This window comes from Komagataeibacter xylinus (genome assembly GCF_009834365.1).
Taxonomy (GTDB): domain Bacteria; phylum Pseudomonadota; class Alphaproteobacteria; order Acetobacterales; family Acetobacteraceae; genus Komagataeibacter; species Komagataeibacter xylinus_D.
Map to the genome: position 1 here is coordinate 3,365,537 of NZ_CP041348.1, position 57,671 is coordinate 3,423,207.

General features: G+C 58.9%; 50 protein-coding genes and 1 pseudogene (2 of these 51 running past the window's edge). 16 read left to right on the plus strand and 35 right to left on the minus strand.

Annotation, left to right across the window (positions count from 1 at the left end):
• The 4 genes from FMA36_RS16050 to FMA36_RS16065 form a co-directional block, all read right to left on the minus strand.
• A protein-coding gene (locus FMA36_RS16050; protein ID WP_159263286.1) for a TonB-dependent receptor plug domain-containing protein crosses the window boundary here: on the minus strand, positions 1-1,743 show its 5' portion. Its footprint begins 678 nt before the window's first position; the window shows 1,743 of its 2,421 coding nt (coding positions 1-1,743); the start codon lies at positions 1,741-1,743; its stop codon lies off the left edge, out of view.
• A gap of 590 nt (positions 1,744-2,333) precedes the next feature.
• Positions 2,334-3,407: a tartrate dehydrogenase gene (locus FMA36_RS16055; RefSeq protein WP_159263287.1), complete on the minus strand. Its 1,074-nt coding sequence runs from the start codon at positions 3,405-3,407 to the stop codon at positions 2,334-2,336.
• Positions 3,404-4,579, minus strand: a complete 1,176-nt coding sequence (locus FMA36_RS16060; protein ID WP_159263289.1) for an amidohydrolase — start codon at positions 4,577-4,579, stop codon at positions 3,404-3,406. Before FMA36_RS16060 ends, FMA36_RS16055 begins: the two co-directional genes overlap by 4 nt.
• 5 nt (positions 4,580-4,584) lie before the next feature.
• On the minus strand, positions 4,585-6,069 hold the full coding sequence (locus FMA36_RS16065) for an aldehyde dehydrogenase family protein (RefSeq protein ID WP_159263291.1): 1,485 nt from the start codon (positions 6,067-6,069) through the stop codon (positions 4,585-4,587).
• A 336-nt stretch (positions 6,070-6,405) separates the two neighbouring features.
• On the opposite strand from FMA36_RS16065, the gene FMA36_RS16070 reads away from it, so the two are divergent.
• The 7 genes from FMA36_RS16070 (at position 6,406) to FMA36_RS16100 (ending at position 13,247) form a co-directional block, all read left to right on the plus strand.
• The gene (locus FMA36_RS16070) at positions 6,406-6,708 is read left to right on the plus strand and encodes a (2Fe-2S)-binding protein (protein ID WP_159263292.1); all 303 of its coding nucleotides are present in this window, start codon (positions 6,406-6,408) and stop codon (positions 6,706-6,708) included.
• Positions 6,690-8,060: an FAD/NAD(P)-dependent oxidoreductase gene (locus FMA36_RS16075; RefSeq protein ID WP_159263294.1), complete on the plus strand. Its 1,371-nt coding sequence runs from the start codon at positions 6,690-6,692 to the stop codon at positions 8,058-8,060. The genes FMA36_RS16070 and FMA36_RS16075 overlap by 19 nt, the downstream gene beginning before the upstream one ends.
• Positions 8,057-9,196, plus strand: a complete 1,140-nt coding sequence (locus tag FMA36_RS16080) for an NAD(P)/FAD-dependent oxidoreductase (protein WP_240906420.1) — start codon at positions 8,057-8,059, stop codon at positions 9,194-9,196. Before FMA36_RS16075 ends, FMA36_RS16080 begins: the two co-directional genes overlap by 4 nt.
• 174 nt (positions 9,197-9,370) lie before the next feature.
• Positions 9,371-9,868 carry an Lrp/AsnC family transcriptional regulator gene (locus FMA36_RS16085; RefSeq protein ID WP_159263296.1) on the plus strand — a complete coding sequence of 166 codons (498 nt, stop codon included), beginning with the start codon at positions 9,371-9,373 and terminating at the stop codon, positions 9,866-9,868.
• A gap of 161 nt (positions 9,869-10,029) precedes the next feature.
• A complete protein-coding gene (locus tag FMA36_RS16090) occupies positions 10,030-11,409 on the plus strand; it encodes an aminotransferase class III-fold pyridoxal phosphate-dependent enzyme (RefSeq protein ID WP_159263298.1) in 1,380 nt (459 codons plus the stop codon).
• Between the two features lie 231 nt (positions 11,410-11,640).
• On the plus strand, positions 11,641-11,940 hold the full coding sequence (locus tag FMA36_RS16095) for a transposase (protein WP_159263300.1): 300 nt from the start codon (positions 11,641-11,643) through the stop codon (positions 11,938-11,940).
• Between the two features lie 156 nt (positions 11,941-12,096).
• Positions 12,097-13,247 (plus strand): IS3 family transposase gene (locus FMA36_RS16100; protein WP_159263302.1). Its coding sequence is split into 2 segments (ribosomal slippage): positions 12,097-12,355 and positions 12,355-13,247, totalling 1,152 coding nucleotides; the frame shifts between segments, so codons are not numbered across the junction.
• 186 nt (positions 13,248-13,433) lie between these two features.
• Here FMA36_RS16100 and FMA36_RS16105 read toward each other — a convergent pair.
• The gene (locus FMA36_RS16105) at positions 13,434-14,330 is read right to left on the minus strand and encodes an AraC family transcriptional regulator (protein WP_159263304.1); all 897 of its coding nucleotides are present in this window, start codon (positions 14,328-14,330) and stop codon (positions 13,434-13,436) included.
• A 220-nt stretch (positions 14,331-14,550) separates the two neighbouring features.
• Between FMA36_RS16105 and FMA36_RS16110 the strand changes: the two genes are divergently transcribed.
• On the plus strand, positions 14,551-15,465 hold the full coding sequence (locus FMA36_RS16110) for an SDR family oxidoreductase (RefSeq protein ID WP_159263306.1): 915 nt from the start codon (positions 14,551-14,553) through the stop codon (positions 15,463-15,465).
• On the plus strand, positions 15,449-15,715 hold the full coding sequence (locus FMA36_RS16115; protein ID WP_159263308.1) for a hypothetical protein: 267 nt from the start codon (positions 15,449-15,451) through the stop codon (positions 15,713-15,715). Before FMA36_RS16110 ends, FMA36_RS16115 begins: the two co-directional genes overlap by 17 nt.
• Before the next feature lie 718 nt (positions 15,716-16,433).
• Here the strand turns inward: FMA36_RS16115 and FMA36_RS19800 are convergent.
• The 4 genes from FMA36_RS19800 to FMA36_RS16135 all read right to left on the minus strand — a co-directional run bounded on the left by FMA36_RS19800 (position 16,434) and on the right by FMA36_RS16135 (position 19,456).
• Positions 16,434-16,838 (minus strand): SDR family NAD(P)-dependent oxidoreductase, encoded by a 405-nt coding sequence (locus tag FMA36_RS19800; RefSeq protein WP_159263310.1) that lies wholly within the window; start codon positions 16,836-16,838, stop codon positions 16,434-16,436.
• A complete protein-coding gene (locus tag FMA36_RS19805) occupies positions 16,801-17,178 on the minus strand; it encodes an SDR family NAD(P)-dependent oxidoreductase (protein WP_159263312.1) in 378 nt (125 codons plus the stop codon). The genes FMA36_RS19800 and FMA36_RS19805 overlap by 38 nt, the downstream gene beginning before the upstream one ends.
• A 108-nt stretch (positions 17,179-17,286) precedes the next feature.
• Positions 17,287-18,159 carry an SDR family NAD(P)-dependent oxidoreductase gene (locus tag FMA36_RS16130; protein WP_159263314.1) on the minus strand — a complete coding sequence of 291 codons (873 nt, stop codon included), beginning with the start codon at positions 18,157-18,159 and terminating at the stop codon, positions 17,287-17,289.
• A gap of 49 nt (positions 18,160-18,208) precedes the next feature.
• The gene (locus FMA36_RS16135) at positions 18,209-19,456 is read right to left on the minus strand and encodes an MFS transporter (protein ID WP_159263316.1); all 1,248 of its coding nucleotides are present in this window, start codon (positions 19,454-19,456) and stop codon (positions 18,209-18,211) included.
• A gap of 200 nt (positions 19,457-19,656) precedes the next feature.
• Here FMA36_RS16135 and FMA36_RS16140 point away from each other — a divergent pair, with 200 nt between their 5' ends.
• Entirely contained in the window at positions 19,657-20,208 is a 552-nt protein-coding gene (locus FMA36_RS16140) for a TetR family transcriptional regulator (RefSeq protein WP_159263318.1), read from the plus strand.
• Between the two features lie 92 nt (positions 20,209-20,300).
• Here FMA36_RS16140 and FMA36_RS19335 read toward each other — a convergent pair.
• The 4 genes and pseudogenes from FMA36_RS19335 to FMA36_RS16160 form a co-directional block, all read right to left on the minus strand.
• A pseudogene (locus FMA36_RS19335) lies at positions 20,301-20,605 on the minus strand (DUF3363 domain-containing protein); the annotation flags it as partial.
• A gap of 43 nt (positions 20,606-20,648) precedes the next feature.
• Positions 20,649-21,512, minus strand: coding sequence for an SDR family oxidoreductase (locus FMA36_RS16150; protein ID WP_159263320.1), 864 nt, complete (start codon positions 21,510-21,512; stop codon positions 20,649-20,651).
• 32 nt (positions 21,513-21,544) lie between these two features.
• Positions 21,545-22,228, minus strand: a complete 684-nt coding sequence (locus FMA36_RS16155; protein ID WP_159263322.1) for an O-methyltransferase — start codon at positions 22,226-22,228, stop codon at positions 21,545-21,547.
• A gap of 208 nt (positions 22,229-22,436) precedes the next feature.
• Positions 22,437-23,078 carry a TetR/AcrR family transcriptional regulator gene (locus tag FMA36_RS16160; RefSeq protein WP_159263324.1) on the minus strand — a complete coding sequence of 214 codons (642 nt, stop codon included), beginning with the start codon at positions 23,076-23,078 and terminating at the stop codon, positions 22,437-22,439.
• A gap of 688 nt (positions 23,079-23,766) precedes the next feature.
• Between FMA36_RS16160 and FMA36_RS16165 the strand changes: the two genes are divergently transcribed.
• Positions 23,767-24,141, plus strand: coding sequence for a VOC family protein (locus tag FMA36_RS16165; protein ID WP_159263326.1), 375 nt, complete (start codon positions 23,767-23,769; stop codon positions 24,139-24,141).
• A 64-nt stretch (positions 24,142-24,205) separates the two neighbouring features.
• Here the strand turns inward: FMA36_RS16165 and FMA36_RS16170 are convergent, their stop codons facing one another.
• The 5 genes from FMA36_RS16170 to FMA36_RS16190 form a co-directional block, all read right to left on the minus strand.
• Positions 24,206-26,008 carry a tannase/feruloyl esterase family alpha/beta hydrolase gene (locus tag FMA36_RS16170; protein WP_167518041.1) on the minus strand — a complete coding sequence of 601 codons (1,803 nt, stop codon included), beginning with the start codon at positions 26,006-26,008 and terminating at the stop codon, positions 24,206-24,208.
• Positions 26,009-26,135: 127 nt separating this feature from the next.
• Positions 26,136-26,564 carry a PNPOx family protein gene (locus FMA36_RS16175; RefSeq protein ID WP_159263330.1) on the minus strand — a complete coding sequence of 143 codons (429 nt, stop codon included), beginning with the start codon at positions 26,562-26,564 and terminating at the stop codon, positions 26,136-26,138.
• The gene (locus tag FMA36_RS16180) at positions 26,561-27,280 is read right to left on the minus strand and encodes a DUF554 domain-containing protein (RefSeq protein WP_159263332.1); all 720 of its coding nucleotides are present in this window, start codon (positions 27,278-27,280) and stop codon (positions 26,561-26,563) included. The genes FMA36_RS16175 and FMA36_RS16180 overlap by 4 nt, the downstream gene beginning before the upstream one ends.
• Positions 27,281-27,290: 10 nt before the next feature.
• A complete protein-coding gene (locus FMA36_RS16185; RefSeq protein WP_132305479.1) occupies positions 27,291-27,881 on the minus strand; it encodes a UbiX family flavin prenyltransferase in 591 nt (196 codons plus the stop codon).
• Positions 27,882-27,980: 99 nt separating this feature from the next.
• A complete protein-coding gene (locus FMA36_RS16190; protein ID WP_159263334.1) occupies positions 27,981-29,489 on the minus strand; it encodes a UbiD family decarboxylase in 1,509 nt (502 codons plus the stop codon).
• Positions 29,490-29,581: 92 nt separating this feature from the next.
• On the opposite strand from FMA36_RS16190, the gene FMA36_RS16195 reads away from it, so the two are divergent.
• Positions 29,582-30,475 carry a LysR substrate-binding domain-containing protein gene (locus tag FMA36_RS16195; protein ID WP_159263336.1) on the plus strand — a complete coding sequence of 298 codons (894 nt, stop codon included), beginning with the start codon at positions 29,582-29,584 and terminating at the stop codon, positions 30,473-30,475.
• Between the two features lie 32 nt (positions 30,476-30,507).
• Here the strand turns inward: FMA36_RS16195 and FMA36_RS16200 are convergent, their stop codons facing one another.
• The 7 genes from FMA36_RS16200 to FMA36_RS16230 form a co-directional block, all read right to left on the minus strand.
• Positions 30,508-31,293 (minus strand): siderophore-interacting protein, encoded by a 786-nt coding sequence (locus FMA36_RS16200; protein WP_159263338.1) that lies wholly within the window; start codon positions 31,291-31,293, stop codon positions 30,508-30,510.
• Between the two features lie 197 nt (positions 31,294-31,490).
• Positions 31,491-33,899: a recombinase gene (locus FMA36_RS16205; protein ID WP_159263340.1), complete on the minus strand. Its 2,409-nt coding sequence runs from the start codon at positions 33,897-33,899 to the stop codon at positions 31,491-31,493.
• A gap of 983 nt (positions 33,900-34,882) precedes the next feature.
• Complete coding sequence (locus tag FMA36_RS16210) at positions 34,883-36,529, minus strand: vWA domain-containing protein (RefSeq protein ID WP_159263342.1); 1,647 nt, start codon at positions 36,527-36,529, stop codon at positions 34,883-34,885.
• A gap of 750 nt (positions 36,530-37,279) precedes the next feature.
• Positions 37,280-39,385 (minus strand): AAA family ATPase, encoded by a 2,106-nt coding sequence (locus tag FMA36_RS16215; RefSeq protein WP_039998455.1) that lies wholly within the window; start codon positions 39,383-39,385, stop codon positions 37,280-37,282.
• A gap of 470 nt (positions 39,386-39,855) precedes the next feature.
• Complete coding sequence (locus tag FMA36_RS16220; RefSeq protein WP_039998456.1) at positions 39,856-40,857, minus strand: zinc-binding dehydrogenase; 1,002 nt, start codon at positions 40,855-40,857, stop codon at positions 39,856-39,858.
• Positions 40,857-41,372, minus strand: coding sequence for a GNAT family N-acetyltransferase (locus FMA36_RS16225; protein WP_039998457.1), 516 nt, complete (start codon positions 41,370-41,372; stop codon positions 40,857-40,859). Before FMA36_RS16225 ends, FMA36_RS16220 begins: the two co-directional genes overlap by 1 nt.
• A complete protein-coding gene (locus tag FMA36_RS16230; RefSeq protein WP_007396814.1) occupies positions 41,369-41,923 on the minus strand; it encodes a TetR/AcrR family transcriptional regulator in 555 nt (184 codons plus the stop codon). The genes FMA36_RS16225 and FMA36_RS16230 overlap by 4 nt, the downstream gene beginning before the upstream one ends.
• A gap of 110 nt (positions 41,924-42,033) precedes the next feature.
• Between FMA36_RS16230 and FMA36_RS16235 the strand changes: the two genes are divergently transcribed.
• Positions 42,034-42,639 (plus strand): glutathione S-transferase family protein, encoded by a 606-nt coding sequence (locus tag FMA36_RS16235; protein ID WP_007396815.1) that lies wholly within the window; start codon positions 42,034-42,036, stop codon positions 42,637-42,639.
• 78 nt (positions 42,640-42,717) lie between these two features.
• Here the strand turns inward: FMA36_RS16235 and FMA36_RS16240 are convergent, their stop codons facing one another.
• The 3 genes from FMA36_RS16240 to FMA36_RS16250 form a co-directional block, all read right to left on the minus strand.
• Positions 42,718-45,783 (minus strand): efflux RND transporter permease subunit, encoded by a 3,066-nt coding sequence (locus tag FMA36_RS16240; RefSeq protein ID WP_007396816.1) that lies wholly within the window; start codon positions 45,781-45,783, stop codon positions 42,718-42,720.
• Complete coding sequence (locus FMA36_RS16245; RefSeq protein WP_007396817.1) at positions 45,780-46,778, minus strand: efflux RND transporter periplasmic adaptor subunit; 999 nt, start codon at positions 46,776-46,778, stop codon at positions 45,780-45,782. The genes FMA36_RS16240 and FMA36_RS16245 overlap by 4 nt, the downstream gene beginning before the upstream one ends.
• Before the next feature lie 195 nt (positions 46,779-46,973).
• Positions 46,974-47,582, minus strand: coding sequence for a TetR/AcrR family transcriptional regulator (locus FMA36_RS16250; protein ID WP_007396818.1), 609 nt, complete (start codon positions 47,580-47,582; stop codon positions 46,974-46,976).
• Between the two features lie 118 nt (positions 47,583-47,700).
• Between FMA36_RS16250 and FMA36_RS16255 the strand changes: the two genes are divergently transcribed.
• From FMA36_RS16255 to FMA36_RS16265, 3 genes are all read left to right on the plus strand, one after another.
• Positions 47,701-49,215, plus strand: coding sequence for an efflux transporter outer membrane subunit (locus tag FMA36_RS16255; protein WP_230975727.1), 1,515 nt, complete (start codon positions 47,701-47,703; stop codon positions 49,213-49,215).
• A complete protein-coding gene (locus FMA36_RS16260) occupies positions 49,212-49,829 on the plus strand; it encodes a hypothetical protein (RefSeq protein ID WP_007396820.1) in 618 nt (205 codons plus the stop codon). Before FMA36_RS16255 ends, FMA36_RS16260 begins: the two co-directional genes overlap by 4 nt.
• 163 nt (positions 49,830-49,992) lie before the next feature.
• Positions 49,993-50,913 carry a LysR family transcriptional regulator gene (locus FMA36_RS16265; protein ID WP_007396821.1) on the plus strand — a complete coding sequence of 307 codons (921 nt, stop codon included), beginning with the start codon at positions 49,993-49,995 and terminating at the stop codon, positions 50,911-50,913.
• Between the two features lie 2 nt (positions 50,914-50,915).
• Here FMA36_RS16265 and FMA36_RS16270 read toward each other — a convergent pair whose 3' ends face one another.
• The 7 genes in view from FMA36_RS16270 to trbE are tightly spaced (at most 5 nt apart) and all read right to left on the minus strand, a layout consistent with a single transcriptional unit that may run on beyond the window.
• The gene (locus tag FMA36_RS16270; protein ID WP_007396822.1) at positions 50,916-51,149 is read right to left on the minus strand and encodes a DUF2274 domain-containing protein; all 234 of its coding nucleotides are present in this window, start codon (positions 51,147-51,149) and stop codon (positions 50,916-50,918) included.
• Positions 51,146-52,321: a TraB/TrbI/VirB10 family type IV secretion system protein gene (locus FMA36_RS16275; RefSeq protein ID WP_039998459.1), complete on the minus strand. Its 1,176-nt coding sequence runs from the start codon at positions 52,319-52,321 to the stop codon at positions 51,146-51,148. Before FMA36_RS16275 ends, FMA36_RS16270 begins: the two co-directional genes overlap by 4 nt.
• Positions 52,318-53,319, minus strand: a complete 1,002-nt coding sequence (trbG, locus tag FMA36_RS16280) for a P-type conjugative transfer protein TrbG (protein WP_007396824.1) — start codon at positions 53,317-53,319, stop codon at positions 52,318-52,320. Before trbG ends, FMA36_RS16275 begins: the two co-directional genes overlap by 4 nt.
• Positions 53,316-53,999, minus strand: a complete 684-nt coding sequence (gene trbF / locus FMA36_RS16285; RefSeq protein ID WP_007396825.1) for a conjugal transfer protein TrbF — start codon at positions 53,997-53,999, stop codon at positions 53,316-53,318. The genes trbG and trbF overlap by 4 nt, the downstream gene beginning before the upstream one ends.
• A gap of 5 nt (positions 54,000-54,004) precedes the next feature.
• Positions 54,005-55,429, minus strand: coding sequence for a P-type conjugative transfer protein TrbL (gene trbL, locus FMA36_RS16290; RefSeq protein ID WP_007396826.1), 1,425 nt, complete (start codon positions 55,427-55,429; stop codon positions 54,005-54,007).
• 5 nt (positions 55,430-55,434) lie between these two features.
• Positions 55,435-56,238 carry a P-type conjugative transfer protein TrbJ gene (gene trbJ / locus FMA36_RS16295; RefSeq protein WP_039998460.1) on the minus strand — a complete coding sequence of 268 codons (804 nt, stop codon included), beginning with the start codon at positions 56,236-56,238 and terminating at the stop codon, positions 55,435-55,437.
• Positions 56,235-57,671: the 3' portion of a conjugal transfer protein TrbE gene (trbE, locus tag FMA36_RS16300; RefSeq protein ID WP_159263344.1), read on the minus strand. The gene runs 1,005 nt beyond the window's last position; 1,437 of the gene's 2,442 nt are visible here — the last part of the coding sequence; the start codon falls outside the window, past its right edge; the stop codon is at positions 56,235-56,237. The genes trbJ and trbE overlap by 4 nt, the downstream gene beginning before the upstream one ends.

Genomic DNA, 57,671 nt, shown 5'->3' on the forward strand with positions numbered 1-57,671 from the left:
CAGGTCGATCTGGTAGGCATCGACCGTCACATGCAGGTCCCTGAGCGGGTTGAGCACGATACCCGCGCTGAAATTGGTCGAACGCTCGGGCTTGAGCGCCTTGGCCCCCAGCATGCGCGCACCGGCCGAATTGACGGGAATATAGCCGCTGGCGGTGGTTGCCGCGACCGACATGTTCGACCAGTGCTCTTCCGCCAGGGTCGGCGCACGGAAGCCGCTCGAGATCGTGCCACGCAGGCCGAAATACCTGTTCACGTCATAGCGTGACGACACCTTGCCGGTTTCGGTATCGCCCGCATCGGTATAATGCTCGAAGCGCCCGGCAAGATCGATCTGCCAGCCCTTCAGCAGCTCGGCGGAGACATCGACATAACCCGCCGTCACGTCACGGTTGCTGTTGCCAGCGTTCTGCGGGCTCAGGCCATGGAAGCTGTCCGCGCCCAGCCCGTAATAGGAGGCATAGTCACCCGCGCCGATATGGTAGCTGTCATAGCGATACTGTGCCCCAAGGGCGAAATTGAGCGGTCCGGCCAGCACCGGCACATCGAAGGCCCGGCGCACGCCCGCATCCGTCGTCCACTGCGTATTGCTGAATGACATGAGCGAAAAGCGCGTGGGCGTCTGCCCCGTGGCGGCCAGGATGGTCTTGTTGACGCTGTTGAACAGGCCCATCTGCTCGGAATCACCACCATAGGTGGTACTGACATCCCAGTCCCACTTGTATTTCTGGCCCTTGAAGCCAACGGTCACGCCGAAATCGTTTTCGTCAATGCTTTCCTGTGGGCTGTAACCATAGGGATACATCGCCACAGCGGTGCTGGGCGTGCGGTAATCCTCATAGCTTTCGCCATTGCGATGGCCGAAGGTTGCGAAGGAGTAGAGCTTCACATCCCTGTTGATCTCGAACTCCATGTTATACGAAATCGTCTCGCGTTGCTGGCGCGGGTTGCCGATATCCATGAAGTCGTTGCGGCCCGTGCGGCTGTCGGGTGTCGCGCGGAAGGTATGGTCCTGATATTTGTATTCCGCGCTGACATCAAAAAAACCACGCCCGTAAAGCGAGGTGCCCCAGTTGAAGGATTCCCCCGAGGTAAAGCCGTCGCCGGCCTCATAGCCGCCATTGATGGCCTGCGCCTCGAACCCGCCCGTACCGTGCTTGAGAATGACGTTGACCACACCCGCAATGGCGTCCGAGCCATACTGCGCTGCCGCGCCATCTTGCAGGATTTCAATATGATCAACGGCAGAGACCGGGATCATGTCGATATCAACCGGCGTGGTGCCCTGCTGCGGCCCGGCATTGTTGGACAGCACGGCTGTATTGTGGCGCCGCTTGCCGTTGACGAGGATCAGCGTCTGGTCAGGCGTCAGGCCGCGCAGGCTGATCGCGTCGGTCATGTTGGCGCTGCCATTCACGCGCGCCGAGCGCGCAACCGAGGGCGCAAGTTGCATGAGCGCGTCACGCACGTCGGCCTGCCCGGTCTGGGCCAGTTGGGCCGCGGTCACCACCTGGATGGGGCTGACACTCTTGCGCGCTGTCTGGTGTGGATCGCGCGTGCCGGTGACGATGATCTGCTCCTTCTCACCACCGTCATCCGCCTGCGCGGCCGGGACGGATGAAGCCTTTGTCAGTATCCTGCGTGCCTGTACGGCAGACTGTGCGTAGGCCGCAGCCGGTCCATCCAGCATACAGGCCGCCACGAGGCCCGTTGTCGCCGTCAGGATAAATACTTTTCTATTCATCCACCCGTCCTTGTTTTCTGGCATCGGCATGGTGACTTCACGTTTCAGGAAACGGGTCTTTCCAGATATTTGCAGTCACATGCACCGAATATAAACATTGTTAAAAAGAAACATATATGACCGGAATAGCCCCATCGCGTTTCATCGGCGCGGCATGTGACCTGCCAGGCGTTTCGTTACTTTCATGAATCAATTTGTTCATGAATCACGAAAAAGATCATTTCGTTTTCGATTTATAATCGGCAGAATATACCATTCTGCCGTCATTTTCAGGCGGGTCTAAAAAACTGTGTTTTTATTCAGCAACTTACGGAACAATACTGCGGAATACCCATTTCCTGAAAAAAATAGCCCCGAAATCCATTCATCGAGGCATGGCCTGTCCGTTATTACATCATGTCTTCAGCCGATGGGCCTAAAAAATACCTAGTGTTCATTCCCTGATAAACACAGACAGGCTTCCAGATGCGGCCTTTTCGCGAAAAGGCTGCATCCCCGGACATCTTCGAAAAAAAACGTCATCAGAAACATCCCCATTATTACGGGATATTCCCAGGGCCGACTTTCCAGCCAGCCCTTTATTATTGATATTACCTGATTTTATGCAGGGCCGTCGCAATGGCCGCGCCGAATTCGGTCGTGCTGGCCGTTCCGCCGATATCTGGCGTGCGGGGCGCCGCAGGGTCTGCCAGGACCGCCTCGATCGCGCGCAGCACCAGGCGGCCCGCCTCGGCCTCACCCAGATGATCGAGCATCATCGCGGCTGCCCAGATCTGGCCCACGGGGTTGGCGATATTGCGCCCGGCAATATCGGGTGCGGAGCCATGCACCGGCTCGAACATGGAAGGATAACGCCGCTCGGGGTTAATGTTGGCCGAGGGCGCGACCGCGATCGTACCGGTCACACCTGGGCCGAGGTCGGACAGGATATCGCCAAACAGGTTGCTGCCTACCACCACGTCGAAATATTCGGGCGAGAGGACAAAACGCGCGGCCAGGATATCGATATGGTGGCTGTCGGTCCGCGTGTCGGGATACTGGGCTGCCATCTTCCCGAAGCGTTCATCCCAAAACGGCATGGAATGGAACAGGCCATTGGACTTGGTGGCCGATGACACATGCGGCCGCCCCAGTTTCTGCGCAAGTTCAAAGGCATAGCGGATGATGCGGTCCGTGCCGTGGCGAGTGAAGACGGCGGTCTGCACCACGCCTTCGGCATCCGTGCCCTCGGCAAAGCGGCCGCCGATGCGCGAATATTCGCCTTCGGTGTTTTCGCGCACGATCCAGAAATCGATGTCACCGGGCTTGCGATCGGCCAGCGGGCAGCGGATGCCGGGCAGCAGGCGCACGGGGCGCAGGTTGACGTACTGGTCGAAATCCCGGCGGATGGGAATGAGCATGCCCCACAGCGAGATATGATCCGGCACCGTGGGATAGCCCACGGCCCCCAGCAGGATCGCGTCATGCTGCGACAGGCGATCCATGCCATCGGCGGGCATCATGCTGCCGGTGGCCAGATAGGTCTCGCAGCTCCAGTCATATTCCGAATAGCTGAAGCCGATGTTGCAGATCTTACCCACGGCGTCCAGCACCGCAAGCGCGGGAGGCATGACCTCCCTGCCGATGCCATCACCGGGCAGGACCGCAATCTTGTGTGTTTTCATGATACTCCGTCCTTATGCGCCTGTTGCGCGAGGGAATAGCGGGCCAGGCGTTCCCAGTAATCCACGCCCCGACCGATCACGCTGTCATTGAAATCATAATCGGGCGCATGCAATGCCGCCGAAGCGCCATTGCCGATCCAGGCATACGTGCCCGGACGCTGCTCGAGCATGAAACCGAAATCCTCCGATGCCAGGCTGGGCGCCACATCGGTATTGGCGGGAGGGTAATCCGCCCCGTCCATCTCATGCATGACATGACGCACCATGCGGGTTGGTCCGGGCGCATTGACCGTGACCGGATAGGGACTGTGGAATTCCACCTCCGCCCGTACCCCGCAGGCCTTTGCCGTATTATCGGCCATCTCGGCCAGGTCATCACGCAGGCGGTCGAGCGTGACCCGATCCAGCGCCCGGATCGTGCCTGCCAGTTCCGCATGCTCGGGCAGGATGTTGTCCGTACTGCCGGCATGGAACGTGCAGACGGACACCACCGCTGGCACCAGCGGGTCGGTCCGGCGTGCGACAAGCTGCTGGATGGCCTGCACCAGCGCCGCCCCCGCCACAACGGGGTCGGCGGCCAGATGCGGCTGTGCCGCATGCGCGCCGCGCCCGATCAGGCGGATGCGGAACCGCCAGCCCCCGGCCATGATCGGCCCGCTGCGCACCGCAAGCTGGCCCGCGGCAAGACCGGGCCAGTTATGCAGGCCAAAGCAGACCTCGGCGGGGAAACGCTCGAGCAGCCCTTCCTCGATCATCACACGGGCACCGGCGCCGCCTTCCTCACCAGGCTGGAACACGAAATGGATGGTGCCACATTCCGGCGGTCGGGCCGCCAGCCGCGCCGCAGCACCCAGCAGCATGACCGTATGCCCGTCATGCCCGCAGGCATGCATCCGTCCCTCATGGCGGGAGGCATGGGCACAGGTACCGCGTTCTTGCACCGGCAGGGCGTCCATGTCGGCACGCAGGATGATGGACGGGCCGGAACGCGCGCCATGCAGGGTAGCGACCACGCCGGTCCGGGCCAAGCCAGGCACCGGCGCGTAGCCAATCTCGGCCAGGTATTCACACACCAGGTCTGCGGTGCGGACTTCCTCAAAACGCAGTTCGGGATGGGCATGCAGGTCGTGGCGCAGGGCCGTCAGCCCCGCAACGCTCGCGGCGCGGATCATGCTTCCTACCCCTCGAACGCCATAAGCACGCTCTTGTGCCGCAGGTTGGCCTGCACCGCCTCGCGGCCCAGATCCTTGCCAATACCGGAACCGCCAAAACCACCGGTCGGGATGACGAAATCCGCCGAACGTCCGTACCGGTTGACCCACACCGTGCCCGCCCTGAGCTGCCGCACCGCCCGCATGGCGCGCCCGAGGTCAGCGGTATGCACACCCGCGGCCAGCCCGTATTCGGGGTGCGCGGCCAGGGCCAGCGCCTCGTCTTCCTCCGCAAAAGTCTGCACTGTCAGGACAGGGCCGAATATTTCCTCTCGCACCGCCACATTCTGCGCCGTCACGTTGGTCAGCACCGTGGGCGAGAGGAACGCGCCGCCACTATCAGGCAGCAGGCGGCGCATCGGCTCGACCTGTTCGCCCCCCGCCGCACAGGCGCGGCTGACAATGCCTTCCACCCGTTCGGCCTGACCGGGCGAGATGATCGGCGCGTAGGCCGTCTTTTCATCCCATGTGGGACCGGGCCTGACCTGACCTGCCAGCGCCACGATCTTTTCCACCAGCGGCCCGGCCACCTTTTCATGCACGATCAGGCGCGATCCGGTCACGCACACCTGCCCCGCATTACCGCTGAAGGCACGGAATATCCGGGCCGCGACCGTGTCAACACAGCGGATGTCCTGGTACACCACCTGCGGGCTCTTGCCGCCCAGCTCCAGCGTCACCGGCTTGGGGCCGCTTTCGGCCGCCGCCTTCATCACCGCAATGCCAGTGCGGGTGGAGCCGGTAAAGGTCAGCTTGCCACACAGCGGGTGGCGTGACAGCGCATCCCCCACTACCGCGCCGTGACCCTGCACCACGTTGAACAGTCCTGCCGGCAGGCCCGCCTGCTCGCCCAGTTGCGCCAGCAGCACGATGGAGAACGGCGTCATCTCCGATGGCTTGATGACCACGCCATTACCCGCGACGAGCGCCGGGGCCACTTTCCAGCTACCCATGACCAGCGGAAAATTCCACGGCGCGATCGCGCCGATCACGCCATAAGGCTCGGCAATGGTCATGCCCAGCAGGTCGGACTGCGTGGCTGCGACATCGCCCCCCAGCTTGTCGGCATATTCCGCGAAGAAACGCAGCCCCTCGGCCGTGAACGGCACATCCCAGCCGGTGGTTTCGGCAATGGGGCGGGTGGAACAGAAGGATTCAAGGCGCGCCAGCCGCTCCAGGTTTTCCTCCACCAGTTCCGCCCAGCGCCGCATGACCCGCGCGCGCTCACGCGGGGGACAGGTGGCCCAGCCACTCGTGGCCTGCACATGGGCCGCCCGGCGCACCGCCTGATCCACAATATCGGCATCACCCGCGGGCACGTAGCCGACAACCCCGCCAGTGGAAGGCGCATGGACCGCGATCCGCTCCCCTCCTGTCAGAAGCTGGCCACCGATGAAATGGCCCTGGGGGATATCGGCAAGGGCAGGATCAAAAGACAGTGAGGCGGGCATGACACGTTTCCTGAACCAGATGCGTTGGTCCGTGCCACCGGGCAGCGGGGCAGGCCCGCAGGCGGGTATGCGGCCAGGAACGGACGGCGGGCCGCGGCACGGAAACTCCTGCAGCGATCTTACATCAGTGGCGGGACATTATATTCCATACTCACGGCACAAACGGCACTTCGTGCTTTCCTGTCCCGTTTTTTTTTGAACAAATGCCATCGCGGCTGCACGATCATTACGGGTATGTAAGTTCATGTTCTCATCCCTTCCCGGGCGCATGATACCACCCTGCCTGGACGCCCCGCGCCATCAGACCCCGCGGAACCAACCGCACAGAGAGGACCAATGCCGGCTTTATTCCGACGTGTGGCCGAGAAGGACCGCAAGGCCATCCACCTGTTCGTGGACGGGCATGAAATCGAGGCCCGTGAAGGCGATACCCTGCTTGTCGCCCTGCTGACCCGGACCGACCGCCTGCGGCACAATGAATTCGACGCCAGCCCGCGTGCCGGATTCTGCCTGATGGGGGCGTGTCAGGACTGCTGGGTCTGGACCGAAGCGGGCGAGCAGCTACGCGCCTGCTCCACCACCGCGCAGCCGGGCATGCGCATCACGACAACGGAGGTCCCATGGTTGATGAACCGGTAATCGTCATCGGGGCGGGGCCTGCGGGCACGCGGGCTGCGCAGCGGCTGGTGCAGGCGGGGCTACGACCCGTCGTCATTGATGAAAACGACCGGCAGGGCGGCCAGATCTATCGCCGCCAGCCCGCGAATTTCCATCGCCCGCCCGAAAAGCTGTATGGCACCGAGGCCGCCAAGGCCACCGCGCTACACAGCGATTTCGAGATGCTGCGCCCGCATATCGACTATCGTCCCGGCACCACCGTGTGGGGCGTGAGCGAGGCCGGGCTGATGACCGTGCACGCCAGTACGGTGGACGTGGTGCCCTTCAGCCGCGTGATCATCGCATCGGGCGCCACCGACCGCATCATGCCGGTGCCGGGCTGGACCACACCAGGCACCTACAGCCTTGGCGCAGCCCAGATCGCGCTCAAGGCGCAGGCCTGCGCCATCGGGGGCAGGCCGGTCTTCATGGGCACCGGCCCGCTGCTGTACCTCGTGGCATGGCAGTACCTGCAGGCTGGTGTCGCCCCCGCCGCCGTGCTGGACACCAGCAGCCTGGCCACCCGCCTGCGCGGCCTGCGCGGCATGGCCAGCCGCGCGCGCGTGGTGGCCAATGGCGTGCGCTACATGGCCGATCTGGTGCGGGCAGGCGTGAAGCTGCACGCCGGTATCATGCCCCGCGGCATAGAGAGCAGTGATGGCGGGGTCTCTGCTGTGACATGGCGCGACGCAAAGGGCGTGCTGCGCCATGTTTCGTGCGATGCGGTGGGCATGGGTTACGGCCTGCGTTCGGAAACGCAACTGGCCGACCTGCTGAAATGCGAATTCATCTTCGATCCCTGCTTCCAGCAGTGGCGGCCCCATGTTGACCGCGACGGCCGCACCACCCGGCCCGATATCTACCTAGCGGGCGATGGCGTGCTGCTGCGCGGGGCCGACGCGGCGGAAGCCGCAGGCCAGCTTGCCGCCTGCGCCGTGCTGCGCGACACCGGTTACGCCGTCGACGCGCAGGAAATCCTCCCCCTGCACGGGACACTGGCCACAATGAACCGCTTTGGCCGTGGGCTGGCGCAGGCCTTTCCATGGCCCGCGCACCTAGCCGCAGGCCTGCCCGACGAGACGGTGGTCTGCCGCTGCGAGAACATCACGGCGGGCGAGATCCGCCGTGCGGCGGGCGAACTGGACGCACCGGAAATGAACCGCGCCAAGGCCCTGACCCGGCCCGGCATGGGGCGCTGCCAGGGGCGCATGTGCGGGCTGGCCGCGGCCGAGGTTCTGGCTGCCGCGCGCGATGTGCCGGTGCGCGAGGTCGGACGCCTGCGCACGGCGGCACCGATCAAGCCCCTCCCCCTCAACTGCACGGTAAAATCATGACCGCATATCCGACACAGCGCATGCAGGCCGATGTCATCATTGTCGGCGGTGGCTTCATGGGGGCAGCGACGGCCTTTTTCTTGCGCCAGCGCGGGCTGTCGGTCATCCTGCTTGAACGTGACCTGGTGGGGCAGGCGGCCAGTGGCGTCAACTTTGGCAATGTGCGCCGCCAGAGCCGCTTTCTGGGCCAGTTGCCGCTGGCCAACCGTTCGCGTGACATCTGGGTGCGCCTGCCTGAACTGATCGGCGAGGACGTGGAGTTCGTCATGAGCGGCCACATCCTTCTCACCACCCACGAAAAGGATGGCGCGCGGCTGGAAAAATATGCCGTGGACTGCAAGCCCTACGGGCTGGACCTGACCATCATGACCGGGGATCAGGCGCGCGCGCGCTTTCCCATGGTCGGGCCGGATATCCGCACGGTGTCGTATTCCCCGCTCGATGGGCATGCCAATCCCCGCCTTGCCGCCCCCGCCTTTGGCCGGGCGGCCCGGCGCGCGGGCGCACGCGTGATCGAGAACACCACGGTCTCGGCCATTACCAAATCGGCCGAGGATTTCATTGTCGAGACCACGACGGGCCAGTCCTATCAGGCGCCGCTACTGCAGATTTCCAGCGGGGCGTGGGGCCGGGCCATGGCCGCAAGCTTTGACGAGGACATCCCCTTCAGCACCAACGGACCGCAGATGGGGGTAACCGAACCGATGCCCTACCGCATCGAACCGGTCATCGGTTCCTCCTCAAGCGTGCCGGAGGAAGGGGTTTACCTGCGGCAGGTCAAGCGCGGCAATATCGTGTTTGGCGGCGGGCTGCGCACGGTCGCGAACCTCGAGACCCGGCGCGCGCCGATCGATCCGTTCAACACCCTGCGCCAGATGCCCCACCTTGCAACCCTGGTGCCCGAGATGGCTCGCCTGCGTGTCATCCGCACATGGTCGGGAGTGGAAGGCTATGTGGGTGACCACCTGCCCATCATGGGGCCCAGCGGCAAGGTGCCGGGGCTGTTCTATGCCTTTGGCTTCTGCGGGCACGGCTTCCAGCTCGGACCGGGCGTGGGGGCGACCATGGCGGAGCTGATCGCTACCGGCAGTACCGATATCCCGCTGGAAGCGTTTGATATAAGACGATTCGGATAATCTTTACCCCGGGCGCGCGACCGCCTGCGCGCCCTTGCTGTAACCGTGTGACAGGCATACTATCGGGCACAGATGCAACAGGCAGGATCGGAACGATGCATGGTGTCCGCGACCAATTCATTGCCAATAAGCAACATATAACGGTTTTCATACGGACAAAGGTAAGCTGCAAACATGGTGCCCCAGCCTAAACTGGACCGGATTGACCTGCGTATCCTTGCCCAGTTGCAGCGCAACGGGCGGCTGACCAACGTGGAACTGGCGCGGCGGGTCGGGCTTTCGGCCAGTCCGTGCCTGCTCCGGGTCAAGCGCCTGGAAAAGGCGGACTACATCGTAAGCTATGGCGCGCATATCAACCTGCAGAAGATTAGCAGCCTGCTGACCGTGTTTACCGAAGTGACGCTGTCCGATCACCGGCGGGATGATTTCTCGCGCTTCGAGAACTATGTGCAGAAGATTTCCTCGGTCGTGGAATGCCATCTGGTCAGTGGCGGGTATGATTACCTGCTCAAATTCATGACCCGTAGCGTGGATCATTACCAGGAAATCGTGGAGACGATGCTTGATCGCAATATCGGTATCGAGAAATATTTCAGCTATATTGTCATCAAGTCCCCCATCATAAAATCCGCCGTGACCATCGAAAGCCTGCTGGACGACAGCAAGCCCTGAGGGGCGGCGTCCAAGCCACATTGCAAAAGGATGACCCGTGGCCGCACGGCAGAATGGCATAATCTGCTGTCGGGACGGGATTTAGCGCACCATCTTCCGTCGGATTCCGGCACAATCAGCAAATCTGTTATAACTCCCTCAACTTCTGACCGAGCCCGAACATGACCCCAGAAAAACTGATTTCCATCGACAGGGACCACCTGATCCATCCGGTCTCATCCTGGCGCGATCAGGAGCAGTTCGGCCCCCGTATCCTGCATTCCGGCCATGGCACATGGCTCAAGGACATCCATGGCAAGGAACTGCTCGACGGGTTCTCGGGGCTGTGGTGCGTCAATGTGGGCTACGGCTGCAAGAGCGTGGTCGAAGCCGCGACCGAGCAGATGGCCCGCCTGCCCTATGCGACCGGCTATTTTGGCTATGCCAGCGAACCCGCCATCACCCTGGCCGGCCGCCTGGCCGGGCACGCGCCGGGCAACCTGAACCGCATCTTCTTCTCGCAGGGCGGGTCGGACGCCGTTGACAGCGCGCTGCGCTTCATCCGCTTCTACCAACATGCCAAAGGCACGCCCGAGCGCCGTCATGTCATCGGGCTGGCACGCGGCTATCATGGTTCCACCTATACCGGCGCGGGGCTGACCGCGCTTGCCGCCTTCCATCGCGATGCCGACGTGCCGCTGTCGTGGCAGCACCATATCCCCAGCCCCTATGCCTACCGCCATGAGGGTGACAACAGCGATGCGGCCGTCATCGCCGCCTCCGTCGCGGCGCTGAGGGCCAAGGTGACCGAACTGGGTGCGGACAGGGTTGCCGCCTTCTTCTGCGAACCCGTGCAGGGTTCGGGCGGCGTGATCGTGCCGCCCAAGGGCTGGCTTGCAGCCATGCGCGAGACCTGCCGTGCGCTGGGCATCCTGTTCGTGGCCGATGAGGTGATCACGGGTTTCGGGCGGACCGGCCCGCTCTTTGCCTGTGAGCGTGAAAACGTGGTGCCCGACATGATGACGGTGGCCAAGGGCCTGACCTCGGGCTACGCGCCGATGGGTGCGGTGTTCCTGTCCGAGGACATCTACACCACCATCCGCGACAAGACGCCCCCGGGTGTCGCTGTGGGTCATGGCATGACCTACAGCGCCCACCCGGTCAGCGCTGCCATCGGCCTGGCCGTGCTGGACCTGTACGAGCAGGGCATACTGGCCAACGGCGTGAAGGCGGGCGCGCATCTGGCCCAACGCCTGAATGCCCTGTCCGACCACGCGCTGGTGGGTGACGTGCGTATCAGCGGCATGCTGGCTGGCATTGAACTGGTCACCGACAAGAAGGCCAAGACCAAGCCCGCGGCCGACCTGAAGGTTGCCAGCAAGCTGGCGCGGATCGGGTATGACAAGGGCGTTCTGTTCCGTGCCTTTGGTGATGACATCATCGGTCTGGCCCCGCCGCTGTGCTGCAGCACCGAGGAAATCGACATCCTGTGCGACCGCCTGACCGACGTGCTTGATACGGTTGCCAGTGACGCCGATGTGCGTGCCGCATTGCGGAAGTAACAGACGTTTCCGAGCACCGCCTTTAAAAAAAACTCCCCAAAACTTCTTTATGGTTTTCAAAATGTTTGCGGGCGGACTTTCAAAGCTGCCCCGAAACCCCACGCCCCCTGCCGGAAGCCACGGGCGGTGTCATCCGGCAGGTGGGTGCGGCCTGTTCTCAGGCTGGACTTGTAACGGTTTTGTGCCGGTCATCTGAGCGTTTTAAGCTCGTATCAGGAGACCGACGGGACCATGAAGCATACGGAAGATTTCAAACGCGAGGCCGTGAGGATTGCGTTGAGCAGCGGGCTGTCACGCACGCGCATTGCGGCCGACCTTGGTATTGGCAAATCCACTCTGGGTAAATGGATAGTGGAGTACCGTCCGACCGGGCCGACATCCGAGCCTCAGGGTGACCTGGCCCGCGAGAATGAACGTCTTCGTCTGGAGAACCGGATTCTGCGGGAGGAGAGGGAAATCCTAAAAAAGCTACCCGGTTCCTTGCGAGCCAGAAGCCATGAGGTTCGCCTTCATCCATGGGCATCGGCATGAGTGGCCAATCGAGAGGCTCTGCCACGTCCTGCAGGTCTCGGCACGTGGTTATCGGGCCTGGACATCCCGACCGGCCTGTCAGCGCCAGCGCACTGGCGTGCCCCCCGGAAATGTAACCATTTAAAAGTAGAGTCCGATCGAGAAGGATACGGACGGATGAAGCGCAGTCGTTTTACGGAAGAGCAGATCATAGGGATACTGAAGGAACAAGAAGCCGGGGTGAAGGTCTCTGATCTTTGCTGCAAACACGGGATCAGTGACGCGACGTTCTACAAATGGAAGATCCGCTATGGCGGTCTTGAAGTTTCCAAGATCAGGCGACTGAAAGCGTTGGAAGATGAAAACAGTCGCCTGAAACGTCTTCTGGCGGATGCGATTCTGGATAATGCGGCGCTGAAGGAAATTGTTGGAAAAAAGTGGTAACGCCTGTCGCGAAACGGCAGGCGGTCGACCATATTCGTGGTGTTCTGGCGCTGAGCGAACGCCGAGCCTGTGCGCTTGTTGGTGTTGGCAGGCGTGTCGCGCGGTATATTTCTACCGGAGCGGACGATGCTGCCCTGCGCCAGCGTCTACGGGAACTGGCGGACCAACGACGCCGCTTTGGCTATCGCCGCCTGGGTTATCTTCTGGCGCGGGAAGAATTCAGCCCCAATCACAAGAAGCTGTTCCGCCTTTACCAAGAGGAAGGTCTGAAAGTCCGTCATCGGCGTGGCCGCAAAAGGGCACTGGGGACACGTTCTCCCATGACCATCCCTCAGGAACCCGGGCAGCGCTGGAGCCTGGATTTTGTTTCGGATGCCCTGATCTGTGGCCGCCGGTTCTGCATTCTGGCTGTTATCGACGATTTCAGTCGCAAGAACCTGGCATTGGTTGCCGACACGTCATTATCAGGTGGACGTGTGGCGCGGGAACTGACGGCTCTGGTGGAACGATATGGCAACCCCCTCATGATTGTCAGCGACAACGGTACGGAGTTCACATCCCATGCCATCCTGAAATGGGCCGATGAGATGAAGGTTGAATGGCACTATATCGCCCCCGGGAAACCGCAACAGAACGGCTTTGTCGAAAGTTTCAACGGCCGGTTGAGGGATGAATGCCTCAACGAGACGCTGTTCACGTCTCTCAGCCATGCCCGACAGGTTCTGGCTGACTGGCGGGAAGACTACAATACGGTGCGCCCCCATTCCCGACTGGGTGGCAGGACACCGGATCAGGTCGCCAGACAAGTGTCTCGGGGGCATGCCCCCGAGACACTTGTCATCCCATCAACCCAAAGCCATAAAAAACGGGAACTCTCCTTTTGAGTGGATACAAAAAAGGGGGCACGTCAATCTGGCCTGACTATAAGAATGGGCCAGAATTCGCCCGTCAATGTTGGCTTGACGAAAATGTCGCTGAGAGGCGTAATGTCTTGAATAAAGGCGTCTGCTACCAGTACCTGTCTGCTAAATTTATCCGGTGGACAGAGCCTCACACACGGTCCTGCATGATCAGATGATAAAGGACCGAAGTTCCATCACGTCGCGTTTGGGTGCTGTCCCGAACCTGCGGACATAGTCCCGACTGAACTGCGACGGGCTTTCGTAACCAACTTCAAACGCCGCGTGCGAGACGTTGACGTCCTCTGATACCATCAGGCGGCGCGCCTCAAGCAGACGCAACTGTTTTTGATACTGGAGCGGTGTCATAGACGTCAGTGTCTTGAAATGCTGATGGAAAGACGAGAGGCTCATGCGTGCAACGGCGGCAAGATGCTCAATCCTTACCGGCTTTGTAAAGTTGGCGCGCAGCAGATGAATAGCCTCTGCAACCCGTTGCATGTGACTGTCGGGCAGGACGAGTTTACAGACCTCGCCCGCATGAGGCCCTGTTAACAGCCAGAAACAGATTTCCCGCATGATCGCAGGCCAGAGGATCGGGAGTGCCGCAGGATTATCGAGCAGGCGTATAAGTCGTCGGATGCAATCCGCCAGATCTTCAGACAGGTCGGCGACGAAGACCCCGATACCCTGATCATTCGAGGGAACGGGCGGCTGAGCGAGTTCCGACATGACCTCACGCAGGATACCTGCGTCCAGATCCAGGGTGATGCCGATATAGGGACATTCAGGGCTTGCTTCCGTCACGCGGCCAAGAGCGGGTATTTCGATGCTGACCAGCAGGAACGCCATCGCCCCATACTCGAAAATGGCATCGCCAAACTCCACCGCCTTCGCGCCCTGAAGGGTGATGCAGAGCGACGGTTTGTAGACCATGCCACTCGGCGGCGTCTTTTCGCTCAGTCTGATGATATTCAGACCGTCGAACGACGTCGTGCAAAGCCCATTCGCGCCACAACCCTGCGCGTCCAGATAGCAGGTTACAGCTCTGGCGAGAGATGAAGACATGCCTTGCTCCGGCCAAAATTCCAACGGCTCCAATCTACACACTGCGCACTGCCGGAGCCAGACCATTACAGGATCGGGCAAGAAATTTGGCAGTTCGGGCATTCGTCCTCCCGACAGGCACAGCTAAATATCGAGCATCTGCCGAGACCAATGGCGAGCGTCATCGGACTATCGACCATCGCTTCCCAAAGAGAATTTGTTGCTTTTACAGGAACCGAATATGAGAAAATGGACGACATCAAACATTCCAGACATACATGGCCGTTCATTCGTGGTGACCGGGACTGGCGGCCTTGGGTTTGAGGATGCGCTGGCGCTCGCACATGCTGGCGCAACGGTCATTCTCGCCGGACGAAATCCAGCCAAGGGCTCGGACGCCGTCGCACGGATAAAAAGAGAATCCCCCAAGGCAGCCATAAGCTTTGAGGCTCTTGATCTGGCTGATCTTGCGTCAATTGCCGCGTTTGGTGAACGTCTGCGTAGCCAACACGACCATCTCGACGTGCTTATCAACAATGCTGGCGTGATGATGCCACCCACCCGCAAAGTGACCTCAGATGGTTTCGAACTGCAGTTTGGAACCAATTATCTTGGACATTTCGCCCTCACCGCGCATCTGCTGCCCCTGCTTCGCAAGGGGGGCCATCCGCGCGTTATAACACTTTCCAGCATTGCAGCGCGTGACGGTCGGATCACGTTTGATGATCTTCAGGCAATACGTAATTATAAGCCCATGCCGGTCTACAGCCAGTCCAAGCTGGCTTGCCTGATGTTTGCGTTGGAACTTCAGCGTCGCAGCGAAGCAGGAAATTGGGGGATCACCAGCATCGCAGCCCATCCCGGCATTTCGCGTACGGATCTGCTTCCGAATGGGGCTGGGGCTTCGAGCATATTGGGCCTTGCGCGGCGGATATTGTGGTTTCTCTTCCAGCCGGCCGCCCAGGGCGCACTCCCGACACTTTTCGCCGCGACGTCATCGGAGGCAAAAGGTGGCTGCTATTATGGCCCCGACAGGCTGAGCGAGACGCGGGGGTATCCCACCGCTGCCAAAATACCCCCCGCCGCACTAGACCGGCAGGATGCTGCCCGCCTGTGGGATATCTCCGAACAGCTTACCCATGTGCAATTCGGGTAAGCAGCATGCACGAGACTTTGCTACTTATGCGCTCGGGCAAATCATTTTTGGCTTGACTGGCGTGTGGTTGACATGGCGCGCGCCAGAACTTCCTGGTGAATGGTCGGCCATTATCCTTAGTTTGGCAGCCGCTGTCGGCTGGCTCGCAATCGGCTTCGTTTTTATGGAGTATTGGCAACCGAGGATAGCTATCGCGGCATTTGGTATCCTGATCATTGCTGCCGCCATGACAGCCCGGTCCAGTCCGTGACGCAGGAGAAAGGGGTGATCCAGGATGCCAGTCGAGAACCCGCATGTTGAGAAGAAGCAATCCCAAGTTGTCTCGACCGGTGCAAACAAAGCGTTGAGATCACAATAGAAGGCTGTTGCTAGATCAGGATTTTTAATGGCATCCAGAAGATGACAGTAGCTGCGGGGCAGATGGCCGAAAAGAAAGGTATGAGCCCACGCGAAGCGAAAGCATCACGACAGAGAGCACCGCGTGGCGACAGGATGTTATCCTTTTTTACCTATAGAGGCTGCCGTACGGTGCGCTTTGAGATGTGTGCTGTCGATCATGAGGCATTCTGGAACACCGGTCTGCGCTGCCAGAGTTGTGAAAATCTCCTTGAAAACGCTGCGCCTGCTCCAGCGGAGAAACCGGTTATAGAGGGGGGCGTGTCATCAGAACCCTCTGGGTGCATCTTTCCACTGCAAGTCGTTACGAATCTCATACATGATCCCGCTGATGACCCGACGGTCATTCACACGGGATAATAATGGCTGCAGAACCTTCATCTGCTCGCGGCTCAACATCCGCAGTCTGCTCATTCCAATTCTCCATAGAGAATTGGAATCACAGCAGGATCATGTCGTAAAGAGATCTGACCCTAACCCAAAAGCCGTGCCGCTTGATAACTTGTATTGGTCGGCTATTAATCACAATAGCCCGGTACAAGACTGATATTCCCAGCCTTGCCCCCGGCATATCAAGCCAAAAAACCTCCATCAACGGCAATATGTGCGCCGTTGATGTAAGATGCTTCATCGGACAAAAGAAAAGCGACGGCAGTCGCAATTTCGCGCCCAGTGCCTACTCGGCCCATCGGAATTCCATTATCGACTACCTTTTGTGTTCCTTCCGGGTGAGCTTGCGTCATTTCAGTGTCGATAACTCCTGGTTGAAGCTCGTTCACCCGTAAGCCCTGCCGTCCATACTGTATCGCCGCCGTCCGGGTGAGGCCCCGGATGCCATGCTTGGCGGAAGAATAATCGGCAGTAGGACCACCACGATCGGCGAACACGCTGGAGACGTTGACGATTGCGCCCCCGCCGGCAGCCAGAATCGCGGGGATTTCATATTTGAGTCCATAGGAACAGGCTGCTAAGATCAATACTGATCGTGCGGTTCCAGCTTTCGACGCTCATCTCCGGGAGCGGATCAAAGCAGCCAGAGACGCCGGCATTATTGACCGCATAGTGCAAGCCGCCGAAGGCCTCGACGGTACGTGCAACTGCCCGTTCGATATCTTCCGGCTTGCTGACGTCGCCCGCGACAGACATTACCCGACCGCCAGCGGTGGTAATTTCTGCCGCGACCTCGGCGAGTTTTTCTTCCCGCCGGCCGACCAGAGTGACAGCGGCTCCACGCTCCGCCAGCACAATGGCGGTGTCGCGTCCCATGCCCGATCCCGCCCCCGTAACGAGCGCCACCTTATGCTCGAATTGCTTCATATTCGTCTTTTCCTGTTTCAAGGGCGTGAATTTCGGTAAGCGGCAGATGCACGGATGGGGCTGAGCCACTTGCTCGGCCTCTTTGGAAGATCGGGGGCCGATAAAGGATTATTTCGCCGGCTCGTCCGCCGGCATGTCGGCAGGATACTCCTGACCGAAATCGGCCGAATTGCTGATTGCCTGCCAGGCCGTGACTTCCGCGATCTGCTTGTTGGAATAAGCAATGGCACTCTGCACGGCGCCGCCACCAAGAACGAGATGCGTGGGGATGTTCGCGCGCTTGACGGTGCGCACGATGATCTCCCCGGCCCGGTCCGGGTCTCCACGGTTCGTAGTAGCGGTGCCCATGATGCGAGCGATGTTCCCGACCGTGGCATCATATTCCTGGGGAATATTCTGAATGTCCATCGACGCACCCGCCCAATCCGTCGCGAAGCCGCCTGGTTCGATCACAAGATATCGAATGCCGAAGGGCGCTGTTTCCGCCGCGAGCACGCGGGTGAAGCCGTCCACGGCGAACTTCGCGGCCTGATAGGAACCGAGGCCCGGCGTTCCACCGACACGTCCACCGACGGATGAGAACTGCACGATCGTCCCCGATCCCTGCTTACGGAGAACCGGCAGAGCGGCCTTCGAGACGTTGTAGACACCCCAGAAGTTGGTCTCGAACTGACGCCGGAAATCATCTTCAGGAGCGGTTTCAACAGCGGCTATGTTAGCGTAGCCCGCGTTATTCACAACGATATCAACCCGGCCGAAATGCATGACGGCAGCGTCAATCGCCTCGCGCGCAGCAGCGGCATCCGTCACATCGAGCGCGACCGGAAGCACGCGGTCGCCATATTTTTCGACCAGTTCCGCCAGTTGTTCGGGGCGGCGGGCCGTCGCAACGATGGAATCACCTGCCTCAAGCGCAGCCGTAGCCAACGACCGACCAAAGCCGCGTGAAGACCCTGTTATCAACCAGACATGTCGAATCATGATGTATTTCCTTTTGAAGTTTGAGAAATTCGTCGGCCCTCCTGCTGGATCAGCGAACTGAACGGATGGGCACGATCAGCAAGGCCGAGCCAATGCAGAGGAAGGCTGCGAGCGCGAACATTGAGGGATAACCACCGAGCCTGACGGCCATTGCGGTAAGCATTGGTGCGAAGATTCCGCCCAGCGTATTGGCTACTGTCAGGAAGCCCAGGTCCTTACCGCGTGTCTTGGGGTTCGGCAGAACTTCCGTCGCCAGGGCGCCATGAACGGCGAGGTAGATACCGTAACCAAATCCATTGACCGCCTTGTAGCCTATCATTGCCCAAGGCTCAGCCCAGCCCAGCAGCAGAAGGATTGAGGCTCCGATCAGGAAGGAAGACAGGTAGGTAAGTGGCTTGCGCCGGCGAAAACGGTCAGAAATGGGACCACCCAATGCACCACCGATGATGGCACCGGCGACGTAGGCTACGGCGGACTGACTCAGGGTCATCGCAGCCCCCGCCTGATCCTGTCGAAGATAATCAGTGACAATATAGAGTTGGTAGCTGAGCAACATGGCGGTACCCAGCACTATGAAAAATCTGGCGGACACGGCCCAATAGAAGTCAAGAGCGGCGATTGGAGGCAAAAGAGACTTCAACACCGCAGCGGTATCCGCAGGAAGTCGTGGTACATCCTTATTCGACTGCTCCCGCGCGACCATTACAAAAATAAGACCAGCCAGAGTGGGGACCACAGCGATGCAGAGGGCTCCCTTGCCAGGGTTCCCAATAAAAGGGGAAGAAATGATCAACCCCAGCGCAAGGCCGATAAGTTGTCCTACGCCTAACGCTGCATTAAGGGAGCCGCGTTGGGCCCCGGGCACGCGATCTGGAATGACGGCCGTCGTGGCCACAAGCTGCGCGCTGAATGCCATCATCACGACGCTCGTCGCGACGAGCAGCATGAAGACGCTTTGCGCTACCGCCATTGCCAGTAGCGCGAGCGTGCAAACAATACCTCCGCCTACGATCCACGGGCTTCGCATACCCCAGCGACTCCGGGTTCTGTCGGAAAGATTCCCGGAAAATACCGCCGCGAATAACGACGCGATTCCGGAAACAACAGCGATCAGGGCCACCAATGAAATACGATCGGATTTGCCCGCGATAAAATTAAGCTTGGCCGCGACCAACACACCAGCGACAGCAGACTGAACAGAACTTTTCCCAATGGAAACAAGGAATAATCCAAGACCGAGTCTGCGCAGACTGACTTCAGGACTCTGCGTCGTTGGGGGCCTAAAATCCGTCATCATGCCTCACAAAACCAACCGGATGGTTTATTCTGGAGACATGGGCGCGCGATTGTCAACCATCTAGTTGGTTTTTTATGGAGAACTGCTACCTGGTGCAGCGTATCGTTGGGCGTTCCGACTACCCTTTTCGAACTCAACTGGTTGGTTTATTTACGAGATGCCTATAGCCGCGAACGGCAGATAAGGATCAGAGCCCTGTTATGAGAAAATCCGATGCGACCAAGCAGCGTTTAATCGAGGCGGCGACTGTTGAATTCGCGACATACGGAATCGCTGGAGGTCGCGTTGACCGGATTGCAGCGAACGCCAAATGCAACAAGCAGGCGATCTATGCATATTTTGAAAGTAAAGACGGTCTGTTTGATGTCGTCTATGACAGGATGGTCAATGCAACCATTCAGAGCATTCCGATCGATGCCAATGATCTCCCCGCTTATGCGGCCAGACTTTTTGATCGCTATCGCACTCATCCCGAGGTTCTGAGGTTAACGCGGTGGCATAATCTTGAACGGAATACGCCGCCTCCGCAGGTGGCTCTTGATGCGGCGGCTGAGAAGATCGCCGCCATTCGCACTGCCCAAAAATCCGGTGTGATCACCCGCCGTTACAAAGCCGAAGATCTACTCGAGCTCCTGTTGAGTATGGCCAAGGTCGGGGCTGAAGGCTCGCCCGAAAGCGGTCCTTCCAATGCCTCTCCGGATGATTTACGCAAAACTCTGATCGACGCTGTGAAGAAAATCGTTGCGCCATAGTGCCGGATTTTGGATACCCGGCCCGCACTTGACCTGACGCCTGCACGGATCGCCTTGGTTACAGAGCAAGATTGAGCAGCTTTGCAAAAGATTTAGATGGCTATCCCTCTCTGCCTCCCCAACGGCCACGATACCGATCCACCCCGCACGATGCCCGTGACCTCCCGCCCGAGATGATGCTCAATCACCGGCTGCCATGGGACCAGCGTGAACTCATAGGACTTCCCGACGATGGCGAATTTCCCGCTATGTAGCTGGAGGGTGCCGATGAACGTGCCACTAACCGTCTCGCCATCGACGGCGGCTCAAAACGGCATGGGCTTCGCATCTGCCAGTTTGTCCTGACACGGGAGACGTCGCCCTGCTCCTGAAGCGTGGCGGGCAGGCTACGCCGGTATCCGAGGGCCCGCACAGGCCATGAGCGGCCCGCTTGATGAACGTCAGGCGTAGTAAGCAGGCTGTTCGAGATCAGCGAGCAGTGAAGGGCCTGTCGGGTTCCAGCCGAGCAGCGCACGCGTTCGCGCACTGGAAGCCGCCATGTTCCCGCCCGCCATGTTGGCGAACCAGCCGAAATGCTCCCGTTCTCTCGGCTCGACCGGCAAGCCGAGCCGACGACCAATGATGCTGGCAATGTCCCTGAACGGTACGGCTTCATCGGCGACCGCATGATAGACGGCCTCGGTCACGCCCTGTTCAAGCGCAAGCCGATAGACTTTTGCCGCGTCCAGTCGATAGACGCCGGACCATTTGTTCTGGCCGTCACCGATATAGGCTGACACCCCCTTTTCGCGCGCCAGGCGAATGACGATCGGAATGAACCCGTGATCGCCGATGCCGTGTACTGACGGCGCGAGCCGCACCGTGGCAACACGGACACCGCGTTCCTTCAGCGCCCGCGCGGCCACCTCAGACCTGCGCGGAGAGGCCGGATCAGGCAAATCCGCCTCCGTTGCGCCGGCAGACAGGCCCGACAGACCGGACGTGACAAGTAGCGGGTGCTTCGATCCTTCCAGCGCACTGCCCAACGCCTCAATCACACGCTGATCCTGCGCCGCACTTTCGGGGAATTTCGAGAAATCATGGTTGAACGCCGTGTGAATGACCGCATCTGCTGTTGAGGCGGCGTTTTTCAGTGCGTCCAGATCATCGAGCGTGGCGCGTAAGACCGTCGCACCGGATGCGGCCAGGCGAGCCGCCTTTTCATCATTCCGGGCCAGACCGGTCACCTGATGCCCGGCACCGATCAGGTCCTGAACCACTGCAGAACCGACCCAGCCGGTGGCCCCTGTTACGAAGACATGCATGGTTCCGTCCTCTTCAGATATCGGAATTATGGTCAGCCAAGCCTTACGGACAGTTCGACGTCCCCGGCGAACGGCACGGAGAGATACCCGGCGGCAGGAGAGCGGACGCGCGCCAGATACGCAGGGCTGTGATCGGCATTATCCGCGACGATCAGCGCGCCGGTCTGCAGCCTGTCCTCCAGAAGATCGAGAATATCGGGGTAGAGCGGCTTGGCGCCGTCAAGCAGCACGAGATCGATACTCTCGGGGAGACCGGTCGCCAGCGTCTGCAGGGCGTCGCCCTCGCGGAACTCCACAAGATCTGCCAGACCCGCTTCTTCAAGATGATGCCGGGCGCGGGCAATCTTGGAGGATTCAAACTCAGTGGTAATCAGCCTGCCCCCGCCATTGTCGCGCAGCGCGGCAGCGAGATGGATGGTGGAGAGACCGAAGGACGTTCCAAATTCAACAATGCCTTTCGCCCAGTTGGCGCGTGCCAGCATGTAAAGCAGCGTACCCGTCTCACGCGAAACAGGGAGCCACAGGTCTTTTGCGAGACCATAGAATTTCCGATAGTCGGTCCGACTTCCGGCAAGGCGCTGCAATTCCTCACGGGGCAATTCCGAGACGGCAGGGCTTGTTGCGGCGTCTGCCTCAGCAAACAGGCGATCCAGTAAAGAGGCAACAGGCGCGGTGGTCAGCGTCGAGGTCTTTTTGAGGGTCACGGGGGCGGTCATGAGGTGATCTCCGCACTAGGTTTCGCGCTTTCCGTGCGCCCCACAAAAATACGACGAATCCGTCACCTCCACTATTCGCATTGCGCCGCCCACAGAACGGCTTTGAAATACTCAGTGTTTTTCATCAGAAATATTGGGAGCGCACCGCCGGGCTCATCGAGCGGGTTCGCATTTCCCACATGGGAGGCAGAGCAGTTACCGCTCTCGGTCAAACAGCATAGTCGGCCGAGATCTTCACAAGCCAGGCGCAGAACATGTCGGCCATGGCGTCCGCATAGGCATCGATTTCCGCGATTGTCCGGGCAGTCCCGGAAAATTCCTTGCCGACCGCGCTGAAGGTCATCGTGATCAGATCAGCCGCCAGCTCACGCGTTCGGTCTGGCGCGTCCGGGAGAAGCTCCTGCATGAAATGCAGCAGGATCCGGTCGCCGGATTCCCGTGCTTCAGAGGCCTCGGGCGCATCCCGATAAAGAGGAGCCGCATCGCCCAGCGCCACGCGAACAGCCGCCTCTTCGCATTCGGAGCGTATGAAGGCATGAGTGACCGCGCGCAAACGCTCCAGGGGCGGATGACGCTTATCCTCAAGGATATCGCGCAGCATTCCTGTCGTTCGCCGCCATTCGTCGGCCTGGAGCCGGAACAGGATCGCTGCCTTGTTGGGAAAATACTGATATAGTGAACCAACGCTTACGCCCGCCTTCTCGGCAACGCGCGCTGTCGTAAAGCGGGTGGCACCTTCCTCCGCCAGCACCAGTGTCGCGGCTTCCAGAATGGTTGCCACAAGCCCGGCGGAGCGGGTTTGCTTGGGTTGCTTTCGGGCCGAAATTCGAGGCTTGGGACGATCGGTCATGCCACTCCGTAAAACGCGAACAAACAATGTGACGAATTAATCGTGTTTCCAGTCCCGCGCAAGCGGAGCCAGTCGGCCAATTCCCTGCATCAGGCCGCAGGAAAGCCTGGTTCCGGCCAGTGGCGTCTCTACTCGTCCCGGCTAGACGCTCGCGTTACCGACATACTCCCACACAACTGGTCCATCCGGGCGGCCAGGTCCAATCTGGGCAAGACCCGTCCCTGACCGGACGTGTGTCAAACGCTGGCGAGAGCGTAATGGCCGCGACAGGCAGGGAAACAGGAGAACCGCCCGAGCCTTGCTCACATGTCATCAGGTGCGTGCTTTCCATATGGCGGTCCAGCGCCACCTGTGATCTCCAACTTTCCAAAAGATATTATACCGGTTTCCAGCCAAGGCACACATACAAGCCTGAAAGTGGCCCACGTCTTTGCTCCAGCCTCCGGCTTTACGGCCAGAACGCAGTCTGGCAGAAAGAGAGCGCCGAAAAAGACGTATGTCGGTTTGGTAAGCCCGACGCCCTGAACATGGTTCTGATCATGCTCTCCTGCCAGAGCAGATCCCGCGGCCGGATCACATGGTTCAGACGCCATGATGTGACGGCTGTCGCGCGTCCTGTCCTCAAGGGGAACAGGATGGATCACCCGTTCACAGGTCCGCCTGCAACGCATGATACAGGGCTTTTCGGATGAAGCTGAACCATATCAACCTCTGCACGAGCAATGTGCTGGCACTGTCTTCCCTGCTTGAAAAGCATTTCGGATTTGTCCTTGAGGAGACACGCGGGCAGCACGCCTTTGCCCAGCTTACGGGCACGGATGGCATGACGCTGGTCCTGATGGACATGAGCAAAATGCCCCAGCCCTACCCGCGCAATTTCCATATCGGGTTCATTCTCGATGATCCGCTTGAGGTACGCACCCGACATGCCAGCCTGTGCGCTGACGGCTATCTGCCAGGACCGGTGGAAGTCATGACGCGTGGGCGTGACCGCTGGACCCTGTTCTATCACCCCGCAGGTGACGACCTGCTGATTGAAGTCAGTGCACAGGAACCGGCGTGACTATCGCGCCTGTCGCCTGCCTCACGCCACCCGGCATCTGACGCCGGGTGGCAAACTGTTCCGGTTACTTCGTGTCTTCTACGGCAAGCTTTCCGTCCCGGACGCCATACTGCTTCTGATTATCCGGACCGATCAGCAACGAGGCATGGCTTGCAAACGTCATGGGCAGGAAGACGGGTGACTTTACGGGGCGGTAATTCCCTGCATCATTCACATCCCCTGCCCCGACATACTGCGCAATGTAGGGGTAGGGATAAACCGGGCGGCTGGCGATCGCTACCGCATCCGGCCGGGCGTAAGGCTGGCTGGGCATGGGGGCCATGTGGATCTGGCCACCAGCCGGCGGCTTGCCGTGCCCTCCGGGCGGCGGTCCCATCGGCCCATCACCTTGGGCTGTCTTTTCCGTACGAATAGCGTTGGGCGCAATGCCAGATTCCGTCCAGGCCATGAGCGGGGACAGAAAATCGACCTGCGGGAAGCCCTCACCGTTTCCACAATGTCCCACACCGGGCAGCAGATAGAATTTCAGGAAACTGTCAGTCTGCTCCACGCCCATTTCCCGCTGCACGCCCTGATAATATGCGATGGTGTTCAGGGGCGAGATCGACTGGTCCGCCAGCCCGTGCCAGAGGATCAAGCGGCCACCGTGCTGGTGGAACGGACGGAGGTTTGTGTTCTCGGCATTATATAGCGGTGCCAGCTTGGTCATGGTGGCGAAGGACGCGTCATCAAAATGAAAGCGGGTCAGGTCAGCCGCTTTTTCATCCACCTGCAGCGGAATGACATAGGCAATGGCGGAAGCGGCAATACCCTGGCTCATGGACTCTCCGCGTGCTGTGGCAGGCAGCGCCCATTGCAGTTCTGAACCCGGCAGTGGACCACCGATGATGTATGGGCGCCCCGCCGCATCTGTGGCCCCCTTGTAAAGCCGTAGCGCCGCCTGCGTTTCTTCCGCTGTCAGGCAGTGCGATGTGTCACTCTGGCCTGCCGCGCACTGTACCCACACGGGATCGAAATGGCAGGCGCGAGGTTCTTCCAGAATGCCGTCCTTTACACCCGAAAGCGTATCGCAGTGACGGATAACGGCGTCATGCAGCACCCCCACACGGTTTTGCAGCAGGATATTGGTGCCATCGGCACGCTGGTTCCCGCGCACGTTCCACGCATGGTAAAAGGAGTTCTGCACGGTAAACAGTGCGGCCGGAGCCCCTGCGGAAATCCCGTCAAAATCCTCGGGGTAGCGCTGCGCCTCCATCAGGGCTTCACGCCCGCCATCGGAACATCCTACAAAGTAGGAATATTTCGGGGCCTGGCCGTAGAAGGCCGCCGTCAGGGCCTTGGCCGCCAGAGCAGTGACATGGTTGGCGCGATAGGCGAAATCGATGCGTTTTTGCGGGTCTTTACCGAATTCGCCCTGCGCCAGCCCCATCATGGAGCCAGTATGGCCCATATCATCGCCCGCCATGACGAATTCGCCATTTAGCGCCGGAACACATGCTCCCGCGTTGCTGACGCCCACTTGCGTCATTCCGCACAGGCCACCGCAACCGCCGAGCAGAAAGCGCTGGGTCCAGTGCTCCATGGGCAGATCGACTTCAAAGGAAATCGCAGGCGCGATCTGCCCCGTGACCTTGCAGAATTTACCCTTTGGAGTGTCCAGCACAGCCGCTTTCTGGCCGTGAACGGCAGCGCCCACGGCGGGCGCAAGATCGACATTGCCTAGCGCCTCACAGGAGGTAACGGGCTTTACCTCCGACAGGCTGGCGATATCCGAGGCCCGCGCCGGGTTCGAGAACACAGAGAGGAGGCTGATTGCCGGCCCCACAATCCACAAAAAGACGGTCAGCTTTAGAAGTATTCTTTTCATCGCAGGTAAGATGCCCCGTTCAGTCAATCGTTCGATGCGGTTCATTAACCGGATTCACGCGATGGCGCGTCGAACAGAATGTATGGATTTGTAATAAAGCTAACTATTCAGAACACTTGGCAACCCGTTACTCCGCCCTCCATTCTTCCTTGTCGCCAAACCCGTTCCTGTTATCGGTCGCCTTGATGTAAAGCGGCGTAAACGCCCAGTAGATAGGCTGAAGATGGGCTGGAATAGAAAACCGGGCCATATAAAGATTTGCCGCCAGTTCCCGGTCCTCAATGCCCAGCCTCCGCACAGGCCCCTCCATTTGCAACCCCCGCAGGAGAGGAATGGAGCTGTCCTGACCACTGACGGTTGCTACCCCTCGCCCTGCCTGCCCCAGCAGCATACCATGACGGGTTGCGGGATCTGTCACGAACAGCAGGCGGCCCCGCAGCGGATCAAAAACATAGAATATAGGCGCTGCCCACTGCTGATGCCCGGCACAAACCGCCAGAGACATGACATGGAATTCTTCCAGCAGGGCATCAATCCGGGGGGTGAATATGGTCATGGTCCGACAAACCTTAGCCATATGGTGGTCATGGGCATGGCCAGCACCAGTGCGGGCAGTATGTTACCAACCGGGAATTTGACAATGCCGCATATCCGGAAGCCGGTTGCCAGCATCAGCACACCCCCTACGGCTGCAAAATTGTCGTTCATCAACGGGGTTGTCAGCGGGGCAAGGTAAGTCGCACCTGTCGCAAGGGCCAGCAGAACTGCCAGTTGAGGAATGCATATGGCCGCAACGGCAAAGCCGAGCGTTGTTGCAAAAATGGCGGCGGTCAGGAAGTCCAGAACAGATTTGGCCAGCAGGATGGAAGGATCTCCCGTCATACCTTCGTGAATGGCACCGAATATGCCAGTTCCGCTTGCGCAGAAGAGAACGGTAAGGGCAACGAAGCGTTCGAGAAATACCTCTGGCATCAGATCTGCAGGCATAGGCACAAAGCGTCCCACCAAGCGGTTCTCCCATGTGGAAACCACTCCCAGATGAGTCTCCAAAGCGCAACTTTCCCCTATGATGACACCAAGCAGCAGGGATAAGACCATCACGGCAACGGCATGGCCGTGGACAATCAGCGAAACACCCATTCCCATGGATGCCAGACCGAACATCATAGGCAGACCATCTTTCAGGCGTTGTGGAATATGCCCGCTCAGGGCCGCGCCGAGAATTCCGCCTGCCAGCACTACGCCGGCATCTGTATATGAGCCGATCAGCATGGCTGTTTTCCTATTTTTCCGCTGAGACGGCAGACAGTGTTTCGCCCCAGCGGGGCATGTCAGGCACTTCCACACCCAGCAGGGACAGGGCGCGCGCGGCACTATGGCGGATAATATCGGCACTTGTGCGCGGCGCCGCGTAAATGGCGGGAACCGGCGGGAAAATGATACCGCCATATTCGGTCACGGCCAGCATGTTACGCAGATGACCCAGATGAAGTGGCGCCTCCCGCGTCATCAGCACCAGACGCCGTCTTTCCTTGAGCGCGACATCGGCCGCGCGCGTGACAAGATTATCCGTCACTCCCGATGCAATTGCACCAAGCGTATGCATGGAGCACGGGGCGATAATCATGCCTTCGGTACGAAAAGACCCGCTTGAAATGGGCGCGCCCAGCGCACCTGGTGAGTGGATATGGGTGGCAAGGGCGTACACGTCCTCAGCCGACAGATCTGTTTCATGCTCACGCGTCAGTTGCGCACCACGGGACATGACGAGATGCGTCTCGATCTCCGCTTCCCGCAGCAGACGCAGGACATCAACTCCATACTGGAAGCCCGACGCCCCGGTAATGCCAACGACAATCCGTTTTTGGACCATGGAACGCTCCCGTTCTGAAGATATTTCCTGATGACGGCAGAAGTACAGAACCTGTCTGTCTGCGCGGGATGGCGGACCGGCAAACAGATTCCTGCGGGATTACATGCCCGCTTTGGGAAAGATCGAAGGTGCGAACGGATGCGGATCGACATCGCGAAACTGCGCACGCACAAAATGCTCTTTCAGTTTCCACGGATAGGTGCAGTCAAAGATCGTCTTACACGACACGCCTTTTGCAGGGATTGAGGGATCATACTCCGGCACCTGCGAGGGATCGAGCACATGGCCCGTCACCCCGGGCAGAAACATGGTATCCACATTGCCCTGATACCGGGTCTGCATGGCCCAGAGCACATCGTTACTGTCAAACAGATCGACATCATCATCCACGATGATGACGTTCTTGAGTTCACGATAAACTGCCAGCGCAATCAGCGCGGCCTGACGCGCCTTACCCGCATTGCCCGCACTACGCTGACAGACCTGAAGGATCGCCAGCAGCTTTCCTCCACCCGCGCTATGCGCATAAACATTTTTCACAAACCCCGGCAGCGCCTTGTCACAGGCGTTGAAAATACTGGCTTCCGTTGGAATGCCTGCCAGATTTACGTGCTCTTCACCCGGCCCTACCAATGTCTGCAAAATAGCGTTCTTCCGCATGGTCACGGCCTTGACCTTGATCACCGGCAGGGACGGATTGGCAGGACCGTTATAACCGGGAAATTCGGGCATCGCATGGCCCGTATTGGTGTTGACATCCTCCCGTATCCGACGTCCCGGCAGGATCTCGCCTTCAATCACGATTTCGGCCCTGGCGATGGAGCGCTCTTTCACCGTCACAGCATCTACGAGTTCAACCGCTCTACCACGCAGCCCGCCAGCTACGATCAGTTCATCAAAGCCCAGAGGTGTGGTGGGGGCCTCGAAACACGCCCCGATCGGGATGGCAGGATCCAGACCCATATTGATGGTAATGGGCAATGCCTCGCCCTGCTCTTCCGCCTTGGCACGAAAGGCATCGATATGGCGGCCAGGCTCGAAAAAGACCGAGAGTTCATCGCGCCCCTGCACGCACAGACGATGGATGGTCACGTCTGTATGGCCGTTATCCGGATCGCTACCCAGTAAGAGACCGAGGCAGAAATAGGGACCAGCATCCTCTTCCGTATTGGTTGGGGCCGGGAGAAGCTTACGCAGGTCAAAGTGCGGGTCATCAGCCCGAAAGACCTGTTCCTGACACGGAGCGGACTGCCCCTTGAGGACGACCGGAGCAATCCCGTTAAGGACCGCCTCGCCCATCCGCCGCCCAAGCTCTTCGGGTCTGCTGTCAAGCAGTAAGGCCACGCGCTCACGTTTTGCCATAAGGCCAACCAGTACGCGTGCACCGGGGTAGCCTTTCACATTCTCGAACATCATCGCCGGACCAGTTCTGGTCGGACGCATGACGGTACCCCCAGCCCCGACACGTTTATAAACACCCGCCAGTTCGGAACGTGGGTCGATCTCATGGTCTGTTGAAATCAGTTCATCTGGAGACTGCTCAAGTCTAACCAGAGCGGAGCGTAGGTCGATGACCGGTGGGCTGGCTGTGTGATCCGTCCTGTCCATGACATTGTCCTTCCTGTCGCAAAAGGAAGGCTATCCGGCCACCATAATATGTTCCATATTCACCATACGGCATTATTGATAAGTCAAATATTATGGATGAACATCTGACGTCTGTTTCTCCACGCCGGCTGGCTGTCTTTCTCACTGTGTGCGAAACCCTCCACGTCGCTCGTGCGGCTGAAAAGCTCGACATCGCACAGCCCGCGCTCAGCCAGCAGATCAAGGTTCTGGAAGAGGCTCTTGGTGCCCAGTTGTTCCATCGTCGCAAGCGGGGCATTGACCTGACCAGTGCTGGCCATGCCTGCCGGGAGGCGGCACAGCACCTCCTAAAGAGCCATCACAACCTGATCGACGGGGTGCGAAGCATTGCCCGTGGTGAGATGGGCCAGCTTGTTCTGGGTCATGTCGGATCGGCTCTGATGGGGCGGATTTTCCCCGACCATCTACAGAGAATGAAACAGCACTTCCCTGAGGTGCAGATCACGTTGGCTGAAAAATCCATCTCGGATCTTGTCAGTGCTGTCACAAAAAAGGACATCGATGTTGCTCTGGTAAGAGATCTTGAAACCGTTCCTTCCATCTGCAGCACACGACGATACATAACGGAAAAGCTATTTGTTCTACTTCCGGAAAACCATCCCCTTGCATCCCGAACCGACCTTTCCATACGGGCAATCCATGCCACTCCCCTGATTGGTTTTCAGGATCCGGACGAAGTCGGCATCGCACGTATTGTGCAACAAATAGCCGAAAAAAACGGCCTCTCCCTTGAGCCATCATGGAAAGTTACCAATATCGGCAGCATTTTCGGAATGGTTCACGCAGGTTTTGGCCTGTCAATCGTTGCCGAGAGTGTGACAGCACTCCTGCCTGCCGGTCTGAGCGCCCTCCCCCTGAGTGAAGCTGACGCAGAATCAACCCTGTTTCTATTGTGGAACAGAGAGCAGATCTCGCCAGCATTACAGAAGTTCATTGAGCTTTCCTGAAAAGCATAAATAACCAGTCATCTTCATCTCGTTCAGCGCACATCTCCGACATCCCTGACGGAAGCATCGGCCTCTCCCTTCACCCAGTAGCCGGATGCTTTGACCCATTGGGCCGGAACCTTGCGCTCATCCAGAAGATACTGGCGCACGGTCTTCGCCACGCGGGCCTCAGCACCGACCCAGACGAAAGTACGGTCAGGGATCTCCAGATTTTTCAGAACAGCAAGAATGCCCGTGGCTTCATCCGCCTGATCCATGGAACGATGAACCCAGTGGGCAGCATGGCGCGCGACCGTGGCGAAGACCTGCTCATCTTCTAGTCCCGGCACAGCCACGAGCGTTGTGACAGGCGTGCCGGCTGGCAGTTCCTCCACGCGACGCCCGATCGCGGGTAACGCCGTTTCGTCGCCAATCAGAAGCCAGTGGTCAATCGGTCTGGCAATGATCTGCGACCCACGTGGACCGCCGATTTCCAGCCGATCTCCCGGTCTGGCGGCCCTTGCCCACGCAGCCGCTGGTCCACCATGATGATTGACGAAATCCAGAAGCAGTGTACCGTTCTGCGGGTCATAGCGGCGCGGCGTGTAATCACGGCGGGTTGGTGAACCATTCAGACCGGGAATGAAGATCTTGATGTGGTCATCCGGCGCTGGACTGGTGAAACCGGCCAGTTCGGGTCCGCCCAGCGTGATGCGGATCATGTGCGGAGTCAGGCGCTCAACGGCGCGGACCTCAAGACTGCGTCTGACAAGTTCATGCCTTACGCGTCGGATCTCGGGGCCATCACCCCGATTTAAAAAAGACTGGAAGAGTTTCATGACTATGTATCCTTGTCGTGCCGACAGGCCGGTGACTGTGGATACACAGACGCACAGGCTGCCAGCATTTTGCTGTCAGTTTCTGTGCGTTGTTTCACGTTAACGCATACGAAAGTACGATCAGCGAAGACCGCACTAGCTGTCATGATCAAAGCCTTCGGAGGCAGAGTCTGTCAACGGGTTTCTCAGTATCCTCCTCAGATCGGACAGACGCCACTGGCACATTGAAGATGCGCCCAGTCCACCACTTCGCGCACCTCGTCATCCTGCATCATGGCGGTGATGGCAGCGAATTTGCCTGCCGACACTTCCTCTTCCGGCAGGTATTCATAACCAAGACCGGAATCCGGGCGGCTCGGCAGCACGGCGCAGCAGCGCACATGCGGCTGGTTGGCCGCCACCATGGCGCGGAAACTGTCCAGACTATGCCGGTCGGTATAGACCTTGAGCGTGTAGGACACCTGATTGCCCTGCTCCGCCCCGATCCAGTATTTCTCCAGCAATTCCAGCCAGCGATACTGCTCCTCCGGAGAGGCTTCGGGTGCTGTCACCACACGCTCGCCCATGCCGAGACGCTGGATAAGCGGCACGGTCGGAAAGCCCACAATGCTCATGCCGGGAAAACTGCGCAGCGAACGCACGGGATAGCCCTTGCGCTCATAGGTGGGCAGCAACGGGTCGGTTCCCGCCTCCCATGTGCCGTCCTCGCGCCGCACGCCCTTGAACTGCACCCAGCGAAGATACTGCCGCCGTGCGGGCAGATGCGCTCCTTCGGTCAGACCGAACAGCTTGGACGTGGTGCCCGCGGGCTTGACGGTTGTGACCGTAACCGGTCGGGCGGTGCCGGTCTCGTGCGCATAGGCATCCGCCTCGCTTTTGGCGATAGTGGAGAGTTCCCTCACAGCGTTCCAGAAAGGAGCAGCGCGTTCCTCATCCAGCAGATCACGGAAGTCGAGGCCAAAGCGCACCCATGCCCATTCATGAAGGCCCGTCGGGCCGATGCCGATACGGTTGGTTCGCCGCACTTCCTCACCATACAACGCGTCCATGCGGTTGGCACGCAGCAGGAACCGCACACCCAGCCGCACGGAATCCCGCACGCGGGCATCCCATACTGCCGCCGTCTCAGCCGGCACCTGACCGGGCGTCACATCCTCCAGCGCCACGGGGCAGGCCAGCAGCGGAGCGAAATCACCAATCACACAATAACCACCCGTGACGTGCAGTGTGATCTCACCACACGGATTGGTCGTGACCGGGAAATGCGCGGAGGTGGCCCGCTGCGCCAGATCCGCCAGCAGGGCCGCCCCCTCGGTGGCCTGATAACGATGCGAGCGGAAATCCCGTCCATCCGCATGCACCTGTTTGAGCCGTGCGCTGCCGGTTCGATTATCTTCCAGCCGGTCACCGTTGATAAAACCGGGCTCGCCATTGATCCACGCGCACCGCGTGGCCTCGGCAAACACCGTGCGGGCATGGTCGGCCAACGAGCCGGTCTTTGCCGGATCGTTCACGTAATCCCAGAATTCGGCGTCCACCATGACGGAGTGGTTGGCGGTCCATAGCCCGCCTTCTTCCTTGGCGCGAATGAAGCGCAGCACATCCGCATCCCGCCATGATTTGGTCGCCATGCGTGCGGCCCGACGGGCGCCCCCAACCTGCACCTCGACGGACAGATAATGATCCACCCGTAGCGCCTGTTCCCATAGTGGCATGTCGCCTGCGCGCGCGGCCTCGATCACATGCTCACGCACATTGAGCAACCCGCGCAGCAACGAGACCGGTCCCGAAGCTGGCCGTCCCTGCATGCCCGCGATCGGGCTGCCCGCGCAGCGAATGGCGCTGAAATCCAGCACCAGCGAGCGGTCACGTTCGCCACGGAAGGCCATCGCCTCAATGGTCTCGACCGCCTTGCCCCAGCCTTCACGGCTGTCCTCAATGACATGGATAAGATCATTGCCTTCGGGAGCACGGGCGAGCACGGTTCTTTCCAGAAAGGCGCGGACCTGTGCCTCCATCTCCGCATCAAAGGCTTCCAGCGCCGTCCCCCAGGGCAGGACCTGCATCTCAAGGCCGAACCGCAACAGGCTGGCGCGATCATGCGGGTAGTCCGGATGGTCAGGCGACAGGACGAATTTCAGATCCGGGGCCTGCCCCCAGTCCACCACGCAGAGTTCGTCGTCATAGGCCCGCCCGACGCCGGAGCCATTGAGCAACAGATAGAATTTCGCAAAAGAGCAGATGGCCGTCGCGCAGTTGGTGAACATTTCCATGTTGCGATCCGGCTGCGTGCTGTCGCCATGCTGCAGATGGCGGCCCGATGTGAGCAGCGCCCCCGTGGCGATTGCGTTACGCAGTTGCATGATCTCCGCATCACCGACCGTAGCCAGCAGCCCGGCATTGCCTTCGGCTACACGGTCGGCGACACGCCCAAAATCTTCGCGGTCGGAAGGCCGGAACACGGTCCGGCGACCAACTGCCTCTCCCATACCGCGATCCAGCGGACGGGCGGAAATCGGCCGGGTTCCGAAAGCCTCTTCAAACGGGTTGCGAACAGCTTCGCATCCTCCCTGCCCACCCGTAAACAGCGAGAAATCTCCATCCATGCACCGGCTCCATCGTTCGGGCGAGCATGGTCCATCCCCGGTGCCATTTCGCTCATGTTGTGGTTGTGATGGGACAATGACACCATATGTTGTGTCTTGCACGAACAAAATAGCGGGCCGCACTTTTCTGATCGCTGTCACCCGCAGTTTTCCTTGATATGCGATCTGATTTTTTTGGTTCCTGCTAGACGCCCTGCCAGGAGAATCATGTCGGTCGCTTCGAACACCAGTAGCCGCGACGTCATCGCCACCGGGAAGGTCTGTGAAAATGCTCACGCACACGTGAAATCAAGCGAAAACTACGCTGTGCTTTCACTCCCATTTGCATCCTATGTGCATCCTGCGGTGCATTTCAGACAACAAAAAACCCGCCTTATGAGGGCGGGTTTATCGTGTCCGATCAAGGACTTATTCATGGTTGCGGGGAACCGCATACTACGATCTCGGCGAAATATGGCGAACGGTCATTCGCAAGCGTCGTTGGTTGCGGGGGCAGGATTGCTTCTCAGCTTGCGGCAACCGCAAGTTGAGAGCAAAGCGGGATTAATAGGCTGTTTTAATGAACTTTTTTCGGCACACGCATGACCTCTTACTGAATAAATGCCCCCTACCCTCATAAAGCGTAAAGCTTATGCATCCAGAGCTATGTCCGCTTCCGCCTCGAGGCAGACATCGAAGTGGTGATGGCGGTTGCCCAAAAGCCGACATTGTTAGGCGAAGGGCGATAGACCGTACGTGGGACAAAGTTGCCATTCCCATCGACGTGCAGGACCGACAGCTTTGACATGAAGCGGCCATTGCAACGTGTCGACCGATCAATATTCGGGTATGCCCAAATCAGCTCAGTCGTGTGTCCATGCGTCTGACAATACAATCTTCGATGATGCTAGGCGCGATGCCCTCTGCCGACGCAAAGATTTACCACAACACCATGTTGGAGATGAAACCGCCGTTATTCCGCAGCGAGCGGAGCATGATTAGGATCAATTCAGGTCGCTAGGCCCCAACACCCAAATCGCCTCCGCCAATTCCCGCAAACCGGCGAGTGTTCCGTCTTCAAATTCGCCATCTGTGGCAACCAGTAGTGTTGGTCGAACCTCAGCGGACCGTATCGCGCTTAACGTTTCGTATAGCGGTGCGAGGGCCGTCCCATCAAACGTTGTATTCTCGATCTCGCGAGATTGGATTGCTTTGATCAGACCGGACTTTGCGACGGCCACTGAGCCGAACGAGATGTATCGATCCTCCAGCCGTTTTGCCTTTGCACCGGCTAAGATGTAACGGAGCGCTTTGTGAAGGAACGGACGGAAACTGGCCGACTGATCGATCAATGCAATCGCCGGCGCTTGCGCCGTCACAAAAATGCCAAAAAGTTCCGACTTCAGGCGTGTGAGACCCACACCGCTTGGACGGACGCTAAAGACGATGCGAGGTCGAAATTTCAGATCGTCCCGAGTCATATATTCGAGGACTAGTGCTCTTCCCCCGAGGCTGCGATATTTTTCGAGCGTGCCTACATAGTCACTCATGCCATAACCATGCAATTCGGAAAATTTGGCATCGAATACGGCAAGAGCTTTGCCGTTTGCCGATGGATTATCGAAAATCGCAAAATCGGGCATGGTGGAATGGCTCGCTGCCTTATACTGGAAAAAGATCCACGCGTTTGTGCCGACCTTTGCAACAGGCTGTTTCGCCCCGGCATAGCGCAGGTTCCATACCTTGTTTCCTGTGACAGAACGCACCTGATCTAGGATTACCGGATAACCAACCTGCCCAAGCGTCGCCAAAAGGAAACACAATAGCCAGACTTCGTAGAGTTGTGGCAAGTTCCGAAAAACTGATACAGCGAGGAGATCTGCGATGCCTGTCGCGCTTTCGAGTAGATCACCAGTCAATTTAATGCGCTCTACAAAGATCGTGACCTTTTCTATCTCTTCTTTATATTCTTCTGTAGGATATCGTCCGGATTCATGAGCCGTGACCAAATGATCTAGTTCGCTAGAGATTGCCGAACATTTATCGGCAATTGCCTTGAGCAGCTTGTCATTGAGCGGGTCGGGCAACGCATTCTTGATGCTCTCGATCTGCTGGCGCAGCAGGTCTACCTCAAACTCGTTGTATGTCGAGTCTGGCTGATCATACATATAAAAAGAAGTGCCGCGACGTAGCTTCCATTGGGCATGAGGCCGGTCGCTGCTACATTCGAGTAGTCGGTCGAGGGCATCGGAGGCCTTACGCCAAAGCATCTCAACATCTTGATCTCGCTTCCACCGTCGACGTGACGCCGTATTCCATTGGCTGAGGATCTTGCGATGTTGCGGTTTCAATTCTTCTAAGCCAGGCAAAGTCGCGACGTCGCTAGTTGTGCGGGCTGCCAGGCCGTGCTGTTCAAGGAACGCGACGACATCGGCAACCATTTCGATAGCTGGTCCATGCTCGTCAAGGACTTCGCGCAGCAAACGCGTTTTCGAAATACGGAGTTCGATCAGCGCAGGATCGTTGCGGACGGCGTTTCTGTCCTTGCCTGGCACGCCGATCTCGGCGGCCAACTTCTTCCATCGCTCGGCGGAAATCAATCCGACGAGTTTGGCATGTGGAAGCGCTTTACGCAGGCGTGATGGATTCATAGCGGCAGACATCTCGTGTGGGCAACGTTGAAACAGACTTATATCACTATAAGATGGCGCTAAAGCCCAAGTGGAAAACTCTTTTTTCCCAGTGTGCAAGTGCCTCGATCGAACTGATTGCACATTAGCCGTCTTCGGCAGATCCTTTGGTGCAGGAGCCGAGTTTTGGTCTTCCCCAAAAGGGCGATTTGTCCATCGCTGCCGACCGCTCTGAGGCCAGAACAAGATATTACAGATTGAGAAGTGGACGAGCGGCGCTGGTCGGAAGCTGTTGCGCTGGGGGTTCGGGCATGGAAATGTAAGGCAATAGCGTGGAATCGGTGTGGTGGGCGGACCAGGTGGGCTTCTAACGCGTATACTGAATCAATAGGCTGACGCTTGGCTGGTTCATGAGTAAATGCCGGCTTTCAGAAAGTCTCATGGGTTATTTGAACGACCGGAATGAGGTGAAAACGTTCACGAGGGTCGTCATGTGAATGTCCAGTTTTACTGATCACCCTACATGAAGCTGACGTTCCGCTCCCCCCCCCCCGGAACTGCCTGTCCGCTCAAGGAATGTGAAGCGGACAGGGGGCAGACGCCCTCATCTCGGTCATGTATGCCGTCGAAGAGCCGCCCCCGCAGCGGACATGAGCATCAAGATCTTTCGCGACCAAGTTTTGGCGAAAGCAGACTGGCAGCTAATGGGCAGACTCACCCAGATGCGGACACCAGCCACGACTTCCAGTTCCGTTTACTCGCTCATGCTATTTATTGAGCACGGGTTGGCGCGAGCATTCGCTCACACTCCGCCACAATATACTCCGGGATAATCTCGAATTTATGGGGGTTGAGCTGCATCACGTACTCGTTTTCAATGTGGTAAGCCTCATTGATGAACTTGCGTATGACATTATCATCATGTTCAGCATTGATGATGCGAAATAGCTGAATCTTTTCGTAGCCAACTGTCGTAGCGTGAAATTTCGCTCTAATGGCATCCACGTTGGTGACTTCGGACACGAGGGCGTCATAGTCAAAATCGGGAATGAAGGCCTCCCTGATATTAGACTCTGCCGTGTTCTTTTCTTCAGCAGTCATGTCACGATTAGCGGTGCCAGACTGAATGGTTGGCGTTTCCCGCCCCTTGAACAGGCTTGCCAGCAGATTGTATTCCAACTCAGTATCGCCATGCAGCTCGTAGTGGCGGCGCAGATAAATGGCTTTGCAAATGCTGTCATTGAGGGCAGCGACATTGTCGGCGCAGATCTTCGAGAACGTTTGTATGTCATGCCGTTCGATCGGCACTTCGCATACGACGCCTGCCCGAGATGAAAGGAAGCTGGCAGATGGCGAGGCGCCTTGGAAAATCGCACTGGTGCTTTTGATCACGTCGATCGCAGGCTCGATATCGTGGGTGAGCATAAGTGTTGTTCGCCCGCGCAAACTGGCTTTTCCACGAAAAAGCTCATGTAATATGGCGAACTTTTTATTCTTGTCGAACGATGAGATCGGGTCGTCCAGGACAACCAGGTCAGGCTTTTCGCTCAGCACCTGATACATGAACAGGACCAACGCGAAGGCATTCTTCTCACCGTAGCTCAGGTGTCGCGTGGCAGCTTCGATATGATTGGCGAGATCCTGGTGAACTAGCTTCATCTTGTAAGAGTCAGGCTCAGGCACAATCTCGACGGTGTATTTGTAGCCGGCTGATTTTAAAAAGGCATTTATGCTCGACTGGTTCTCATCGATGGCCTTTTTGATGCGGGCCTTATGTCGATTGATCTTACCTTTTAGGTTTCCGACTTTGGCGATCAGCCCGTCGAGCTGCTGATTGATGGGGTCAACAGTCTTTCGCGTTTCCTCGGAATCGAGCTTGTCCATTAACCCCAGGTCGATTTTTAAGGGCGTCAGTCTATCGGCTACTTCTTCGACGTCCCGCAAAGAGAAGAATGACATAGTGCGGAGGCCTTCAAGCTTTTCTATGAGGGCATCTATGTCTGCCTTAAGCCCCGTAAGAAAGCTGTTCTCCTGGGCTGTGAGTTCGACCTTGGCTTTTGTGACTTTATCAAGATTTTCACGACATCTTTCGCTAAAATAACTACCTAGCCTATTGATGATGGCACGCAGGGCGCTGAGATGACCAACGGCGGTAGCATCGTATTCCTTCTCAACTGCAAGAGCCGCATCCTTGCTTCCAGCTTGGTCGAGTGGTGAAGCGCAGTAAGGGCACGCGTCCCCTAATTGCAAAAATTCATTTCCCTTGATCTGCCAGTTGACCCACTTGGCAGGCTCCTGGCTCTTGATAAACGTCTCAAACGGCTTGAGCGCCGCCGGAATGTTTTCAAGTTTGTTGCCTGAGCCAAAAGCCTTATGGATCTTACTTGACTTGGGTATCGCGCCAGTTTTGCTTGGCTTGCCGAATGCGTCGCGCAGCTCCTTCAAGTCCGATATTACCTGACCAATTTTCTGATTGTCGGAGAACGCCTGCCGAATACCAGCCAGCAGTTCGTCGATCTCTGCCATTTCCGCCAGATACTCAGGCGTTCTAATGAAAACCTCGAAGCTGTTCTTTAGTACTTCGTCTTTCTGAAACACAAATTGCTGGATGTAATCGTCATCGAAAACGAGCGCTGACTTCAGCTCATCAATGCCTTCGACCTGAGGAGAGGGCGCTCCCGATTTTCCGCGCCCCTTAAACTGGGCAAGATTCTCCAGTCTGCCGTCAGCACGAATTTTGCTAACGATAGCGCGCGCAATCGTGCTTTTGCCGATCCCGTTTGGGCCATACTTAATGTTGAGGGCGCCTTCCCTCAATCCGATTTCAGCACGGTCTACGCTATTGCAGTTTGTGATTAGGACGGCGATATCCGGCATGTTGTCTCCCCTATTTAGATCTGGATGTAATATGCAATATATTTTGGCGCCGTCTAAGTGACTTAAACACACTGGTCTCAGAAACTCGTCCGCAGGCTAGTTGGTCCACACATTGCTCGCCAAGGATACCGTTGATTCGCCGACTCAAATTAGGAATCTATGGCCGCCTGAAATGCCGAAATGGGGCGCGCGACGTGCCACCGTTCCCTGTGCCGCATATGTCCGCTTCTGGACGATTGCTTTGGTCACGGCAATGACCGCCATGCGCGCACAGTGGCAGCCACATGTCGTCGAGTGAACGGCAGGAAACATTATCTGAGCGCTCCAAAGCGGACAGGCCGGATTCCCCCCCCGTTGCTGCCATTAGTCTACGCTTCGAAACCCCTGACAGCCCGAAGTCAGTCATCACACAGTTTGGAAACTCTACTCGCGCGCGTCACTGAGGGCACGGGCACGCTGGTATTACGGCTTCAAGCCTCAATGCGCACGAGAATCTTTTTCCCCTTGATGCGCCCGTGCTTCAGGGCGGAGAGGCTTGCCGGCAGGTCATCGAACGCGGTGACTATATGCGGCTGGAGGCCGAGGGCACCAATCCGCACAGCGTCGAGCAACTGCGCTCCGGCCTGGCGCCACTCCCGCCAGTTCTCCGCCGTCGCATGGCCGTGCGCGCTGTTCAGCGCGACTTCATGCAGGGACAGCGCCGTCGTGAACGGCGGCAGAGGCGGTGATTCCAGCCGATCCTGAATGCAGACCAGATGTCCGTTATACCCCACCAGTGGCGCCAGACCGCGTGCATACGCCCCGCTCGTGGTGTCGAATACAGCAAAGAGGCGGCGCGGCCCGAGTGCTACGGTCAATTGCGCACGCCAGCGCTCATCGCGATAATCGAACGTACCGGCAACGCCCAACGCAAGCAGCCGTTTGTGATGAGCCGGCGACGCGGTCGCCCAGACACGCCAGTTCCGACGCAATGCCAGTTGCACCAGGATCAGCGACACAGCGCCGCCAGCCCCGGTCACCAGTACATCCCGGTTCGGCATATCCGGTACCTTGGCGAGCGCCTGCCACGCCGTCAGCCCCGGACACGGAATTCCGGCGGCGCTCTCGTCGCTGACACCGTCGGGAATAACGAGCGCACAATCGGCATCCACGATCGTATATTCCGCGAAGCTACCCGGTTTGCCGATCCCCTGATGATATGCGATCCGCGTTCCCAGGGGGATACTCACGCCGTCGCCGACCTCCGCGACGATTCCGACACCGTCCACGCCCGGCACATGCCCCGGCCTCCATCCGTCGGGACTGGCGGCAATGACTTTCCAGTCAACGGGATTGAGCGCGATCATGGTATTCCGCACGACGATCTCACCCGGTCCTGGAGACACGAAGGCCCGGTCCACCAGTTGAAGCTGTTCGGGCTCGCCCGGCGCGTGCCAGCTCCAGGCACGGTATGTCGTTACGGAAGCGTCCATCACCGATCGTCCCTCTTGCGCTGTAAAAGCAGCGTCTGCTCCGCTCGGAAACAAGCGCTGCCTTTCAGAAAATATCCGCATTTCTCCGCGACCCTGCACGACGTCGCGTGTTCCGGTGCGATGATACAGACCGTGCGATCCACGCCGCGCCCGTCCATCCATGCCAATGCAGCCTGAAGGGCTTCGGTCGCAAATCCCTTGCCATGCGCCCAGCGCGCCAGAACCCAGCCGGCTTCCGGCGCAGCGTCCAGAGATGGCTCGATATCGCGCTTCCAATCGGCGAAGCCGACATCGCCGACATAGCGCCCATCCGCTTTCGTGCGGACACACCAGTATCCATAACCCAGAAGATCCCACAGGCCCCGATAGCGAAGAAGGCGAAACCAGCACTCCTGTTCCGACGATGGAACACAGCTGATGTGTCGAACGACATCCGGATCGCTCCACATCGTATGTAGATCGTGGAAATCCGTCATCTGATGAAGCGAGAGACACAATCTTTTGGTTTCGATCACAGTGGTCTCCCTTCCCGATCACCAATACACAGGGCACGTTCCACAGCATGCCGGAGCGGTTCCATGTCGCCCTCGGTCGTGATCCAGAGCGTTGCCCCTTCGAGTTGCGCGAGTGTATCCGTCGCGACGGATACCGGTTCAGAAACTTCCCCGGCGTCCAGAATCCCGGCCATCGCATCGCGCAATCGTGCGAAAAACGTCCGCACCGCGTCCCGAGCGTCCGGTGTCTGCGCCGTCACGCCATACGCGAGATGCAATCCCACGCAGCGCCCTCGTGCCTCGAACGTCTCCGCGATCCTCCCGATCAGCATCCGCCAGGCAGCACGCCAGTCCCCCGCTGGATCCGGAAGATCGACCAGCGTATCGTCGAGAGTCAGGGCCAGCACTGCTGGCACCAGCGATTCCTTCGACGGAAAGCGCGTGTAGAGGCTTTGCGGACGCAGACCCACGCGATCGGCCAGATCGCGCATGGATGCCCCTTCGTAGCCATATTCGCGAAACAGTTCGCGGGCTTCGACAACGATCTGGTGGATAGGAACGGGTTCTCTCATTTCGCCTTTGACTCACGAACAGTCGTTCGTCACACTAGAGCCCATGGTGCTGCCGGGCAAGCTCCGTCTGTCTCCTGCCCTCTTAATTTCCAACCACAGGACACTCCGTGATGCTTCTCTATGATCTGGACGTCTCCGGAAACTGCTACAAGATCCGGCTTTTCGCGGCCCTGACCGATACGAAGCTGGATCTCGTTCCGGTCGATCTCGCAGCAGGTGAGAACCATGATCCGGATTTCCGGAAACTGAACCCGTTCGGGGAAGTCCCGGTTCTGGTGGATGGTGACTTCACACTTCGGGACTCTCAGGCCATCTTGGTTTACCTTGCCGCCCGGCTGGCGGACCGCGCTTGGTGGCCTGAAGACGCCATGTCACAGGCCACCATCACGCAATGGCTTTCAGTGGCGTCGAGCGAGGTGCGCAACGGCCCCAACGCCGCCCGTCTGATCCGGAAATTCGGGTATCCCCTCGATATGGGCACTGCCATGCGCTGGACCGACAAACTCCTGCCGGTGCTTAATGCGCATGTCGAGACACAGGACTGGTTTGCGCTCCGCCGGCCTACAATTGCCGACTGCGCTCTCTTTCCCTACCTTGCACTAGCACCCGAAGGCGGTATCAGCCTTACCCCCTACCCGGCTCTTATGCGCTGGCTCGATCGCGTCCGCGATCTACCGGGTTTTATCCCCGTACCGGGTCTCTACGGAGATTGCTGAGACATGAAGGCAGTTCCTGCCGTTTTGAGGTCATATCACAGCAATATGTGCAGAAAGCAAAGATCTAAGCGGGAAATATCAGCCATGTTCGGCATGAATCGTCCCCAATGACTTCCTCGGCCAGAGAGTATATAACGCTGGCAGAAAAAGGAGTGTCAGCACGGTACCGGCGGCAGTTCCGCCAATCAGAGTAAATGCCAGTGCTCCCCAAAAAATCGACTCAGTCAGTGGAATGAATGCCAGGACTGCCGCCAGGGCCGTCAGGATGACAGGGCGTGCCCGTTGTACCGTGGCTTCGACAACTGCATCGGAAAACTCCATGCCGTCTGCCAGATTAGTGTGGATCTGACCAATCAGAATCAGCGTATTGCGCATCAGGATGCCTGAAAGACCGATGAGACCAAGGATCGCATTAAACCCGAAGGGCTGGTGAAACAGGAGAAGCGTGGGAACCATTCCGATGAGGCCGAGAGGTGCCGTCAGAAAGACCATCGTCATCGCCGATAGAGATCGGGTTTCGACAACGATAACCCCGAGCATGAGCAGAATCATGATCGGAAAAATCGGTGCCATTGCTGCGTTGGCCTTCGCGGACTCTTCGGTATTACCTCCCGTTTCAATACGATACCCTTCTGGAAGGGTCGTTCGCAAAGGCTGCAGCACTTTGTCCAGTCGCGCGGCGACCTCGGGCGGCTGAAGCTGATCATTGATATCCGCCTGCACGGTCATCGTCGGAATGCGATCTCGCCGCCACAGAACAGGCTCTTCGCTGCGATATTCCAGCATGCCGATCTGCCGCAGCGGGATACGACGGCCGTCACCGGCAATGATATCCTGATCGAGAAGCCGGGCCGGGTCTGCACGAGACTGGCCGTCGGAGCGCACGATCAGATCAACCGACCGAATATCCTTGGTAGCCTGGGCCGCGCTTATGCCCTGCAACATAAATCGGGTTTGACGCGAGACAGTGTCAGGTGAGAGACTCAACTGCGCCAGCCTGCTCTGATTCATCACGAAATGCAGGGATGGCTGTTTTTCTCCCCAGTCGGTATTCACCTGCCGCGTCTCGGGATCGGCCCGGACAATATCGCTGACCTGCTGAGCGATATGACTTACTGTTTGGGCGTCCGGCCCCATGACGCGGTACATGATCGGAAAATGCGTATAAGGACCAAAGACGAACTCGGTCGCACGCACCCTGGCCTCTGGCGCCAGGCCCTTCGCGACTTCCTGGCGCAAGCTATCGCGCAGCCTGTCTCTCTGCTTCGCGTTTGCGGTCATAATAACGATTTTTGCAAATGCCGGATCAGGCAGTTCCGGATTATACGCCAGAAAGAACCGGGGAGCGCCCCCACCGATATAGCTTGTGACGCTGAGAGTTTCAGGCTGCTTCTGTAGCCAGTCACTGACTTTCCTTGCTGCTTCGGCCGTGCTTTCGATGGGTGCTCCTTTCGGCATTATTACTTCTGCCAGCAGCTCCGGTCGATCCGAACTGGGAAAAAACTGCTGCCGCACAAATCCCATACCGACAAACGCCAGCACGAACAGGCAGACCACGCCTGCACAGACGGCCTTATTATGAGTTATTACGCTGCGGACCAGCCGCCTGAAACGCTCATACCGTGCGGATTGATACGGTGGCTGCGCATGTGCTGCCCGGAGATCAGGCAGAAATTTGACACCCAGATAAGGCGTAAAAATAACGGCGACAAACCATGACGTGATGAGAGCGAACGCGACGATCCAGAAGATGTTTCCTGCGTATTCACCTGCGGCTGATTGTGCAAAACCGATAGGTGTAAAACCAATGATCGTCACGAGTGTTCCCGCGAGCATCGGTGCCGCCGTGTGAGACCATGCGTAGGACGCGGCCGCAATACGGTTCATGCCCTCCTCAAGCTTCACGACCATCATTTCAATAGCAATGATCGCGTCATCGACAAGAAGTCCAAGTGAGATGATCAGGGCGCCAAGCGTGATCCGATCGAGCGCGCGCCCCGTTACAAGCATGAGGATCATGACGATTGCCAGCGTCAGAGGCACGGCAGCTGCCACAACGAGACCCACACGAAAGCCGAGGCTGATAAAGCTGACCAACATGACGACGCTCAACGCCACGAAGAATTTCAACATGAACTCGCCGACGGCCGCGTGAATATTTTGCGCCTGATTAACGATCCGCGTGAGCGTAATCCCGACCGGCAGGCTCCGGTTGATCCCATCTTCAGCATGAGACAGCGCAGCACCGAGCTTCAGGCCATTCCAGCCAGGCCGCATGACAACATTGAGAACCAGGCTGGACTGGTTGTTATGACGGGTCAGAAAATCCGGTGGTTCCTCATAACCTGTGTGGACCGCCGCGATATCACCCAGTCGAACAGTCCGGCCCCCCACACTGATCGTTGTGTTTCCGATAATGTCCGGTCGCGACAGTGGTTGCCGCGTACGAACATAAATCCGACTGGCACTGGTTTCGACAAAACCCCCATCTACAACATCATTCCGTTCCTGAAGCGTCTGGATAACGTCCGTTACGCTCAGGCCGAGTTCCGCCAGCTTCGAGTGTGAGAGATCGATATACAGCCGCTCCGGCTGCTCCCCGACAATCGCTACTTTTTGGACCCCTGGCACATGCAGAAGCTTCTCTCTCACGGTCTCCGCAGCACGGGTCACCAAGAAGAGCGGAACATCCCTGCCTTCAAGGGTATAAACCGTGAAGACCACGTCGGAATATTCGTCGTTGACGAAGGGGCCAATAGCACCTCGTGGAAGCACATGCGCGCTGTCCCCCAGTTTCTTCCTCGCCTGATAGAACTCCTCCGGCACGGCAGATGGAGGTGTATTGTCCTTGAGGGTGAGCATCATGACCGCCATGCCGGGGCGTGCCATTGTTTCCACCCGGTCATACCAGGTCAGCTCCTGCAAGCGCTTTTCCAGCGGATCGGCAACCAGATCCTGTACCTCCTCTGCTGTAGCGCCTGGCCATAGAACAGTAGCTGTCAGCGTCTTGACGGTAAAACTTGGTTCCTCTGCACGGCCGAGTGCAAAGAAAGCATAGGCACCGGATAGGGCGAGCGCGACGATCAGGAACAGCGTGATCGCCTGTTCCCTAACCGCCCATGCCGAGAGATTGAACGCCTTCATTGCATCTGCGCCTGGTCAGGCGCGATCGTCACAACTTCCCCCGCATGGAGGTCATGGACACCAGCAGCGACCACCTGTAATTCGCCGGAAGCACGCAGGTCGCGCATTCTCTGATCGGGCATTATAACAGCCGCGCTGCCTTCAACACGCCGGAGAGGCACCGGGTGAAACGCGACCTTCTTGTTAGATGGTTCGATGATCCATACGCCCGGTGCGCTTCCCATATCGAAAAGAGCAGAAAGAGGAACGACCATATCGTCGGACAGTGACGATGTCAGCGTAACAGTGAGCGTCTGTCCGATCCGTAAGTTCGTCGGAAAATTCGGGATGATGTACCGTGCGTTCACCGTTCTCGTTGCAGTATCTTCAATAGCGGCGATCTGGCGGAGCGACGCGGCGCGCGTGATGATCTGATCGCTCTTTGCATCTGAAACGATCGCTGAAGAGCCGATAGGAAGATTCATGTCTTCGGGGAGATCAACCGACGCCTCCAGAGGACCGGCTGATGCGAAGGTCAGGACCTGTTGGCCTGCCGATACAACATTACCGGCCTCGGCAAAAACGGAAAGCACCGTACCGTCATGGTCGGCCCTCAAAACCGTATAGTCGTCCCGGTCAGTCGCGATCCTGCGATTGGCGTCCGCCGCCATGAGTTGTGCGTGGAGACTTTCGGCACGACTGCGTATTCCATCGTAGAAAGACTTCGACACGGCGCCCGTCTGATCCAGACCCCGATAACGACGTTCGTCAGCCGCTGCATTCTCCCAGGCCGCACGCAAGGATGCCGCATTAGCGCTCTGGCTAGTCACGTCATGCGCAAGATCGGTTCTGTCGAGGGTCATCAGTACATCACCGCGATGTACGACCTGACCCTCGTCGACCTTCCGGGAAACTATTTTCCCCGCAACACGAAAGGCAAGCGTGGGCTGCACGCGTGCTGCGACGACAGCGGGATATATCGGGGACGAAGAGGTCGTGCTGCCGGGAACAATCACAAGGACGGCACGCGGAGCCGTGCGCGGATCTGACGGCGTATGCCTATTGCAACCAACTACGGGCATGAGGAGCAATATGCCCAGCCACTTCCCGAAAAACCGTCTTCTTGGCGGCATTCAAATTGCTCCCTCGATACATCGTGGGAGCCATCTTCGCCGCGAGTGATTATATTGTCAATTCGTCACTTATTAATTCTATACTGAAAGGCTCCTCAGCACCAGGCCGGCCAGGAGAGAGGCATCCTCAATAAGGGTATTATGATTGAACTCGAGAAGCACGGGATGTCTGACAGGCTGGAGTGCAAGGACCACTCCACGGCAGGCTTCTTCTAGTGGAGTCTTGCGCTCAAACTCTCCTGCGTCCCTGCCATCGGCAATCACCGATCTGACGTGTGACAGCAATTCCGCGTCGAAGTCGGCGGCCGTCGACCAGCCTTCTTCCAGAGCCGCGAGCACAATGTCGTGCATTTTCCGGTCATTGAACAGAAGGTCGATTCCGTCACGGGCAAGGGTCAGAAAGATGAGGCGAAGCCTCTCCGACGCTGGTTTGCCGGAGCCCATGGCATCCTTGACGTCCGCCATCACCCGCTCGTGACACTGGCGACAGATCTCTTCGCCGATAGCCCGTTTGGAATCAAAGAACTTGTAGATATATGCAGTCGAGAGACCGATCGCCTTGGCAAGGTCAGCGACAGTCGTTTTCTTGTATCCATAGTGGCGGAAATGCTCATTGGCGGCATCGAGAATCTGCTCCCGCCGCTCATGGTCTATCGGGCCTCTCTGACCTTTGCCTGCTGACTGCATCCGAACCTCACGTCGAAAAAGGGAACACTTAATTCATACGTTGAGCTACTCACGTTGACAATGAGTGACGATTTATGGAACACGTCATACGCCACACTCCATGCGGCTGCACCAATTCATGACAGAGGTTCCCCAGGTGATTCAGAACCGTACCCTGAAGGAAGGAACGCGTTGCCTTATTTACCCAGGGGCGAGACGCCGCCCCGCCGCAGCCATTATTCGACAGTCGGTATTCGCCGCAGTGATGTCATGCCTGACGGCATGCGCTGTCGGTCCGAACTATCGGACACCACAAATATCGCTTATCCCGTTCCACAATGTCAGCAAAACAGCGTTCTCGATATCTTCCTCGGAGAACGCGGTTTCTTGGTGGAAATCATTTCATGATACAGAACTCGATAAAATTGAGTCCCGAGTGCTTACCCAGAATCTTGATCTGAAGGCAGCCTATGCGAGAGTGCTTCAGGGACGGGCAATCGCGCGCTCAGCAGCCGCACAGATGTTACCAACTCTCGATTTTTCCCCTCAGGTTTCGGCGACAAGATTGTCCGAAGAAGGACTCATCGGTCACATTGTTCGGGAAATTCCACACTTCAATCGGGATTATCGCGAGTACAACGTCGGTGGGGTGGCAAGTTGGGAACTGGACATCGCCGGCGGTTTGAGAAGAGCACACGAAGCCGCACGGGATGAGTTTCAGGCTGCTGAGGCAGAAGGTGATGGTACGAGACTGAGCCTCGCGGCCGAGGCTGCCGATACATACCTCCGCATCCGGGGCGATCAGGCCCGGCTACGCATAGCCAGGGATGTTTTCACCTCCAACCAGAAGATGATGGACCTTATCCGGCAGCGTCGCAGTCGAAATGTTGCCGACGACCGGGAATTGTCCTCTGCTACAGTAGTCGTCGAGGCCGCCCGGCAAAACATGATCGATATAGAAAAAGATGAGGAAACGCAGTCAAACCGACTTGATGTCCTGATGGGAACACAGCCCGGAACATACGCTGTAGAACTCAGGATTTATGCTGAATTACCCGCTGTTCCCGCACCATCCGCGAATGCGCAGCCTCTGGAAGTTCTCCGGCGTCGGCCCGATGTTATCGCCTCGGAAAGAAGACTGGCAGCAAGCAACGCCCGCATCGGCGAGGCTCTGGCAAATTATTATCCAAAAATATCTCTTCAGGGCGCGCTGGGTTTCGAAAGTATGAGCCCGCAACAGCTATTCACTGCGCCTGGATTCCAGCCGACTGCGACAGGAGCATTACGATGGCGCATTTTCGATTTCGGAAAAATATCCAGCGATGTCTCCCGTGCTCGTGGTAGTTACGCAGAGGCGCTCGCCAGCTATCAGGCCACCATGTTACGCGCAGCAGAAGATGTAGAAGATGCATTCTTTCATCTTTCCCAGACACGGCAAGCGATCGCGTCACAAATGCATAATGTTGAAGCGTTGCACCATGCTGCGGCTCTCACATGGCAGTCCTATACAGCGGGCACTCTGGCTCTAAATGATGCCCTTCAAGCAAACATCACCTTATTGAACGCGCAGGATCGACTGGCATCCATGCGGGCAGAAGAGGATCGCGCCGCAGTTGAATGCTTTCGCGCACTTGGGGGAGGCTGGCAGTCGTGAATATTACCGATCGCATCATGAATGTTCTTATCCGGCGCGGCGAAACTCTCACAACGTCATCCGATCTCGATCAAGTGTCGCCTGAATATGATTTCAAAGAACAACATGCAATCAAGGTCAGAAGCGATCAGAACTCATTGTTCAAAATCGCTTTGGCATTCAAGCTGAGGGACGACCCTCTTATCCGTTTCTTCCTTTCGCTACGCTTTCCGGCGCGACGTCTGAAAGCATCTGATGCAACGGATATGTTTGATTTTGAAGATTTTATCGTCCTTCGCGAAATTCCCTCCAAAGAAATCATACGCGGCCTTTTAGGCACATTCGATTCTTCGAATACATCTCCTGTGATGCGATCCCCCTCTGATTTTATCCATTTTACTCGGCCCGGTTTCTATAAAGTGTTTGTATCAATTATGGTAACGTCAATTACAAAAGGCGAGTGCCTCCTAACTACAGAAACGCGAATAAAATGCACAGATAGAAAAACAAAGCGGCTATTTCTTCCCTATTGGATATGCATCCGGTGGGTAAGTGGTATTTTACGGCTACGAATGCTAAATCACATCAAGAAAATTTCTGAACAGGGCGGAGACATTAATGTCTCCGCAAGATGAGTTTTATCAGCGTCATTTTATTTAGCTATGTTTTCGGAGGCGTAACAACACCCAATCACAGGATAAAACTGCCATGTTTATTCTGCCCATCTATGCTCGTTTTATACAATTAACGGACAATACGGTTTTGAAACCATGCCGTGGCAAGATGGTGTGACGGGCCATGCGGCGCCCACCGTTCGATCTGTGGCAACTCCTATGCGTGCGGGCAATCGCCGAGCAAGGCAGTATCCACGGCGCGGCACGTTTCCTGAACACCCGGCAATCGGCCGTCAGCCGCTCCCTGCACAACCTCGAAGAGCGGCTGAATGTCAGGCTGTTCACCCGCTCCCCGGCCGGTGCTACCCCGACAGCCTTCGGTGAAGAATTTATCCTCTGGACCCAGATGATCCTGGATAACGTGGCTGGCATGAACGCCCGCGCTCGGCGGACGGGCAAGGGCGAGAATGGCCAGATCTCCATCGGCATCCAGACCTGCGTCCTGCCTGGACGCCTCTCGGCCTTCACGGCGGAGTTCCGTGCTACGCATCCCGATATCATCTTTCGCTATTCCGAGGGCACAGGCAAGAGACTGGTGCGTCGGCTCCAGCGCGGACAGATCGATTTCGCGGTCGTCACACGTCGCAATCTGACGCCAGTCCTGCGCGTCATGCCCCTTTGGAGCGACCGCATCGTGGCGGCGCTCTCCACCGATCACCCTCTGGCGACACGACGGGAAATCTCATGGCAAGATCTGCGTCATGAAACATTCCTGATCGGACGTGATAATGCCGGTCATGATTTCAAGGAACTTATCCGGCGAAAACTCGGTGAAACCGATATCCATCCCAGAATCCGTCATCATGATATCGGCAGCAATCGGGTTGTCGCACTCGTCCAGAACAAGGAAGGCATCGCGCTACTTCCGGCCTCGTGGCTGCCGCTGATCCGCGATCAGCATGGCCACGACATCGCGATCATAGAAATCCGTGACGCAGGCGGTTCCTCCCATCTGGAATTCGGCATTGTCTGGCGGCCCGACAATGAGAATCCCTGCGCCCAGAGCTTCGCCCGATATATCGAAGCCCATCAGCCGTGGCCGTGAGGCTACTTTTCCGACGATGCTGCTTTTGCCTGCCTCCGCGCCCTGGCGAATCCCTTGTCCGACATCATGAACTGCCGAAGCATGGGCGCGACCAGCCGGGCCGGGTCCATCGCCCCATCGTTGCCGGAAAGAAGTGCCGCATAGGCAAGCAGGTCACGATGGAGGTCGGCGGGTAGCGCCACGGTCATTCTGACCGGTTTCTCATCGGGAAGTTCCCGGATTTTCAGGTCCGTCATCGTATATGTCCTTGATCCCGGTAGGGTTTGAGTAGCAGGTCGTGCCCGACCAGAACGGTAAAGGGCAGCCCCGGCCGATCGGTCAGGGTGGGCTGGACGTTCAGACTGCGATCGATCAGCCGGTTACCGACCATGGAAAACCCGTTGCTGGCGCCAGAACGGATCGCCTGCATCAGGTTGTTCTCGTTCCATGACGTCCCGGCTTCGGAGCCCACGCTGAGCAGGGTCGTGGCCAGGGCGGCTTTGAACAACTGCCCCCAGTGACTGTTCACCTCGTCGGACAGGCCGGACTGGCCAATGGCGTCGCCGCCGGGCAGCTTTTCCAGCACCAGGCTTTCGCCATTCGGGAAAATCAGCCGGGTCCAGATAATCTGGGTGCGCTGCTGCCCGAAGGAGACGCTGCTGTTATAGGCCCCGAACAGCAGGCTGCCCTGTGGGATCAGCAGGAAGCGCCCGGTCGGGCTGTCATAGACGTTCTGGGTCACATGGCCCACGATCTGGCCCGGTAGGTCAGAGCTGATTTTCGTGTTCAGCGCGCCAGCGATCGCCGTGCCCGCCTGGAGAACGTAGGGCGAGACCAGCGGCATGATGCGATCGGGGCTGGTTGTCGCGCGATCCGGCTGCCCTTCCAGGAAGGCAATGTTTCCAGCCTGTGGTCCGTCCGTGGTGGACGCCCGCCCCTGAGAGGCAGGAGCGCCCGGCACGGGTGGCATCGCCTGGTCACTGGCACGGTCGCGCTCCCCCGTCTGCACGAACAGCCGGCTGGCGATCGCCGCCTCGGCCTCCTGCGCGGCGCGGTGGTCTTCGGTACCGGAGGCCGCCTTCCCCTGCCCTTGCGCATGCAGGATGGCGCGCCCGAGATCACCGGGCAACGCTGGCCCGAGTTTCGGCACGTCCTTGCCGATATAATCGGAGGGCAGCCCCGCCAGCCCGTCGGCCGAGGGACGGACATCGGTATCCTGTGTGGCCGACGTGGACGGCGGCCTATGGCTGGCCTGAAGGGCGTAACCCAGCGCGAAGGCCACCGCGACCATGCCGACCCCGCCCAGCGACCAGACCACGGTGCGCGACAGACGCACCACGCGCGGCCGATCGGCCCGCAGACGCAGATCGGGCGGCGGCGTTGCAGCACCTGCGGGATTTTCGCCCACTGTCGGCGCCTGCCCGGTCATGTCCGCCGTCCGTCGGTACGGACGATGCGCACCCGTTGCTCGGAATGCTTGTCGCCCAGCCGCAGTTCGGCGGCGGCAAACAGGCGATCCACGATCATCCAGTTCTGCCGCACCCGGTAATTGACCAGTTCCGGCCCACCATCGGCCCCCAGCACAAAGAGCGGGGGCAGTTCCCCCTGCCCGATCCCGGATGGGAAAGCGATATAGACCTTATGCCCATTATCGAAAGCCCGGCTGGGTAACCAGGGCGGTGTGGCGCCTTTCACCGGCTGGATGGCGTAACGGAAATTCAGCGCGTCGAGATCCAAACCCACGTCCACAGGAGCAATGTCATCGGCCGCATCGTTTTGCCGGTGCAGGGCGATCAAATCATCCTCGGGATAGTCCCACGATACCGACGCCATATACGTCACCGGCGTGGAGCGCAGTTCGGCGAGATAGGTGCGCCGATCCGTATTGACGATCAGGTTGGTAGCCAGGTCCGGCCGGGTCGGCTTGACCAGGATATGGATGCGCTTCGTGGCCCCCGCCCCGCTCTCGGTATCGCCGATGATCCAGCGCACGGTATCGCCAGCGGCCACCGGCCCGGTGCCGACCAGCTTTTCACCCTGCTGGAGCATGATATCGGTGATCTCACCGGGCGAGGCATAGACCTGATAGAGCGCGCCGGCAGAATAGGGATAGACCTGCACCGCGTTCACATAACCGGCCCGCGTCGGCTGGATACGCGCCGCCAGATTGGCCTGCGTCACGCGCACGGTCGGGTCGGCGACTTCGGGCACCGGATGGGCCGTGCGTCGTGGCGGCAGCGGCTTGAGCTGGCCCGGCAGGGGAAGGATTTTTGGAACCTCCACGACCTGCACCGGCTTCGGCGGATCGGGCTGGCGCAGGGCCTGAGCGGCATCATCGTAGCGGATGATCGGCGGGTGGTAATGCTGCGCGCAGCCTGCAAGAGGCAGGACAAACAGCGGGAGGAAACGAAGAGCACGACGGATCATTGGCCCAGCTCCTTCGACCAGTTGATGGCGGAGACGTAGATACCCAGAGGATTTTTCCGCAGATGATCGGCGTCACGCGGTGTGCGCAGGACGACCGAGACGATGGCGGTCCAGCGCTCGGTGCCAACAAAAGCGCCGTCGCGGTAATGGCGCTCGCTCCAGGCCACACGAAAGCTGCCGGGCGAGGCCCGGATCACCGAGGCGATATCCACCTCGACCTGCTCGTGCCCGATCCGCGAGAACGGATCGTTGAGGCGGGCATAATCGTTCAGCGCCTGCGCGCCCGACGTGGTGGTGAAATCATAGGACCGCAGCCAGTTCTGCCGGACTACCACAGGGTCCGACGACAGGGCGCGCACGTCGTGGACGAACTGCGCCAGATACCAGGCGATCTGCGGATCGGCGGGCATATAGCCCGCTGTCGCGGGGGCCACGACCTGCGTCTGCCCCAGCCGGTCCACCTGCACCACCCACGGCGTGATGGTGCCGCGCGCGGACTGCCAGACCAGCCCGGCCCCGAGCCCTGCCGAGAGAAAGAGCGATCCGAACGTCATCAGCCGCCAGTTTCTTGCCTGGACGCGGGCGGAACCGATCCGTTCGTCCCAAACCTGCGCTGCTTTCTGATAGGGCGTCACGGGTTCGGGCGTGGTCCCGTAGCGGGTGGTGGAGCGACGGAACATCGTCCTCATTCCTTTTCCGAGAGATCAATGGACGCCGAGCCACTGCCGCCGTCGGCCGAGCGGATGATGTGGGCGGCCTCGGCGGCATGGGTTGCGGCATTGCGACGCTTCATCTTCTGAGCCCAGCGGGGCGGTTCACCAGAACCGCCACCATCTCCACCAGATGGACCATCACCGGCAGGGCCACCTCCCGAGGGGCCGCCGCCACCAGCTGGACCACCCCCACCCGATGGAGACGGCCCGCTGCCACCGGTTTCGTCACCCTCTCCACCGCCCATCCCGCGCGCGGCCCAGCGTCCACCGGCGGCGTAGCTTTCTTTGAGGGATGAACCGGCACGTGATGCCGCCCCTTTGACGGCATTCGCGACGTTCCCGCCGACGGCCCGGCCCATGCCTCCGATCCCGGCGGCCATGCTGCCCGCGCCGCCAGACGCGCCTGCGGCTCCCGCCGAATAGGCGGACGTGGCGGCCCCGGCGATCGCGGCCCCTCCCCGTGCGGCGGCAGCCGTGGCGCCGAGGGCTGCGGCGCCACCGGATGCGACAGCCCCGACACCCGCAACAGCCGCAGCGCCCATGGCACCGACGGCCATGCCGGTCCCTACGGCCGCGCCAGCCCCAAGCTGGGGGGCACCGGAGATCAGCCCGTTGGCGATGCTGCCGCCATAGATGGACAGACCGACGATCGACACCGACGCCAGCACGACCGAGACCGCCTGGCCAATCGTGGGAACCGCGTCGCCATAGGAGGTGTTGAACTGCCGGAACAGGACGGACGCGATGGCGGAGATCACCGCCAGCACCATCACCTTCACGCCCGACGACACAACATTGCCCAGCACCTTCTCGGCCAGAAACGCCGTCCGGTTGAACAGGGCGAACGGGATCAGCACGAAACCAGCGAGGCTGGTCAACTTGAACTCGATCAGGGCCACGAAAAGCTGCACGGCCAGGATGAAGAACGCTGCCAGCACGATCAACCAGGACAGGCACAGCACAAAAATCTGGATGAAGTTTTTGAAAAATGCGACAGGGCCGAGAAGATTATGAACGGACTCCAGCAGCGGCTGGGCCGCATCGAACCCCGTCGCGGCCAGTCGGCCGGGATGGAGGAAATCCGAAAGTGGCAGACTTCCGCCACCGGCCCTGAGACCCATGGCGGCGAAACTGTCGAACACCACCTTCGCAAGATGGTCGAAATTGTTGATCAGGAACGCGAAGAACCCGATATACAGCGTCTTCTTCACCAGACGCTGGATGATGTCCTCATCAGCCGCCCAGGCCCAGAACAGTCCGGCAAGGGCGACGTCCAGCACGGATAATGACCCCGCCAGTGAGATGACATTTCCTTTCAGAAGGCCGAAGCCACTGTCGATCGTGGTCGTGAAGGTATTGAGGAAAGTGTCGATAACACCGACATCGTTCGTGGCCATGACCGTCAGTTCCCACTGCCGCCGAACATGGACACCGTGCCCGGCACGTAGGCGTCATGCTGCGAGAAATGCTGATACTGCGCGTCACTTTCTGCTTCTGTCGCGGCATCGCGCGACTGTTGCAGGGCCATGGCACGCCCGTTCGCGGCCAGTTCCGCCTGGATGTCGGACAGTTGCCGGGATTGCAGGGCCAGAAGCTGATTGCCCGCCTGCGCGGCCTGTAACGCCCCGGTGGAAGTCTGGCTGGCGGAAACCAGTTGCGTCATGGCCGAACTATCGCTCGGGATGTTTCCTACCACCCGCGCCTGCAATTTCAGGGCGTCCTCAAACCCGCCGACGGAATTCTGCCACCGCGTCTGTGCCTGGCTGAACAGGGCGCCGTCAGACATGCCGGCCGAGACGGACGTGTACGCCTGCTGATACTGCTGCTCGACCGACTGCACGCTGTAGGCGATGTTCTGCGCCTGCGCGAGCAGTGCCGTCGTCTGCGAAATCGTTGATTGCAGGGTCGACAATGTCGAAAGTGGCAGGCTCGCGAGATTGCGCCCCTGGTTGACCAGCATCTGCGCCTGATTGGCGAGGGACGTGATCTGGTTGTCGATCTGCTGGAGGGTCCGGGCCGCGATCAGCACGTTCTCGACGTGGTTTGCACCGTCATACACCGCCCACTGGGCATGGGCCGGATGCAAGGGAGAGAATGTCCCGCCAACCGCCAGCATTGCAGAGGTAAAAAGGACACCTCGTCGGAAATGTTTTTCGCTCGCACGACCGAAAAATTCAGCCCAAAGCCGGAAAGATTTTTCAATCATGGCACGCCCTCTGGTCCACGATCATCGCGCAACAGATCTGCCGCCCACATGACGCCACGCGCCTCGAACCACGCGGGGAGAAAACCATTCCGTCCATGCTCCGCCAGCACCGCGTCGATCAGCTTGTGGTCGTCCTTGCCGGATGCCGCGCACAGGGCGAGTGCTACCGGCCCGAGCCCCAGTTCGAACAGACGGTTGCCACGCTGGGCCTGACAGTAATACTCCCGCTTCGAGGCCGCACGGGCGATGATGGCGATCTGCCGCTCGTTCAGCCCGAAATCCCGATAGATCGTGGCGATCTGCGGCTCGATCGCCCGCTCGTTCGGCAGGAAGATCCGCGTCGGGCAGCTTTCCACCACTGCTGGCGCGATCGGACTGTTGGCGATGTCGGACAGGGATTGGGTCGCGAAAATCACCGACGCATTCTTCTTGCGCAGGGTTTTCAGCCACTCCCGTAGCTGGCCGGCGAAATCCCCGTCATCCAGCACCAGCCAGCCCTCGTCGATGACCAGCAGCGTTGGGCGACCATCCAGACGGCCTTCGATGCGATGGAACAGGTAGGACAACACGGAAGAGGCTGCGCCAGAACCGATCAGACCTTCGGTCTCGAACACCACCACGTCGGCTTCACCCAGCCGCTCGGCGTCTGCATCGAGCAGGCGGCCATAGGGACCACCAAGGCAGTAGGGCGCCAGGGCCTGCTTCAGGACGTTGGACTGGAGGAGTGCCACCAGACCGGAGATCGTGCGTTCATGGTCGGGCGATGACGCGAGGGAATTCAGGGCCGACCAGAGATGGGCTTTGACGTCCGGCGTCAGCGTCACCCCCTCGCCGACAAGGATCTGCCCCAGCCATTCGGTAGCCCATTTGCGTTCATCGGGCTCATCAATCCCTGCCAGCGGCTGGAGCGAAACGGCGGGGTGGCCGTCATCATCCGTCAGGCCACCGCCGAGATCGTGCCAGTCCCCGCCCATCGCCAGCGTCGCGGCCCGCATCGAACCACCGAAATCGAAAGCGAACACCTGCGATCCTGTATAGCGGCGGAACTGGAGCGCCATCAGCGCCAGCAGCACCGACTTTCCGGCCCCTGTCGGGCCTGCAATCAGCGTGTGACCCACATCACCAACGTGGAGGCTGAAACGAAACGGTGTGGCACCGGCCGTTTTGCCGTAGAACAGAGGTGCCGCCTTGAAATGCCCATCCTGCTCCGGTCCCGCCCACACGGCGGAAAGCGGGATCATATGCGCAAGATTCAACGTCGAGACAGGTGGCTGGCGCACATTGGCGTAGACATGACCGGGCAAAGAACCCAGCCACGCTTCCACCGCATTGAGGCTTTCCGCCATGCAGGTGAAATCGCGGCCCTGGATGATCTTTTCGACCAAACGGAGCTTTTCTGTAGCGATGGAAGCGGAACCATCCCAGACTGTTAC

Excerpts from the sequence above, each read along its gene's own strand:
- FMA36_RS16055 (WP_159263287.1), bottom strand. The coding sequence starts at position 3,407 with ATGAAAACACACAAGATTGCGGTCCTGCCCGGTGATGGCATCGGCAGG.
- FMA36_RS16060 (WP_159263289.1), bottom strand. The coding sequence starts at position 4,579 with ATGATCCGCGCCGCGAGCGTTGCGGGGCTGACGGCCCTGCGCCACGAC.
- FMA36_RS16065 (WP_159263291.1), bottom strand. The coding sequence starts at position 6,069 with ATGCCCGCCTCACTGTCTTTTGATCCTGCCCTTGCCGATATCCCCCAG.
- FMA36_RS16070 (WP_159263292.1), top strand. The coding sequence starts at position 6,406 with ATGCCGGCTTTATTCCGACGTGTGGCCGAGAAGGACCGCAAGGCCATC.
- FMA36_RS16075 (WP_159263294.1), top strand. The coding sequence starts at position 6,690 with ATGGTTGATGAACCGGTAATCGTCATCGGGGCGGGGCCTGCGGGCACG.
- FMA36_RS16080 (WP_240906420.1), top strand. The coding sequence starts at position 8,057 with ATGACCGCATATCCGACACAGCGCATGCAGGCCGATGTCATCATTGTC.
- FMA36_RS16085 (WP_159263296.1), top strand. The coding sequence starts at position 9,371 with ATGGTGCCCCAGCCTAAACTGGACCGGATTGACCTGCGTATCCTTGCC.
- FMA36_RS16090 (WP_159263298.1), top strand. The coding sequence starts at position 10,030 with ATGACCCCAGAAAAACTGATTTCCATCGACAGGGACCACCTGATCCAT.
- FMA36_RS16095 (WP_159263300.1), top strand. The coding sequence starts at position 11,641 with ATGAAGCATACGGAAGATTTCAAACGCGAGGCCGTGAGGATTGCGTTG.
- FMA36_RS16105 (WP_159263304.1), bottom strand. The coding sequence starts at position 14,330 with ATGTCTTCATCTCTCGCCAGAGCTGTAACCTGCTATCTGGACGCGCAG.
- FMA36_RS16110 (WP_159263306.1), top strand. The coding sequence starts at position 14,551 with ATGAGAAAATGGACGACATCAAACATTCCAGACATACATGGCCGTTCA.
- FMA36_RS16115 (WP_159263308.1), top strand. The coding sequence starts at position 15,449 with ATGTGCAATTCGGGTAAGCAGCATGCACGAGACTTTGCTACTTATGCG.
- FMA36_RS19805 (WP_159263312.1), bottom strand. The coding sequence starts at position 17,178 with ATGAAGCAATTCGAGCATAAGGTGGCGCTCGTTACGGGGGCGGGATCG.
- FMA36_RS16130 (WP_159263314.1), bottom strand. The coding sequence starts at position 18,159 with ATGATTCGACATGTCTGGTTGATAACAGGGTCTTCACGCGGCTTTGGT.
- FMA36_RS16135 (WP_159263316.1), bottom strand. The coding sequence starts at position 19,456 with ATGATGACGGATTTTAGGCCCCCAACGACGCAGAGTCCTGAAGTCAGT.
- FMA36_RS16140 (WP_159263318.1), top strand. The coding sequence starts at position 19,657 with ATGAGAAAATCCGATGCGACCAAGCAGCGTTTAATCGAGGCGGCGACT.
- FMA36_RS16150 (WP_159263320.1), bottom strand. The coding sequence starts at position 21,512 with ATGCATGTCTTCGTAACAGGGGCCACCGGCTGGGTCGGTTCTGCAGTG.
- FMA36_RS16155 (WP_159263322.1), bottom strand. The coding sequence starts at position 22,228 with ATGACCGCCCCCGTGACCCTCAAAAAGACCTCGACGCTGACCACCGCG.
- FMA36_RS16160 (WP_159263324.1), bottom strand. The coding sequence starts at position 23,078 with ATGACCGATCGTCCCAAGCCTCGAATTTCGGCCCGAAAGCAACCCAAG.
- FMA36_RS16165 (WP_159263326.1), top strand. The coding sequence starts at position 23,767 with ATGAAGCTGAACCATATCAACCTCTGCACGAGCAATGTGCTGGCACTG.
- FMA36_RS16170 (WP_167518041.1), bottom strand. The coding sequence starts at position 26,008 with ATGAAAAGAATACTTCTAAAGCTGACCGTCTTTTTGTGGATTGTGGGG.
- FMA36_RS16175 (WP_159263330.1), bottom strand. The coding sequence starts at position 26,564 with ATGACCATATTCACCCCCCGGATTGATGCCCTGCTGGAAGAATTCCAT.
- FMA36_RS16180 (WP_159263332.1), bottom strand. The coding sequence starts at position 27,280 with ATGCTGATCGGCTCATATACAGATGCCGGCGTAGTGCTGGCAGGCGGA.
- FMA36_RS16185 (WP_132305479.1), bottom strand. The coding sequence starts at position 27,881 with ATGGTCCAAAAACGGATTGTCGTTGGCATTACCGGGGCGTCGGGCTTC.
- FMA36_RS16190 (WP_159263334.1), bottom strand. The coding sequence starts at position 29,489 with ATGGACAGGACGGATCACACAGCCAGCCCACCGGTCATCGACCTACGC.
- FMA36_RS16195 (WP_159263336.1), top strand. The coding sequence starts at position 29,582 with ATGGATGAACATCTGACGTCTGTTTCTCCACGCCGGCTGGCTGTCTTT.
- FMA36_RS16200 (WP_159263338.1), bottom strand. The coding sequence starts at position 31,293 with ATGAAACTCTTCCAGTCTTTTTTAAATCGGGGTGATGGCCCCGAGATC.
- FMA36_RS16205 (WP_159263340.1), bottom strand. The coding sequence starts at position 33,899 with ATGGATGGAGATTTCTCGCTGTTTACGGGTGGGCAGGGAGGATGCGAA.
- FMA36_RS16210 (WP_159263342.1), bottom strand. The coding sequence starts at position 36,529 with ATGAATCCATCACGCCTGCGTAAAGCGCTTCCACATGCCAAACTCGTC.
- FMA36_RS16215 (WP_039998455.1), bottom strand. The coding sequence starts at position 39,385 with ATGCCGGATATCGCCGTCCTAATCACAAACTGCAATAGCGTAGACCGT.
- FMA36_RS16220 (WP_039998456.1), bottom strand. The coding sequence starts at position 40,857 with ATGGACGCTTCCGTAACGACATACCGTGCCTGGAGCTGGCACGCGCCG.
- FMA36_RS16230 (WP_007396814.1), bottom strand. The coding sequence starts at position 41,923 with ATGAGAGAACCCGTTCCTATCCACCAGATCGTTGTCGAAGCCCGCGAA.
- FMA36_RS16235 (WP_007396815.1), top strand. The coding sequence starts at position 42,034 with ATGCTTCTCTATGATCTGGACGTCTCCGGAAACTGCTACAAGATCCGG.
- FMA36_RS16240 (WP_007396816.1), bottom strand. The coding sequence starts at position 45,783 with ATGAAGGCGTTCAATCTCTCGGCATGGGCGGTTAGGGAACAGGCGATC.
- FMA36_RS16250 (WP_007396818.1), bottom strand. The coding sequence starts at position 47,582 with ATGCAGTCAGCAGGCAAAGGTCAGAGAGGCCCGATAGACCATGAGCGG.
- FMA36_RS16255 (WP_230975727.1), top strand. The coding sequence starts at position 47,701 with ATGACAGAGGTTCCCCAGGTGATTCAGAACCGTACCCTGAAGGAAGGA.
- FMA36_RS16265 (WP_007396821.1), top strand. The coding sequence starts at position 49,993 with ATGCGGCGCCCACCGTTCGATCTGTGGCAACTCCTATGCGTGCGGGCA.
- FMA36_RS16270 (WP_007396822.1), bottom strand. The coding sequence starts at position 51,149 with ATGACGGACCTGAAAATCCGGGAACTTCCCGATGAGAAACCGGTCAGA.
- FMA36_RS16275 (WP_039998459.1), bottom strand. The coding sequence starts at position 52,321 with ATGACCGGGCAGGCGCCGACAGTGGGCGAAAATCCCGCAGGTGCTGCA.
- trbG (WP_007396824.1), bottom strand. The coding sequence starts at position 53,319 with ATGATCCGTCGTGCTCTTCGTTTCCTCCCGCTGTTTGTCCTGCCTCTT.
- trbF (WP_007396825.1), bottom strand. The coding sequence starts at position 53,999 with ATGTTCCGTCGCTCCACCACCCGCTACGGGACCACGCCCGAACCCGTG.
- trbL (WP_007396826.1), bottom strand. The coding sequence starts at position 55,429 with ATGGCCACGAACGATGTCGGTGTTATCGACACTTTCCTCAATACCTTC.
- trbJ (WP_039998460.1), bottom strand. The coding sequence starts at position 56,238 with ATGATTGAAAAATCTTTCCGGCTTTGGGCTGAATTTTTCGGTCGTGCG.